Origin of the sequence: Pseudomonas sp., assembly GCF_050739775.1 — a bacterium.
GTDB lineage: Bacteria > Pseudomonadota > Gammaproteobacteria > Pseudomonadales > Pseudomonadaceae > Aquipseudomonas.
The window spans coordinates 1-46,065 of sequence record NZ_JBOICA010000037.1; the positions used below are offsets into that span (position 1 = coordinate 1).

38 protein-coding genes and 4 tRNA genes are annotated in these 46,065 nt (G+C 63.3%); 12 read left to right on the top strand and 30 right to left on the bottom strand.

Translation table 11 applies throughout. The annotated features are described in order from the left end of the window. Positions 1–287 precede the first annotated feature (287 nt). The 12 genes from ACRESH_RS18660 to ACRESH_RS18715 form a co-directional block, all read right to left on the bottom strand. The gene (locus ACRESH_RS18660) at positions 288–1,163 is read right to left on the bottom strand and encodes an SDR family oxidoreductase (RefSeq protein WP_431743358.1); all 876 of its coding nucleotides are present in this window, start codon (positions 1,161–1,163) and stop codon (positions 288–290) included. 30 nt (positions 1,164–1,193) lie between these two features. Beyond that, positions 1,194–2,342: an acetyl-CoA C-acetyltransferase gene (locus tag ACRESH_RS18665; protein ID WP_431743359.1), complete on the bottom strand. Its 1,149-nt coding sequence runs from the start codon at positions 2,340–2,342 to the stop codon at positions 1,194–1,196. A gap of 25 nt (positions 2,343–2,367) precedes the next feature. Further along, positions 2,368–3,423, bottom strand: a complete 1,056-nt coding sequence (locus ACRESH_RS18670) for an acyl-CoA dehydrogenase family protein (RefSeq protein WP_431743360.1) — start codon at positions 3,421–3,423, stop codon at positions 2,368–2,370. Between the two features lie 10 nt (positions 3,424–3,433). Then, complete coding sequence (locus ACRESH_RS18675; RefSeq protein ID WP_431743394.1) at positions 3,434–4,600, bottom strand: acyl-CoA dehydrogenase family protein; 1,167 nt, start codon at positions 4,598–4,600, stop codon at positions 3,434–3,436. 10 nt (positions 4,601–4,610) lie between these two features. Beyond that, positions 4,611–5,366 carry an enoyl-CoA hydratase family protein gene (locus ACRESH_RS18680; RefSeq protein ID WP_431743361.1) on the bottom strand — a complete coding sequence of 252 codons (756 nt, stop codon included), beginning with the start codon at positions 5,364–5,366 and terminating at the stop codon, positions 4,611–4,613. Positions 5,367–5,377: 11 nt separating this feature from the next. Beyond that, on the bottom strand, positions 5,378–6,445 hold the full coding sequence (locus ACRESH_RS18685) for an NAD(P)H-dependent flavin oxidoreductase (protein WP_431743362.1): 1,068 nt from the start codon (positions 6,443–6,445) through the stop codon (positions 5,378–5,380). Between the two features lie 2 nt (positions 6,446–6,447). Next, positions 6,448–7,317, bottom strand: coding sequence for an enoyl-CoA hydratase (locus ACRESH_RS18690; RefSeq protein ID WP_431743363.1), 870 nt, complete (start codon positions 7,315–7,317; stop codon positions 6,448–6,450). A 39-nt stretch (positions 7,318–7,356) separates the two neighbouring features. Beyond that, positions 7,357–8,160, bottom strand: coding sequence for a CoA-transferase subunit beta (locus ACRESH_RS18695; RefSeq protein WP_431743364.1), 804 nt, complete (start codon positions 8,158–8,160; stop codon positions 7,357–7,359). Between the two features lie 12 nt (positions 8,161–8,172). Beyond that, positions 8,173–9,054, bottom strand: coding sequence for a CoA transferase subunit A (locus ACRESH_RS18700; RefSeq protein WP_431743365.1), 882 nt, complete (start codon positions 9,052–9,054; stop codon positions 8,173–8,175). 11 nt (positions 9,055–9,065) lie between these two features. After that, complete coding sequence (locus ACRESH_RS18705; RefSeq protein ID WP_431743366.1) at positions 9,066–9,965, bottom strand: VOC family protein; 900 nt, start codon at positions 9,963–9,965, stop codon at positions 9,066–9,068. Between the two features lie 153 nt (positions 9,966–10,118). Continuing rightward, on the bottom strand, positions 10,119–11,240 hold the full coding sequence (locus ACRESH_RS18710) for an LLM class flavin-dependent oxidoreductase (protein ID WP_431743367.1): 1,122 nt from the start codon (positions 11,238–11,240) through the stop codon (positions 10,119–10,121). A 146-nt stretch (positions 11,241–11,386) separates the two neighbouring features. Beyond that, complete coding sequence (locus tag ACRESH_RS18715; protein ID WP_431743368.1) at positions 11,387–12,571, bottom strand: flavin-dependent monooxygenase; 1,185 nt, start codon at positions 12,569–12,571, stop codon at positions 11,387–11,389. Between the two features lie 219 nt (positions 12,572–12,790). On the opposite strand from ACRESH_RS18715, the gene ACRESH_RS18720 reads away from it, so the two are divergent. From ACRESH_RS18720 to ACRESH_RS18745, 6 genes are all read left to right on the top strand, one after another. Then, entirely contained in the window at positions 12,791–13,306 is a 516-nt protein-coding gene (locus ACRESH_RS18720; RefSeq protein ID WP_431743369.1) for a flavin reductase family protein, read from the top strand. Positions 13,307–13,315: 9 nt separating this feature from the next. Next, a complete protein-coding gene (locus ACRESH_RS18725) occupies positions 13,316–14,995 on the top strand; it encodes an FAD-binding protein (protein WP_431743370.1) in 1,680 nt (559 codons plus the stop codon). Then, complete coding sequence (locus ACRESH_RS18730) at positions 14,983–15,735, top strand: glucose 1-dehydrogenase (RefSeq protein WP_431743371.1); 753 nt, start codon at positions 14,983–14,985, stop codon at positions 15,733–15,735. The genes ACRESH_RS18725 and ACRESH_RS18730 overlap by 13 nt, the downstream gene beginning before the upstream one ends. A 13-nt stretch (positions 15,736–15,748) precedes the next feature. Next, entirely contained in the window at positions 15,749–16,843 is a 1,095-nt protein-coding gene (locus tag ACRESH_RS18735) for a 2Fe-2S iron-sulfur cluster-binding protein (RefSeq protein WP_431743372.1), read from the top strand. Between the two features lie 98 nt (positions 16,844–16,941). Beyond that, positions 16,942–17,688, top strand: coding sequence for an SDR family NAD(P)-dependent oxidoreductase (locus ACRESH_RS18740; protein WP_431743373.1), 747 nt, complete (start codon positions 16,942–16,944; stop codon positions 17,686–17,688). A 67-nt stretch (positions 17,689–17,755) separates the two neighbouring features. Beyond that, positions 17,756–19,327 carry a FadD3 family acyl-CoA ligase gene (locus ACRESH_RS18745; protein ID WP_431743374.1) on the top strand — a complete coding sequence of 524 codons (1,572 nt, stop codon included), beginning with the start codon at positions 17,756–17,758 and terminating at the stop codon, positions 19,325–19,327. A gap of 732 nt (positions 19,328–20,059) precedes the next feature. Here ACRESH_RS18745 and ACRESH_RS18750 read toward each other — a convergent pair. Both ACRESH_RS18750 and ACRESH_RS18755 read right to left on the bottom strand, forming a co-directional pair. Continuing rightward, positions 20,060–20,938: an SDR family NAD(P)-dependent oxidoreductase gene (locus tag ACRESH_RS18750; protein ID WP_431743375.1), complete on the bottom strand. Its 879-nt coding sequence runs from the start codon at positions 20,936–20,938 to the stop codon at positions 20,060–20,062. 11 nt (positions 20,939–20,949) lie between these two features. Beyond that, the gene (locus tag ACRESH_RS18755; protein WP_431743376.1) at positions 20,950–22,695 is read right to left on the bottom strand and encodes an FAD-binding protein; all 1,746 of its coding nucleotides are present in this window, start codon (positions 22,693–22,695) and stop codon (positions 20,950–20,952) included. Between the two features lie 253 nt (positions 22,696–22,948). Between ACRESH_RS18755 and ACRESH_RS18760 the strand changes: the two genes are divergently transcribed. From ACRESH_RS18760 to ACRESH_RS18780, 5 genes are all read left to right on the top strand, one after another. After that, on the top strand, positions 22,949–24,526 hold the full coding sequence (locus tag ACRESH_RS18760) for a DUF1302 domain-containing protein (protein ID WP_431743377.1): 1,578 nt from the start codon (positions 22,949–22,951) through the stop codon (positions 24,524–24,526). Positions 24,527–24,548: 22 nt separating this feature from the next. Beyond that, on the top strand, positions 24,549–25,928 hold the full coding sequence (locus ACRESH_RS18765) for a DUF1329 domain-containing protein (protein WP_431743378.1): 1,380 nt from the start codon (positions 24,549–24,551) through the stop codon (positions 25,926–25,928). Positions 25,929–25,981: 53 nt separating this feature from the next. Continuing rightward, on the top strand, positions 25,982–26,932 hold the full coding sequence (gene surE, locus ACRESH_RS18770; protein WP_431743379.1) for a 5'/3'-nucleotidase SurE: 951 nt from the start codon (positions 25,982–25,984) through the stop codon (positions 26,930–26,932). Positions 26,933–27,237: 305 nt separating this feature from the next. Further along, positions 27,238–28,359, top strand: a complete 1,122-nt coding sequence (locus ACRESH_RS18775; RefSeq protein WP_431743380.1) for a nitrilase-related carbon-nitrogen hydrolase — start codon at positions 27,238–27,240, stop codon at positions 28,357–28,359. Positions 28,360–28,366: 7 nt separating this feature from the next. Beyond that, positions 28,367–29,407, top strand: coding sequence for an AraC family transcriptional regulator (locus ACRESH_RS18780; protein WP_431743381.1), 1,041 nt, complete (start codon positions 28,367–28,369; stop codon positions 29,405–29,407). Between the two features lie 215 nt (positions 29,408–29,622). Here ACRESH_RS18780 and ACRESH_RS18785 read toward each other — a convergent pair whose 3' ends face one another. Beyond that, positions 29,623–30,492 (bottom strand): DUF2242 domain-containing protein, encoded by an 870-nt coding sequence (locus ACRESH_RS18785; RefSeq protein WP_431743382.1) that lies wholly within the window; start codon positions 30,490–30,492, stop codon positions 29,623–29,625. A gap of 268 nt (positions 30,493–30,760) precedes the next feature. Between ACRESH_RS18785 and ACRESH_RS18790 the strand changes: the two genes are divergently transcribed. Then, the gene (locus ACRESH_RS18790) at positions 30,761–32,314 is read left to right on the top strand and encodes a methyl-accepting chemotaxis protein (RefSeq protein ID WP_431743383.1); all 1,554 of its coding nucleotides are present in this window, start codon (positions 30,761–30,763) and stop codon (positions 32,312–32,314) included. Positions 32,315–32,397: 83 nt separating this feature from the next. Here ACRESH_RS18790 and ACRESH_RS18795 read toward each other — a convergent pair. The 15 genes from ACRESH_RS18795 to ACRESH_RS18865 form a co-directional block, all read right to left on the bottom strand. After that, positions 32,398–32,474: transfer RNA gene (locus tag ACRESH_RS18795), tRNA-Asp, on the bottom strand. 112 nt (positions 32,475–32,586) lie between these two features. Next, positions 32,587–32,663, bottom strand: a tRNA-Asp gene (locus ACRESH_RS18800). A gap of 99 nt (positions 32,664–32,762) precedes the next feature. After that, positions 32,763–32,839, bottom strand: a tRNA-Asp gene (locus ACRESH_RS18805). Between the two features lie 76 nt (positions 32,840–32,915). Continuing rightward, positions 32,916–32,991, bottom strand: a tRNA-Val gene (locus ACRESH_RS18810). A 94-nt stretch (positions 32,992–33,085) separates the two neighbouring features. Beyond that, positions 33,086–33,844, bottom strand: a complete 759-nt coding sequence (locus tag ACRESH_RS18815; protein WP_431743395.1) for an SDR family oxidoreductase — start codon at positions 33,842–33,844, stop codon at positions 33,086–33,088. An 11-nt stretch (positions 33,845–33,855) separates the two neighbouring features. Next, positions 33,856–35,067, bottom strand: coding sequence for an O-succinylhomoserine sulfhydrylase (locus ACRESH_RS18820; RefSeq protein WP_431743384.1), 1,212 nt, complete (start codon positions 35,065–35,067; stop codon positions 33,856–33,858). 15 nt (positions 35,068–35,082) lie between these two features. Next, positions 35,083–36,588: an amidophosphoribosyltransferase gene (gene purF / locus ACRESH_RS18825; protein WP_431743385.1), complete on the bottom strand. Its 1,506-nt coding sequence runs from the start codon at positions 36,586–36,588 to the stop codon at positions 35,083–35,085. A gap of 41 nt (positions 36,589–36,629) precedes the next feature. After that, positions 36,630–37,184 (bottom strand): CvpA family protein, encoded by a 555-nt coding sequence (locus ACRESH_RS18830; RefSeq protein WP_431743386.1) that lies wholly within the window; start codon positions 37,182–37,184, stop codon positions 36,630–36,632. Between the two features lie 99 nt (positions 37,185–37,283). Next, complete coding sequence (locus ACRESH_RS18835) at positions 37,284–37,943, bottom strand: SPOR domain-containing protein (RefSeq protein WP_431743387.1); 660 nt, start codon at positions 37,941–37,943, stop codon at positions 37,284–37,286. Continuing rightward, entirely contained in the window at positions 37,927–39,234 is a 1,308-nt protein-coding gene (gene folC, locus ACRESH_RS18840) for a bifunctional tetrahydrofolate synthase/dihydrofolate synthase (protein ID WP_431743388.1), read from the bottom strand. The genes ACRESH_RS18835 and folC overlap by 17 nt, the downstream gene beginning before the upstream one ends. After that, positions 39,231–40,151: an acetyl-CoA carboxylase, carboxyltransferase subunit beta gene (accD, locus tag ACRESH_RS18845; protein ID WP_431743389.1), complete on the bottom strand. Its 921-nt coding sequence runs from the start codon at positions 40,149–40,151 to the stop codon at positions 39,231–39,233. The genes folC and accD overlap by 4 nt, the downstream gene beginning before the upstream one ends. A gap of 280 nt (positions 40,152–40,431) precedes the next feature. Beyond that, a complete protein-coding gene (locus ACRESH_RS18850) occupies positions 40,432–41,052 on the bottom strand; it encodes a phosphoribosylanthranilate isomerase (RefSeq protein WP_431743390.1) in 621 nt (206 codons plus the stop codon). 38 nt (positions 41,053–41,090) lie between these two features. Continuing rightward, positions 41,091–41,966, bottom strand: a complete 876-nt coding sequence (gene truA / locus ACRESH_RS18855; RefSeq protein WP_431743391.1) for a tRNA pseudouridine(38-40) synthase TruA — start codon at positions 41,964–41,966, stop codon at positions 41,091–41,093. A 90-nt stretch (positions 41,967–42,056) separates the two neighbouring features. Further along, complete coding sequence (locus tag ACRESH_RS18860) at positions 42,057–44,762, bottom strand: FimV/HubP family polar landmark protein (RefSeq protein ID WP_431743392.1); 2,706 nt, start codon at positions 44,760–44,762, stop codon at positions 42,057–42,059. Positions 44,763–44,834: 72 nt separating this feature from the next. Further along, a complete protein-coding gene (locus ACRESH_RS18865; RefSeq protein ID WP_431743393.1) occupies positions 44,835–45,845 on the bottom strand; it encodes an aspartate-semialdehyde dehydrogenase in 1,011 nt (336 codons plus the stop codon). Positions 45,846–46,065 lie beyond the last annotated feature (220 nt).

The following is a 46,065-nucleotide window of genomic DNA, read 5'->3' on the forward strand; positions in this document are numbered from 1 at the left end:
GCCGATTAACGCTGCGTCGTTCATGGTGATGGCCTCCAGAGTAAAAACACCCTGCGAAAGCTTAGGCTCCGCAGGGTGCCGGGGTGACCATCTCATTAAGTAGGCCGCCGTAAAGGCGGAAGGGGCCGGCAGCGGCGCTGCATTGAATGGATAGGCTCGCAGCCTCAACGTCCCAACCCAACCCAACCCAACCCAAGGATCCTAGCCCCCAGGATTCCGTGAAGAGCCAAAAAAACCGCACCCTCCTCGCAGAGGGTGCGGCCCGCCTCATCAGCGCAAAACTTCAATCAACTGCCATAGACCTTCTGCGCAGGCAGCACCCGAGCCAGCAGCTGCTCCACCGCCGCGCCGACCTCGGCGACCGCCCAACGGCCCCGGTTGTCCAGCTCCGGTCCACGTCGCCAGCCATCGGCAATCGACAGCTTGCCGCCCTCGACCTCGAACATCTGCCCACTCACCGCTTGCGAGGCCGACGACCCCAACCAGACCACCAGCGGCGCCACATTCTCCGGCGCGAAGTAGTCGAAGCCCTCTTGCGGCCGTTTCATGACCTCGGCAAACACCTCCTCGGTCATCCCCGTGCGCGCCGCCGGGGCCAAGGCGTTGACAGTGATTCCATAACGCCCCAGCTCAGCTGCCTGGACCAGGGTCAGGGCAGCAATCCCGCCCTTGGCCGCGGCATAGTTGGACTGGCCAATGGAGCCCTGCAAGCCGGCTCCAGAACTGGTGTTGATGATCCGCGCAGTCAGGCTGGCGCCACCCTTGGCCTGCTCGCGCCAATAGCGCACGGCATGGCTGGACAGGCAGAAATGCCCCTTCAGGTGAACAGCCATCACCGCGTCCCAGTCCGCCTCGGTCAGGCTGGCGAACATCCGGTCGCGACAGATGCCAGCGTTGTTGACCACCACATCCAGGCCAGCAAAGGTCTCGATGGCCTGGCGCACGATCAGCGCCGCATCGTCATAGCGGGTGATGTCGTTGCTGTTGGCCACCGCCACGCCACCCTCGGCCTGGATCTGCGCGACCACCGATTGCGCCGCCTCACGGTTGATGTCGTTGACCACCACCTTGGCGCCTTCGGCGGCGAAGGCCTGGGCATAGGCGCGGCCCAACCCGCCACCGGCACCGGTGATAATCACTACACGGTTCTCGCAGCTGTGCATTGTCGCTTTCCCCTTGCTGATGCTGTGCGCCTACAGGCGCTCGATAATGGTCACGTTGGCCTGGCCGCCGCCTTCGCACATGGTTTGCAGACCATAGCGGCCACCGCTGCGTTCCAGCTCATGCAACAGGCTGCACATCAGCCGCGTTCCGGTGGCACCAAGCGGATGGCCGAGGGCGATGGCGCCACCGTTGACGTTGGTCTGTGCGTGCGGATAGCCGGTCTCCTTGAGCCAGGCCATAGCCACCGAGGCGAAGGCTTCGTTGATTTCTACGCAGTCGATATCCGCCAGGCTCATCCCGGCGCGCTTGAGGGCATGGACAGTGGCCGGCATTGGCGCGGTCAGCATCCACACCGGGTCGTCCGCACGCACGCTCATGTGATGAATACGCGCACGCGGGGTCAGGCCATAGCGTTTCAAGGCGGCTTCGGAGACGATCAACAGGGCGCTGGCGGCATCGCAGGTCTGGCTCGACACTGCGGCGGTGACCCGGTCACAGCCGAACAGGAACTCAAGCTCAGCCATTTTCGCCAGGCTGGTCTGGCGCGGCGTCTCATCATGGACGACACCGGCCAGTGGCACGATCTCGCGTTCGAAGCGACCCTGTTCGATGGCACGCAAAGCGCGTTGATGGGACTCCAGCGAATAGGCTTCCAGGTCGGCCCGGCTCAACCCCCACTTCTCGGCAATCATCTGCGCCGAACGGAACTGGGTCGGCGGCTGCGCGCCATAGCGTCGCACCCAGCCTTCGGAACCGCTGAACGGGTCTTGGAAACCCAAGGGTTCGGCGGCGGTCATGGCCGAGGAAATCGGGATCTGGGTCATGGTTTGCACGCCACCGGCAATCACCACGTCCTGGGTGCCGCTCATCACCGCTTGCGCGGCAAAGTGCACGGCCTGCTGGGAGGATCCGCACTGGCGGTCAATGGTGGTGCCGGGCACCGCCTGGGACAAGCCGGCGGCCAGCCAGCTGGTGCGAGCGATGTCGCCGGCCAGCGGCCCGATAGTGTCGACGCAGCCGAAAATCACGTCGTCGTAGTCGTCATCGGGAATACCGTTGCGCGCAACCAGCGCGCGCAATACATGGGCGCCCAGGTCGGCCGCGTGGATCTGGCTCAGGCCGCCCTTGCGCCGCCCGGTTGGCGTGCGCAGGGCGTCGACGATGTAGGCTTCAGGCATGATCTACCTCACGAGGGGAACAGGGTCAGAAGGTGCTGCCGGCGCCAATGGCCAGGCGGTTGTCAAACAGCGCGGCACGCACCCGCGCCTTGTGCAGGCCACGGTCACCCCAGAGCTTGTCGAGGGCCCAGGCACGCTTCATGAACAGGTGCAGGTCGACCTCCCAGGTGTAGCCCATGGCGCCGTGCACCTGGATGGCGTTCTTCGCCGCCAGCGCCGCCGCTTCAGCACACGCCAGCTTGGCGTGGGACACGTGTACGGCCTGGCCCGGCAGGTCGTGGGCAACAGCATAAGCGGCGCGGTACAACGGCCCTTTGGCGAATTCAATCAGCACCGCGACATTGGCCATCAGATGCTTGACCGCCTGGAACGAACCGACCGGCTTGCCAAACTGCTTGCGCTCAAAGGTGTAATCCACCGCCAGATCGACCATGCGCTTGGCCAGACCGAGCAATTGCGCGGCGTTGCCCAACGCGCCACAGTTGAAGGCGCTGGCCCACAGCTGCCGCGCCTGCTCGCCAGTGGCCACGCAGGTGGCGGCGCTGGCGTTCCACTGCACCTGGAACAACTGGCGGCTGGGATCGACCGACGCATTGCGCGTAAGGCTCACAGCGCTGCGCTCCACGGCATGCAACGCGTCGCCATGGGCCAGCAATAGCAGGTCAGCGACATGCGCGTCGCTGACCAGCGGGTTGCCCGGCTCGGCCACCGCCAGGCGCGCCGTACCTTCGGCGACCCGCGCCAGCCAGTGCTGCTTGAGCGAGGCGTGTTCTGGGTCGAGGCCTGCGAGCAGCGGCACGCCGACCAGCATGGTCTCCACCAGCGGCTCGGGCAACCCGGCATAGCCGCACTCCTGGGCGATGAGGATGAAGTCGAGCTCGTTCATGCCCATGCCACCGTCAGCTTCCGGCACGGTGATGGCGCTCAGGCCCAATGCCACCAACTGTTCCCAGAGCGCATCGCATCGCCCGCTGTCGCTGTGCCACAGTTCGCGCAGGCGCTCCGGCGTCACTTCATTGAGTAGAAAGCTGCGCACGTTGTCCTGGAACAGCAATTGATCGCTGCTGAAACTAAAATCCATGGTCTGTTCCTCAGGCGCGGGGCATGCCGAGCATGCGTTCGGCGATGATGTTGCGCTGGATCTCGTTGGTGCCGGCATAGATCGGTCCGGCCTGGGCAAACAGGAAACCGTCCAGCCACTGGCCGACGTCGCCGGCGGCTGGCGCCTCGGGCAACAGCTCGGCGCGCAGGCCGAGGATGCTCAGGGCGGTTTCGTGCATGCGCAGGTCAAGCTCCGACCAGAAGATCTTGTTGGTCGAGGACTCCGGCCCGATCTTGCCGCCCTTGACCAGCTGCGAGGCGGTCATGTAGGTCGCCAGGGTGTAGGCCTCGGCGTCCAGCCAGGCACGCATCACGGCCTCGGCGATAGCCGGGTCGCGGTCAGCAGCCTCGCGATTGTCCAGGTACAGCTGCACCAGGCGCCGTGCGGTTTCCTGGAAGCGCGCCGGCGAGCGCAGCATCAGCCCGCGCTCGAAACCGGCGGTGGACATCGCCACATGCCAACCCATGCCCTCGCCACCCAAGGCGTTCTCCACTGGCACCTTGACGTCGTCGAAGAAGATCTCGGCAAAGCCCGGCAAGCCATTGAGCTGGGGGATCGGCCGCACGCTGATGCCCGGAGTATCGAGCGGCAGCAGGATGAAGGTCAGGCCGTGGTGACGCTGGGAGTTGGGGTCGGTACGGAAGATACCGAATACCCAATCGGCCCATACTGCTCGCGTCGACCAGGTCTTCTGGCCGTTGATGACATAGTGCTCGCCAACCCGCTCGGCTTTGCAGCGGATTGCCGCCATGTCGGAGCCTGCGCCCGGCTCTGACCAGCCCTGGGCCCAGATGTCCTGGCCGGTGGCCATGCGCGGCAGGAAACGGGCTTTCTGTGCCTCGCTGCCGAATTCCATCAGGGTCGGACCGAGCAGAAAAATACCGTTCTGGTTGACCCGCGCCGGCGCCCCGGCACGGTAGTACTCTTCTTCAAAGATCAGCCATTCGATCAGGTCACAGCCGCGCCCGCCCAGTTCAGTCGGCCAGGTGACCATGCCCCAGCGTCCTTCGTTGAGCCGCGCCTCCCAGGCCCGATGCTCGGCAAAGCCTTGCTCGGTGTCGAACGATTGCAGCGGATGGGCAGGTACATTGGCCTCGAGCCAGGCCCGCGCTTGGGCACGGAAAGCCTGTTGGGCCGGAGTATAGGTAAGGTCCATGACGGTGCCTTCAGCCGGTGAAGTGGGCATCGCGTTTCTCGACGAACGAGTCACGTGCTTCCTGGGAATCCTGGGTGCGATAGGCTTCGAGGGTGAAGCCCTGCTCCCAGCGGTATTTGTCTTCGAGGTTGCCGTCCTCGATGCCGTTGAGCGCCTCCTTGGCCAGGGTAATCATCGCCGGACTCTTGGCGGCGATGCTGCGCGCTATCTGCAAGGCGGCGTCACGCAGCCCCTCGCGCTTGACCACGCGCTCAACGGCGCCCAGGCGATAGGCTTCGGCGGCGTCGATCATTTCGCCGGTGAAGTACATATGGCGCACCTTCTGCACCGGGAACAAACGCTGCAGGTGGGCACCGCCGCCCATGGCGCCCCGGTCCACCTCCGGCACGCCGAAGCGCGCACAGTCGGCGGCAACAATAATGTCGGCAGCACCACAAATGCCGATCCCGCCGCCAAGGACAAAGCCATGCACGGCGACGATCACCGGTTTCGGGTTACGGTGAATGGCCTTGAAACTGTCGTAGTTACCCTTGTTCACCGCCACGATCAGGTTGCCGTCGGCAGCCAGTTCCTTGATGTCGACCCCGGCACAGAAGCCGCGCCCTTCGGCGCGGATGACGATCACTCGCACCTGTGCATCGCGGCCCAGGGCCTCGATGGCGCTGGCGATGTCGGCCCAGCCCTGGCAGTCGAAGGCATTGACCGGCGGGCAGTCAAAAACCACCTCGGCAATACCGTTGTCGATGTTGACGCTAAATGCTTTCATGCCCTTCCCCTTCACGAAATACGGCGACTCAGTTCACCCAGGCGCGCTTCGGCGTCACGGACAATCTGTTCGATCAACTCGGCGCAGCTCGGCAAGCTGTGGATGCTCGCCGCTACTTGACCTGCAGGCAGCACGCCGGCGGCAGGCTGGCCGTCGACCATGGCCTTTTGGATAACCATCGGCGCGTTGGCGGCCATCAGGCTCTGCGCGGCGCTGAGCTCGCCACTGCCGCGCATCTTCAGCGCACTGGCGAGCAGCTGCGTCAGGCTGGTGCCGCTGTGACGGCGGTAGGCCAGGCCACTCTTGAGTGCCAGCAACCAGCGCTTGAGACTGCCGCTGGCTTCCAGCTCATCGAGCAGCTCGTTGCGGATCATCCGCTGCGGCATGCCGTCGATGGCGCGGCTGACAATGACCGCCGCCGGGTCCTTGACCGCCAGGTAGCGGGCCAACGTCGCCGCGGGTACCGGGCTTTCGGCGCTCATCAGAAAGCGCGTGCCCATGGCAATGCCAGCGGCGCCATAGGCCAAGGCCGCAACCAGACCCTGACCGTCCTTGAAACCACCGGCGGCCACCACCGGCACCTTGAGCGCATCGACCGCCTGGCCAAGCAGCAACGAGGTCGGTACCGAACCGGTATGACCGCCACCCTCGCCGCCCTGGATAGTCACCGCGTCGGCGCCCATCTCCACCGCTTTCTGCGCATGCTTGAGGGCGCCGACAGTCGGTATGCAGACCACCCCGGCGTCCTTGAGCCGGGCAACCATCTGTTTGCCCGGCGAGCGGCTGTAGCTCACGGCCTTGACCTTGTGGCGCAGGACCAGCTCGACGATGTCGCCAGCATTGGCCTGGTACATGTGGAAGTTGACCCCGAACGGCTGATCGGTGAGGCGCCGGGTTTCGATAATCGCCGCCTCCATGCGTGAAGGCTCGATGGTTGCCCCGGCAAGGAAGCCGAAGCCACCGGCATTACTGGTGGCGGCCACCAGTCTTGGCTCTGCGACCCAGCCCATGGCGGTCTGGATGATCGGGTAACGACAGCCCAACAGTTCAGTGAGCGGCGTCTGCAGGCAAACCGTCATGCTCAGGCCCCCTGCTGCTTGCGTTGCGAACTAGCCATGGCGCGGGCGTCGTAGCCGCCCAGGCGGTCACCAGAGACCAGTTCGTTGTGGGCATGGGCGAAGTGATGCAGGCCGAACACCATGTCCATGGTCGCGCGCTTGCCCATCAGGTCTTCGGCGTTGTTCACCGCCTGCTTGCTCAGCTGCAGGCCCAGGCGCGGCATCTGCGCGATGCGCTCGGCGATGGCCAGGGTTTCCTGCTCCAGCGCCTCGCGTGCTACCACGCGGTTGACCATGCCCATCTGGTAGGCCCGCGGCGCCGGCATCGGCGTGCCCATGAAGAGGAACTCCTTGGCGATCCGCGGGTTCAGCTCATGCACGTGGGCAAAGTACTCGACCCCGGGAATGCCCATGCGCACCACCGGATCGGTGAAGTAGGCCTCTTCACTGGCCACGATCAGGTCACAGACCCAGGCCAGCATCAGGCCGCCGGCGATGCAGGCGCCCTGGACCATGGCGATGGTCGGCTTGGGCATCTCCCGCCAGCGCCGGCACATGCCCAGGTAGACCTCCTGCTCGCGGGCGTAGAGAAACTCACCACCCGGCTTGTCAACATGGTCGTACCAGAGGCTGACGCGCTCGAAACTCTGGTTGACGTCACGCTCCGGCGTGCCGATGTCATGGCCGGCAGAAAAGTGCCGGCCAGCACCCCGCAGGACAATGACCTTGACCGCATCGTCAGCGCAGGCCCGGCGAAACGCCGCGTCCAGCGCATAGGTCATCCGCGAGTTCTGGGCATTGTGGTATTGCGGGCGGTTCATGGTGACGATGGCAACCGCACCACGTACCTCGTACAGCACCACCTCGGCCTGATTATTATTCTGCTCGCTCATCGATTGCTTCTCCGGCAAGGCGTACGACCCGGGCCACGTTCAACGCAGGTTGCGCTGGCCCGCTGGGTTGTCTTTCAACTGGCTGGCCCGCAGGTTGTGCGGGTCAAGACGGCGGATCAGCTGCAACTGCGCTTCGCTCGGCGCCGCCGTGGTCGGGCAATCAGCTGGCACCTGCAAGGCAAAGCCGGTGTTATCCAGGACCTCGTCGACGCTGACGCCCGGGTGCAGCGAACGGATCCGCACCTGATGCTGCGGGCCCTGGAAGTCCAAGACACACAGGTCGGTGACGATCAGGCGGATATCGACCTCCTCCAGCGACCAGCCACGGGCCAGGCGCGCCGGGTTGTAGCCGATCGAGGAAACCATATCGACCTCTCCTTCGACGAACACCCGGCGGTTGTGGCTGGGCACAAAGAAGGAGTTGGCGTGGCTGATCGAGTTGCCCGGCAGGCCGCGCACCCCGAGCATCTGCGCCTTGGGTCTGGCGTAGTCGCCGATGCACGACAGGTTGGCCTGGCCAAAGCGGTCGACCTGGATCGGCCCGACCAGGGCATGGCGCTTGCCGCCCCAGACGTTGTCGAAAATCCGTGAGAAACCCATCCAGCTGTCGCGTTTGACCTGGTAGCCATTGCGCGCGCCGAGGGGCACCGGTTCGGCGACCAGGTAGGCCTCGGAATCGGTCATCAGCAACTGCGGATTACTGCTGAGCATACTCAAGGACGCGGCCAGGCGCGGGATCACCCCAATGCCGGTGGCCAGGACCTCACCGTCACCGCGCCAGGCCTCGGAGGCGGCACAGATCATCAATTCGGCAAGGCTGTAAGTCGTTGCTGGCGTGGTCATAAGGAAACTCGCTTAGAAAACCGGCAGGGGAAGCTGGCGAATGCTGGCCAGGCCACCGACCTGTTCCAGGTACTGCTCGTGGGAGCAGGCGACAAATTGCTCGACATAAGCGCGCCAGCCATCGTCGGCCTGGGCCGAGGCGGTGTAGGTCTTGAAGTGCGGGACGTCGAAGCCATACAGCGGCGCGCAGGACGACGGATGGGCGCCACCGGGTACGTGGGCAACCGCGGTCGTCAGGTTGCGCTCCCAGAACACTTGATGCGCGCGCTCCGGTGCACTGTGGAAGTAGTCGCTATCGACCAGGTGGTCGCAGGTCACGTAGCTATGGGTCGCGGCGCGCACGAACACATCATCCATGTAGTGGTCCGGGCCACTGATCTGGCAGACGCCCCGGGCATCGGCGCGGTCGACGTGAATCAGCGCGGCATCGAGCTTGAGCGCCGGCATTGCGACCCAGTCCTTGCCGTCGGCATAGGGCGAGGCAACCAGCTTGATCTGCGGGTTGTGACGCAGCACATCGGTGCCCAGCCCCACCGCGGTGGGAATGAACGGCACGCCCATGGCGGCTGCGCGCAAACCGAGCAGCAGCATGCCTTCATCGATTTCCATCACCTCGATGGCCGCGTCCTGCCGGGCTTTGCGAAAGTACGGCTCGAGCGGAATGAAATCGAGGGAGACGAAGGCGAACACCAGCTTCTTGACCTTGCCGGCGGCGCACAGCATGCCGACGTCGGCACCGCCGTAGGCGACCACCGTCAGGTCCTTGAGATCCGAGCGAAGAATCTCGCGGATCAGCGCCATCGGCTTGCGCCGTGGGCCCCAGCCACCGATGCCGATGGTCATGCCATCGTGCAACTGCCCAACCATCTGGGCCGTGGTCATTTGTTTGTCCATCGTTGTTGTCCTTATTGGCGACCGACACTGAAGTCGTGGCCCCAGTGGCTGACCACTGTGCTTTCGAAGGGGGTGTGCAGGTCCCAGTCGACCACCAGGCCATCACAGCCGTACTCCAGGTCGAACCCGGAGGGGGTTTTCATGTAGAACGAGACCATCTGGTCATTGGTGTGCTGGCCGAGAGTGGCCGACAGCTTGACGCCGTTGGCGTGCATGCGATCCAGCGCGAGGCCGACCTCGTCCAGGGCGTTGACCTCAACCATCATGTGCACACAGCCGTGAGGCACCGGGCATTCGAAGATCGCCAGGGAATGGTGGCGGCCGTTGTTGCAGTGGAGAAAGTGAATACGTTTTTCCGGCTCGGCCGGGTCTGGGGTAAAGCGTACTTTCATCAGGTCCGAGAGGCCGAAGCCCAGCACCCGTTGGTAGAAGTCCCGGCAGCGATCGAAGGCCGGGGCTGGCAGCACGACATGGCCCATGCCCAACTCATTGGTGACAAAGCCCTTGACCCCGACGGGCGAGACGAACCGGGCAAAATCCTGGCGCGGTCCCCAGAACAGTTCGTGGCGGTTGCCGTCCGGGTCACTGAACAGCGCCAGCGCCTGCACCTTGCGCAGCTCGGCCTGGGCGGCACTGGCGCGCTCGACCGGCACACCGGCCTGTTCCAGCTCGGCAAGCGCCTGATCGAAGGCAGCCTCGCCGGCCAGCTCCCAGCCGCAGGCAGCAAAGCTGTCCTGCTCGCTCTTGAGTACCAGGATGCGGTACGGGCGCTCATCCATCTTCAGATAGAGTCGCTCGTCCTCAGCGCCATCTTCGACCACCATCATGCCCAGTACCTGGCTCGCGTAGTGACGCCATTGCGCCAGGTCGGTGGATAGCAGGGTGACGTAACCCAGACCGCGGATATCCATGCTTGTTATCCTTGTGTTGATCGACGTGTTGATCGCCATTCAAACCAGTTGCGCCAAGCCCGGCATCGTCTGATGGGACTAGCGGGATTGGGGGGGATTTCGCGGGATAAGCCCGCTCCCACAGTGTGTGTGAGCGGGCTTGCCCCGCGATGATCACTGCTTGCGAAAATGCGGGATCACCTTCTCGCCGATGTTGCGCAGGGTCTCAAGCTGGGCCCATTGCGGTACGGTGCCCATCTGGCAGATGAACAGGATTTCATCGGCGCCGGCGTCGATCAGGCGCTGCACATAACCGATGCAATCCTCGACCGTGCCGTAGGCATGGTTGGGGTTCATCATCGCCATGGTCGGGTCGGAGAAGTCGACGCTGACCTCCTCGGAGGCGAAGCGTGATTTGATGACGCTCTGGCCATTACCATCGACGTAGGTGTCGTCTTTCCATTTTTCCGGGTCCGGACGCTCGCCACCGCCATACCAGTAGCCCAGCGACTCCATGAAGTAGCGCTGACCACGAATGCCGATACGACGGGCCATTTCGTTGTCGTCCAGGACGATGGCCGGGCACAGCGCAGCGATGTGGCGGTTGGGACGGAAGCCCACCTGCTTCTTCTCGTCACGGCTGTCCCAGGCCTGATGGTAGACCTCGACCTTCTTGGCGATTTCTTCCGGTCCGCCAAAGCCCAGTACCAGCGCGCCCATGCCGCGACCGCCAGCGTTCTTCAGCGATTCGGTGTTAGTGCAGGCCAGGTACATCGGCGGATGTGGATCCTGGTACGGCTTGGGGTGGATCGGCCGCTTGGGGATCTGCACGAAATCGCCGTGGTGCTCGATCTCGTCTTGCACGAACATTTTCGGGATCAGGTACATGGCTTCATCGATCTGCGGTTGCAGGGTCGCCAGGTCGTAGCCAAAGGTGCCTGCCTCCTGCTGGGTACCGCCCTTGCCCACGCCGAAATGCACCCGCCCCTTGGACAGCAGGTCGAGGGTAGCGATGCGCTCAGCCACCTTGACCGGGTGGTTCATCGCTGGCGGCAGGCAGACCACACCATGGCCAATACCGATGCGCTCGGTCTTGCCGGCAACAAAGGCGAGCATGGTTTCCGGCGCCGACATGTGCGAGTAGTTGCTCAGCGCGGTGTGTTCCACGCACCAGAAGGTGTCGAAACCGAGCTGGTCGGCCAGCACCGCTTGCTCGACGGTGTCATCGAAGATCTTGCGGTCGCCCTCGCGGCTGGAGTCCACCGTCTGCGCTTCGTAAATCAATGAGAATTTCATGCGTGATCCTTTGTTCTTGTTAACGGCTCGGTCGGCGCCAGTGACCCGCGCCTTGCCCCCATGCTCGGGGATCGCCACAAGGCTCGAATCCCGCAAACGGACTAGCCGGTTTCAGTGATCGATCGCGGGCAAGCCCGCGCCGTGGTTCAGAGGAAGAAGTCGCTGCTGTCCTGGCCCATGCTCACGCCCCCCAGGTTCCAGGCGTACTTGGCCGGGTTGTTGGCCACGTGGGCGCGGCCGGTGTGGATGTCGCGGAAGCTGCGGTTGATCGCGTGGCTGCGGAAAATGGTCGACGCACCGCTGTTGAACATCAGCTCGGCGACGGCCTTGGCGCACTTGTCGACGACCAGCGCCGAGTCGTAGCGCATCTTCACCCGTGCCTGCATGTCCAGTGCTTCGCCCGCCTTCGCCGCGTGCAGCATGAAGTCGAAATTGCGCAGCAATACGGTCTTGCACTCATCGACACAGACCATGGCATTGGCCAGGGCCGTCTGCGCGGCCGGGTCCTGGAGCATCTTGCGCCCGTCGTTGACGCCGACACGGCTGCGGTTGTGTTCAACGAACAGATCAACCGCGCCCTGCAAGGCACCGATGGCCGAAGACGACACGGCGCGCACGAAGATCTGTCCGAACGGCAAGCGGAACAAGGGTGCGCTGTTGACCACGTTACCCGGGCTGTTCTGCATAAAGCCGTCGATGGCGCGGTGAGTGCGGTGTTCCGGGACAAAGGCGTTTTCCACCAGGATATCGTGAGAGCCGGTAGCCTCCAGGCCCATGACGTTCCAGTTGTCGAGGATCTGGTAGTCACTGCGTGGCACCAGGAAAGTCCGGTAATCCGGCGCCCCGCCCGCTTCTGGCGACGGCACCAGGGCACCCAGGAACACCCAGTCGCAATGCTTGCTGCCCGAGGAGAACCCCCAGCGTCCGCTGAGTTTGAAGCCGCCCTCGACCCGCTCGACTTTGCCCACCGGCATATAGGAGGACGAAATCAGCACACTCGAATCCTTTCCCCAGACATCCTGCGCCGCGCGATCGTCGAACAGCGCCAGCTGCCAGTTGTGGATGGCCACCACCCCCAGCACCCATGCCGAAGACATGCAGCCTTCGGCCAGGGTCATCTGTATCTCGAAAAAGTCCCGAGGCTCCAGCTCGTAACCTTGCCAACGCGCCGGTTGCAGGATGCGGAAGAAACCGGCCTGGTGAAAATCCTCCAGAGTGTCCTGCGGCAGCTGGCCCAACTGGGCGGCATGGGCGGCACGCTCACGCAGGATCGGTACCAGCTCGCGGGCACGCTGGCGCAGACGCTGGCGTATCAGGTCTTGATTGAGCATCTTGTTATTCTCCTCTGATCACCCCATCCGCCGGGGCGCGCGTGCAGCAGAGGCGCAAGCGGCCTCCTGCCCGGCATTCAAACAAGGCCGAAGGGGAGCCAACATCCCTCAAACGGACCATGCCGCGGCGGCGTGCCTCGACTAGTCCCCTCGGACGATGTTGGGGGTTGAGGTCGTTGCAAGAATTCATCGCACTCCAAGCCAACCAGAGGCCGTGCGATGAACAACAACAATCTCAAAGCCGACATGCTCCAGGCCATGCGCCGCCTGGCCAAGTCCGTGACCATCATCAGTACCAGCAACGGCACCGAGCGCTTCGCCATGGCCGCCACAGCGGTCGACTCCCTGAGCACCGAGCCGCCTTCGCTGCTGATCTGTGTGAACACCAGCGCCTCGCCTCATGCCACCCTGGCAACCGGCGCGGACTTCTGCGTGAACATCCTCGGACTCGAACAGCAAGACCTGGCGCACCTGTGCAGCGGTGCGATCAAGGGTGAAGCGCGCTTCGAACGCGGCAACTGGCAAACCAGCGAGGAAGGCATTCCTTACCTCGCCGACGCCCAGTCGTCGATTCTCTGCCGCCAGGACGGACACATGACCTATGGCACCCACACCATTTTCATCGGACGCATCCTGCGCATTCGCACCAGCGCCACCATCACCCCGCTGGTCTACCTCGACGGCAGCTACACCACCACCGCAGCCCCCGCCCGCCCAATAGCAGCCGCGAGCTGAGGGGCCGCCATGGATCGCCTGACGGCGTTGACGCCACTGCGTGTGAGCAGTGCCGAGCAATTGCGCTGGGACGAGCAGGCCGAGCTGCTGGTGGTCGGCTTCGGCGGCGCTGGCGCATGCGCCGCCATCGAAGCGGCCAGCCACGGGCTCAGTGTGCTGGCCCTGGACCGTTTCGACGGCGGCGGTGCCACGGCGCTCAGCGGTGGCGTGGTCTACGCCGGTGGCGGCACGCCCTACCAGCAGCGTGCCGGCTATCAGGACAGCGTCGAGGCGATGTTCAACTACCTGCGCCAGGAGGTCGGCGACGCGGTTGGCGAGACCACCTTGCGCGACTTCTGTGAACGTAGCCGCGAGCAACTGACCTGGCTGGAACGCCAGGGGGTAACCTTCGAGGCCAGTGTGCCGCCGCAAAAAACCTCGTACCCCAGCGACCAGTACTACCTGTATTACTCAGGCAACGAAGCCGTACCGGCCTATGCCGCCCACGCTGCCCCTGCGCCGCGCGGGCACCGGGCCAAGGGGCCGGGGATGTCCGGTGCCAGTCTGTTCGCGCCATTGCGGGCCAGCGCCTTGCGCCAGGGCGTGCGCTTGCGCAGCCAATGCGAAGTTCGCCAGCTAGTGCTGGATGACAGCGACCGGGTCCTGGGCGTCGAAGCCTGGCAACTAGCCCCGGGCAGCCGCGCCGCTCGCCGCCATGCCCGTCTGGCACGCTGGGCCAGCGCCATTCATATGTACGCCCCGGCGCTGGCCGAGCAACTGCGCAAACGCCTGCGACGGATCGAACAGCGTCATGCCGTGCGCACCTTGATCCGCGCCAGCAAAGGCGTATTGCTCAGCTGCGGCGGTTTCATCTTCAACCGTGCCCTGGTCAAGCATCACGCGCCGCAGTACCTGGCGGGCCTGCCGTTGGGGACTACCGCCTGTGACGGCAGCGGCATCGCCCTGGGCCAGAGCGCCGGTGGCGCGCTGGCACGCATGGACAAGATCAGTGCCTGGCGCTTCATCAACCCGCCGCTGGCGTGGGCCCGCGGGATGATCGTCAACGGCCAGGGCCGGCGCTACTGCAACGAAGAGGTCTACGGCGCCACCCTCGGCCATGCCATGGTCGAGGAACAGAATGGCCGGGCCATCCTGATTCTCAACCGCACCCTGGTGCGCGAAGCGCTCAGCCAGGTGGGCCCGGGCAAGGTCTGGCAGTTCCAGCGCGTGCCGGTGCTGCTCAACCTGCTGTTCAACGTGCGGCGCAGCAAGAGCCTGGAAACCCTCGCCAAGCGCTATGGGCTGCCGAGCGACAGCCTGCGCCAGAGCGTGGCGGCTTACAGCTGCGCGGCGCGCGGCGAAATGGCCGATCCGCTGGGTAAATCGCCGGCCATGCTCAGCTCGCTGGAAGCCGGGCCCTGGTACGCCCTCGACCTGTCCTATGACAGCCGCCTGTTTCCCTGCCCAGCCATCACCCTTGGCGGCCTGCGTGTCAATGAACGCAGCGGCCAGGTATTGGACCTGCACGGCGCGCCTATCGCCGGGTTGTACAGCGCCGGGCGCAGCGCGGTGGGCATCGCTTCCAATCTGTATGTCTCCGGCCTGTCGCTGGCCGACTGCATCTATTCCGGTCGGCGTGCGGCGGCGCACATCGCCGCGCTCACCGATCCCAACAGCGCTACATCAGGAGTACAACCATGCAACGTGTAGAAGGCAAAGTCTGCATTGTCACCGGCGCCGCCAGCGGCATCGGTCGCGAAGATGCCCTGCTGCTGGCCAGCCAGGGCGCCCGGGTGGTGCTCACCGACCTCAATGAACAGGCCGGTCGTGAGGTCGCCGCCGAGATCGGCGCCAATGCCCTGTTCATCCGCCATGACATTGCCAGCGAAGACGATTGGCAACGGGTGATCAAGACCACGCTGGAACACTTCGGGCGCCTCGATGTGCTGGTCAACAACGCCGCCATCCTGGTGCCAGGGACCATCGAAGACACCTCGCTGGAAGTCTGGCAGAAGGTGCAGAAGATCAACGGCGACGGTTATTTCCTTGGCTGCAAGTACGCCATCGCGGCGATGAAGGAAAGCGGCGGCTCGATCGTCAATATGTCCTCGGTGGCGGCCCTGGGCGCCATGCCGATGTTCTGTGCCTATTCCGCCTCCAAGGGCGCAGTCGCGGCGATGACCCGCTCGATTGCCCTGCACTGCAAACAGAAGGGCTACCGCATCCGCTGCAACAGTGTGCACCCGGACGGGGTCAACACGCCGATGACCCAGGCCCTGACCGGCGGCCAGGTAATCGACCAGGCACTGCTCGACCAGGACCCGATGAACCGTATGTGCGCACCACGGGATATCGCCAATGTGGTGCTGTTCCTGGCCAGCGATGAGTCGCGTTTCGTCAACGGCGCCGAGGTGCGCGTCGACAACGCTCAATTGATCAGCGGTATTTGAGGTCAGGATGAACATGGGCATGCAAGCGCTTGAGCAGGACTCGCTCGCTTCCACCAGCGCGGGAAGCTATCGGCTGCAAGTCAGCGCGGTGATCGACGAAACCGCCGACGCGCGTTCACTGGTACTGGAGGTGCCGGCGCCACTGCGCGAGCGGTTTCGCTACAAGCCAGGCCAGTTCCTCAGCTTTCGCGTGCCCTGCGCCGGCAAACTCCTGACCCGCTGCTACTCCATGGCCAGCTCGCCGGTTTGCGATGCCCAGCCCAAGGTCACCATCAAGCGGGTTGCCGGCGGCCGGGTGTCAAACTGGATGAATCAGCACGTGCAGGTCGGCGACTGGCTCGAAGTGCTGCCTCCCGCCGGGCACTTTTGCCTGGGTGAACAGCACGCTGGCGACAGTGCACGGCCGCTGGTGCTGTTCGGCGGCGGCTCCGGTATCACCCCGGTGATGTCCATTCTCAAGTCGTCGCTGCACACCAGCAAGCGACGGATCAAACTGATCTACGCCAACCGCGACGAAGCGTCGGTGATCTTTCGCGACGAGCTGCGGCAACTGAGCCAGGACCATCCGCATCGGCTGGAGATCATTCACCTGCTCGATTCGCTCCAGGGCTTTCTCAGCGAAGCTCAGGTGCGCCAACTAGTGCAGGGTCAGCGTGGCGGCGATTATTTCATCTGCGGTCCGGGGCCGTTCATGGATACCGTCGAACGTAGCCTGCTGGCCCTGGGTGAAGCTGCCCAGTGCATTCATGTCGAGCGCTTTGTCTCGCCGCCCGACCCCGATGAAGTCGCGGCGCAAGAGGCCATTGCCCGTGCGGCGAGTATCGGTTCGGCCTGCCAATTGCTGCTAGTGGAGCTGGACAGCCAGCAACACGAAATCCCCTGTCGCCCCGGCGATACCTTGCTGCAAAGCTGCCGGGCCGCCGGCCTGGACGTGCCGTCGTCTTGCGAGGAAGGTTTCTGCGGGGCCTGCATGTGCACGGTGCTGGAGGGTGAGACGCGCCTGGCGCGCAACGATGTGCTCAGCGCCCGGGAGTTGCAGGACGGTTGGACCCTGGCCTGCCAGAGCCGTCCGCTCGGCGCCCGGGTACGCTTGAAGTTCCCCGGTTGAGGCGGCGTGCCCGCTAGTCTCAATGGACGATCACCTCGTACGTGTCTGCGGTTAGACTCGGCGTCAGGAAGCTCCACAACAATAAGAGAGGTTCAGTTATGGCTCGTTTGCACAACAAGGTCGCCGTGGTCACCGGTGGCGCATCGGGTATCGGCCTGGCGTGCGTGCGCCGCTTCAGCGCCGAGGGCGCCCAGGTCGTGGGCCTGGACATCGGCGAGGCCCCGGCGGACTTTCCCGGCCTGTTCATGACCCTGGATGTGCGCGATGAGACGCGGGTGCAACAGGTGATGGGCGAAGTCATCAGCCGCTTCGGCGGCATCGACGTGCTGGTCAATGCCGCCGGTGTCGCCGACCAGGGCAGCGTGACGCAAACCAGCACCGCCAACTGGCAGCGGGTACTGGACATCAACCTCACCGGCAGCATGCTCACCAGCAAGCACGTGTTGGCGCAGATGGAGTCGCAGCGCAGCGGCTCGATCATCAACATCGGCTCGATCTTCGGCCTGCAGGGCTGCGACGGCAACGTCGCTTACAACGTCTCCAAGGGCGGTATCAACCAGCTGACCCGCTCCATGGCCATTGATTACGGCTATGCCAATATCCGCGTCAATGGCCTGTGCCCCGGCCTGATTGAAACACCGATGACCAGCATGGTCCGCGAACAACAGGCGTTCCATGCGTTCTTCGCTTCGCAGCACATGCTCAACCGCTCCGGGCAACCGGACGAGGTGGCGAATGTCGCCCTGTTCCTCGCCTCGGACGAGTCCTCTTTCGTCAGCGGCCAGATGATCGCCGTGGACGGCGGCTTCTCCGCCGGCCGCCGCTTCGCCCCACCCAGCGCCTGACCACGTCGGCCGGGCGCCCTGCCCGGCCGTTTTTCCTGCTCCTTCATCCTCTGCCTGAGGAGGCATCATGCCGTCTGTCGAAAACGCTCTGACCATCGCCCAACTGTTCGCCAACGCGGCCCGTGTTTACGGCGACAGCGCGGCCATCGAGGATGGCCAGCGCATCAGCTACCGCCAGCTCGAACAGCTTCGCCAGCACGCCGCCCGCGCCTTGCTGGCCCTGGACGTGCAAGTGGCGGACCGCGTGGCGATCTGGGCGCCCAATCTCTGGGAATGGATTGTCGCGGCCGGCGCCCTGCAGAGCATCGGTGCCACCCTGGTGCCGCTGAACACGCGAATGAAGGGCAGCGAGGCCGGGCATGTGCTGCGTGAGAGCAACGCCTGCGTGCTGTTCAGCATCAGCCGCTTCCTCGGCACCGACTACCCCGGCATGCTGGCCACCGAAGCCTTGCCGGCGTTGTGCCAGGTCATCCACTTGCGCCCTGAAGCGCCCGTGGCGGGTGGCCTGGGCTGGGATGAGTTCATGGCGTTGGCCGAGCAGGTGCCAGAAGCCACGCTGCAAGCCCGCGAACAGTGCGTCGGCCCCCAGGTGTTATCCGACCTGCTGTTCACCTCCGGCACCTCCGGCACGCCCAAGGGCGTGATGACCCAGCAGGGGCAGAACCTGCGCGTGGTACGGGACTGGAGCGAGATCGTCGGCTTGCGCGCGGGGGATCGTTACCTGATCGTCAATCCGTTCTTCCATTCCTTCGGCTACAAGGCCGGCTGGCTGGCAGCGCTGATGCGCGGCTGCACCATCGTGCCGCAGCAGGTGTTCGAGGTGCAGGCGCTGCTCGATTGCGTCCAGCGTGAGCGCATCAACGTGCTACCTGGCCCGCCGACCCTCTACCAATCGCTGCTGGCCCATCCGCAGCGCCAGGCGTACGACCTCAGCTCGTTGCGCATCGCGGTCACCGGAGCTGCGGCGATCCCGGTGGAGATGATCCGGCGCATGCGCGATGAACTGGGCTTTGCCACCGTCGTCACCGCCTACGGCCTCACCGAAGTCTGCGGCTTTGCCAGCATCTGTCGCCCTGGCGACAGTGCCGAACGCGTCGCCAACACCAGTGGGCGGGCCATGCCTGGGGTTGAAATCCGCTGTGTGAACAGCAACGGCGCCAGGGTGCCGGCCAATGTGCCGGGTGAAGTGCTGATCCGTGGCTACAACCTGATGCAGGGTTACCTCAATGACCCGCAAGCGAGCCAGGACGTCATCGATGCCGAGGGCTGGTTGCATACCGGTGATATCGGCGTGCTCGATGAAGACGGCTACCTGCGTATCACCGACCGGCTCAAGGACATGTTCATTACCGGTGGATTCAACGTCTACCCGGCAGAAATCGAGCAGTCGCTGCTGCTGCATCCCAGCGTCGCCCAGGCGGCGGTGATCGGCATTGCCGACGAGCGCATGGGGGAAGTAGCCATGGCGTTCCTGTTGCCGGTGCCCGGGCAGGAGATTGATCCGCTGCAGTTCGTTGCCTGGTGCCGGGAGCAGATGGCCAACTACAAAGTGCCACGGCGGGTGCAGGTGATTGAAGCCATGCCGCTCAATGCCACGGGCAAGGTGGCCAAGCAGGTGTTGCGTGAGCGCTGGGTTTAGTTTCGGCTCTTCACGGAATCCTGGGGACTATGATCCTTGGGTTGGGTTGTTGAGGCTGCGAGCTTATCCATTCGCTGTGGCGCCGCTGCTGGCCCCTTCCGCCTTTACGGCGGGTCCCTTTTGTCTTGGCAAAAGGAACCAAAACCGCTCGCTCCTGCATACGGCCCTACGCTGCGCTCCGGGTTCCCTCGCTTCGGTGTCTTCCAGGGGCATCGCGGCCTACGACTTGCTGCGCCAAGTCTACGGCTCGCGACTTCGGCTTACGCCGAAGGGTGCTGCGCACCAGCCCCCTCCAGACACCTCCGCTCGGCCTCCTGAAGTCGCGAAGTTACGGGCGGCGCCTGCGCTGGCGTATCTTCGAAATCAGATGTTGGCGGAGCCAGGCTGACGCCATCGCGGGACAAGCCCGCTGGTAAAGAGAGTACCGACTCGCTCTCGCTCTTGATCTTCATGCACACAAGTTCAGGCGCCGTAGCGAGGGGACCCGGAGCGCAGCGTAGGGCCGTATGCAGGAGCAAGCGGTTTTGGTTCCTTTTGCCAAGACAAAAGGGACCCGCCGTAAAGGCGGAAGGGGCCAGCAGCGGCGCCGCATTGAATGGATAAGCTCGCAGCCTCAACAACCCAACCCAACCCAAGCCAACCCAAGGACCATACTTCCCGGGATTCCGTGAAGAACCTTAGTTTCTCAGGGAAATCCGCTGGGAGCAGGCTCGCCCCCACCAGACACCCGATTCAGATCACCCGCGCAGGATGCTGTTGGCGGGGATCGCCCAACAGTGACCGGTGGGAAGGCGGTTGGCGTCCGCCAGCCTCACTGATGCCGTAACGCGGGGCGATTTCGGCGCTGATCAGGGTCTGGCCTGAGTAACTCATCAATTGTGGATCATTGAGCAAGGCGTGGATGATGCGTCCGTTGAACTGCGGGGTTTCAGCATGGGCCAGAAAGGCTTTGTATTGCTCGCCATGTTGCTCTGCGGCAATGCGCGTGCGCGCTGTCAATTGCGGGCCCAACCAGAGTGACAAGGCCGCCACGCCCCGGTTCTCGAAGTCGACCGCCATGTCCGCGGCCAGCTTGTCGCAACCAGCCTTCTGCGCGCCATAAGCCGGGCCGTGCATGTAGCAACCGGCACCAAACGATGAGGTAAAGCAGATCAGGCCCTGGCGGCTACGCAGCAACAACCGGGCGGCATGGTAGCTGGCGACATAGGCCGAGCGCAGACCGACATCAAGGATGCGCACCAGATCCAGCGGCTTGTTCCAGAACGGTCCCGGTTCGATCAATTGGTCATGGATGAAGGCGGCATTGTTGACCAGCAGATCCAGGTGTCCGCATTCGCGTTCAACCTGGGCGAACAGTGCCTCGACCTGGACGTCGTCATGGTGATCGCAGACTACCGCGATACCCTGCCCGCCCACGGCGGTAATGGCCCGGGCGGTATCCTCCAGGTCACCGTCCAGGGCATGCCCATGCAACCTCGAACCGCCCTGCCCCGGCGCCCGTCCGCTGACATAGACGGTCATACCGGCAGCGCCGAGCGCCAGTGCAATTCCCTGGCCGACACCCCGGCTGGCACCGGTTACCACAGCGACCTGACTATGATCTTTGCTCATTTTCACTGTCCTCAAGAGGCCTGTGCCGACGGGCTTTGGCATGTGCTTGGGTGTTGGCTTTGCAGACCAATATGGTTGGCGGCCAGGTAGCCGAAGGTCATGGCCGGGCCGAGGGTGGAGCCGGCGCCGGGATAGGTACGCCCCATCATCGACGCCGCGCTGTTACCGATGGCATACAGGCCGAGAATCGGTTGGCCATCTTCGTGCAGCACCCGTGCATGCACGTCCGTCAGCAGCCCGCCCTTGGTGCCGATATCGCCGGCATCCACGCGCACCGCATAGAACGGCGCTTTGAGCAACGGCGCCAGGCAAGGATTAGGCTGCACACCAGGGTCGCCGTAATAGCGGTCGAACAGCGATTCTCCCTTGCCGAAGTCAGCATCCCGACCGCAGCTGGCCATGGTATTGAAACGCAGCACGGTACGTGCCAGGCCAGCCGCCTCGACGCCGATGCTGGCGGCCAGCGTTTCCAGGCTAGCGGCCTTATGGAAGTAGCCGCGCAGGTGCCGGGGCAACTGCCAGTCGCGCTGGGCATAGCCTGGCAACAAGGCGCCACAGGGGTATTTACGGCGAAAACTGGCATCGAAGACCATCCAGCACGGCACGCTGCTGGCATCTTCGCGATTGTTGGCATACATGGCATAGACGATGTCGGTGTAGGGCGCGGCCTCGTTGACGAAGCGCTCGCCGGCCGAGTTGACCAGGATGCAACCGGGCAAGGTGCGCTCGACGAACAGTGCTCGCTGTTTCTCCTCACCCTGCACATGGGTGGTCGGTGCCCACCAGCTGTGCGCCATCAGTGCAGTACGTGCGCCGAGCGCCTGGCCGGCACAGATGCCGTCGCCGGTGTTGCCAGGCGGCGTAGCGCTCCAGTCGGCCTGCGAAGGCTGAGGGTGGTACTGGCTACGCATCGCCTGGTTACGCTCGAAGCCACCGGCGGCAATGATCACCCCGTGGCGCGCCTTGATCCTCAGCACTTTGCCGTCACGGCAAACCTGGGCGCCGCCGATCCGCTCACCGACGATCAGCAACTGCTCCAGCGAGCAGTTGAGCCACAGCGGCACCCCGCGATCGAGCAACGAACAACGCAAGGCACCGACCAGGGCGTTGCCCAGCGTCAGGTAGCGGTCGCGGCGCGACAGCTTGCGACCTTCGCGGTCCCGCCAGTAACGCCACATCACCCGCAGGGTCAGCCCCAGCCAGCCCTTGCCGCGACAGAGCAGCACCTGCGCTTCCTTCATGGTCATGGCCATGCGCCCCATCATCAACGTGCCCGGTGACGGCGCGCGCATGCGCAAAAACTCTTCACCCAAGGCGGCGGCATCGAACGGTTGCGGGTCCATGGAGCGATAACCGGCCTTGCCGCCAGGCACCTCAGGGTAATAGTCGGCATAGTGCGGCTGCGCCTCGAAGCGCACCCGGGAATGCTGTTCGAGGTATTCGACCATCTTGCGGCCCTGCTCCACATAGGTCTCGATGCGCCCATCGTCGATCTCGCCACGGGTGACGGCTTTGAGGTAGGCGATCGCCTCCTCGGCCGAGTCCTGCCCACCCAGGGCGCTGATGCGATGGTTGTCGGGGATCCAGATACCACCGCCGGACACCGCCGAGGTACCGCCGTATTCGCTGCTCTTCTCGATCACCAGAGCGCCAAGCCCCAGGTCATGGGCACGCAGCGCCGCGGTCATGCCGCCGGCCCCCGAGCCGATCACCAGTACGTCGCAACATTCGTCCCACTTGATCCCGGCATCGTTCATGCGCTCACCTCCCACAGGCAACAGAAAGCCGCGCCGGCCGCCGGCCGGGGGCAATGGCCCGCTGATTGTTGGCGGCCCGACGCCGGCCAACATCGTCCAATGGGACTAGCGCCAGCACCCCGCTCACTCGGCGACTGCACTTAGTCCGCTTGGACGATGTTGCGCCATCAAGGGGATTCCATAGTCGCCCCAGCTTCACCTCCCACCTTGAAACAAGTCGGTCGGGCAGGTCTGACCGCTGCATGAGGACGACATGATAAAAACAACAATCGCCCCACCTCCACTGAACACCTGCGTGCGCCTGGGACTGTTGATGCTGGTCGGCGGGTTGGGCAGCCCGGCCAGTGCCTTGACCTTCCAGGCCAACGATGACCTGAGTATCGACTGGGACACCACCCTGACCTACAGCCTGGCCTGGCGGACCGAGGGACGCGACCACAAGCTGGTGGCCAACGCCGACGGCAACGATGGCGACAACGCGTTCGACAAGGGCAGCCTGATCACCAACCGCGCGGGCTTCCTCACCGAGGCCAACCTCAAGTGGCAGAACGACTACGGCCTGTTCGTACGGGCTGCGGGCTTCTACGACAATGTCTATGACCAGGGCAACGACAACGGCACCGGTGCCTCCAATTGCCTGGCCAGCGGCAACTGCCGGCGCGCCGACCGCTTCTCCCAGGACACCATCGACCAGCACCGCGATGACCTGCGCCTGCTCGACGCCTATGCCTACGGCAGTTGGGACGTCGGCGGCCACAACCTCAACCTGCGGCTGGGTGACCAGGTCGTGAGCTGGGGCGAAAGCCTGTTTTACCCGGGCATCTCCGCTGCACAGAGCCCGGTCGATGCGACCAAGGCCACCACTCCCGGGGTTGAGGTCAAGGAAGTGCTGCTGCCGGTGGGCCAGGTGTTCGGCCAGTTCAGCCTGACCGACGCGCTGGAGCTGCAGGCCTACTACCAGTACAAATGGGAGAAGACCGAGCTGTTCGGGGTCGGCAGCTACTTTTCGAGCACCGACTTTATCGACCGTGGCGGCTTCAGCGACGCCAGCGGCTTCGTCACCCGCCTCAAGGACGACGAACCGAGTGACAGCGGCCAGTATGGCGTCGCCCTGCGCTACACCGCCGAGTCGCTGAACAACACCGAGTTCGGTATCTACTACTCGCGTTACCACGATAAGAACCCATCTCTGGACTTCCAGAGCGACCTGGGCCACTACCGCGTGCGCTACTTCGACAACATCGATCAGTACGGCGCGAGCTTCGCCACAGTGCTCGGCGACACCAGCATCGCCGGTGAAGTCAGCTACCGCGACGGCGCACCAGTGATGGTCGACAACGGTTTCTCAAGCCCCGTGCGGGCGCAGACGCTGCAGGCCCAGGTGTCGATGATCCATGTGGTTGGCCCCACCGCCTTTGCCGACAACACCACGCTGGTCGGCGAGCTGGTCTACAACACCGTGTTCGATAACGACGCCTCAACCCCGGTAACCCTGGCCCCCGGCCTGACCCTGCCCGGCACCGACAGCCTGGTGCTGGACCGTGACGCCTGGGGCTACACGGTGCAGGCGAGCTTCGACTACAACGACGTGTTCAGCGGCTGGGACATGTCGGTGCCACTCACCTACAGCAGCGCCGCCCAGCATGACAGCGCCCTGACCGGCTCGATCAACGCCGGTCAAGGCGATGAGCGCGCGAGCATCGGCAGCAGCTGGCGCTACCTCGGCAACTTCACCGTCGAAGCGCTCTACAACGCCTACCTTGGCAACGCCAACAACTCGCCTCTGGCCGACCGCGACAACGTCGCCCTCAACTTCAAATACCGCTTCTGAGCCCCTGATGGAGGAGCACCGCATGTCTACTCTCAAGCACCCCTGGTTGCGCACCACGCTCGCCGTCGCCCTGCTCGGCGCGAGCCTGGCCCACGCCAACGTCAGCAATGACGATGCCGCCCGTCTGGGCAAGGATCTGACCCCGGTCGGCGCCGAGCGTGCCGGCAATGCCGACGGCAGCATTCCGGCCTGGACCGGTAAGTGGCGCGGCCTGCCAGCGCAACTCAAGTTCGCCGGGCCCGGCAGCCCTTACCCCGACCCTTACGCGGACGAAAAACCACTGTTCGTCATTACCGCGCAAAACGTCGAGCAGTACGCCGCCAACCTCACCGACGGCCAGAAGGCGCTGTTCAAGCGCTACCCGAACTCGTTCAAGATCCCGGTCTACCCTAGCCATCGCGATTTCCGTGTCGACCAGGCCAGCGAAGACGCGCTCAAGCGCAATGCCCTCAATGCCACACTCAGTAGCGATGGCAACGATGCCCTCAACGCCTTCGGTGCCTCGCCCTTCCCGATCCCGAAGAGCGGCAATGAACTGATCCTTAATCACAACATGCAGGCGCGCGCCGTCACCGAAGAGGCCAACTACCAGCAAGTGGTGGTTTATTCCGATAACAACAAAGCGCTGGAAAAGGTCAACTACAAGATCTATTCGCTGTGGTCCGACCCCAAACAGAATGCCGAAAGCGTCAATGGTGTATTCACCGACTTCCTGCTTACCACCCTGGAGCCGGTGCGCAAGAAGGGCGAAATCATCGTCGGCCACGAGTTCATCAACGCCGCCGCCCAGCCCCGCCAGGCCTGGCAGTACACCCCAGGCCAACGCCGGGTGCGCCGCGCGCCCACCGTCGGCTACGACTCGCCGACAGGTGCCGGTGGCTTTCGCGTCTATGATGAAGACCGCCTGTTCAACGGTGCGACCGACCGCTATGACTGGAGCATCGTCGGCAAGAAAGAGATCTATATCCCTTACCACAACTACAAGATCGACAGTCCGGAGGTAACAACGGCGCAAATCCTGTCGTCCAATGGTCACATCAACCCGGACCTGATGCGCTACGAAAAACACCGCGTGTGGGTGCTGCAGGCGACGCTCAAGCCCAATTCCCGGCATATCTACGCCAAGCGCCTGATCTACATCGATGAGGACAGCTGGGCGGCAACCCTGGCCGACAACTTCGACGCCCGTGGCCAATTGTGGCGGACCAACATGCAGACCTCGATCTACGCCTATGAAATCCAGCGCTTCCACGCCCGCCTGGGGGTCTACCATGACCTGATCGCTGGCTCCTATCTGGTCGACCGCCTGCTCGACGAGCAGAAACCGGCCAAGCTCAATGCCAGCAACTTCAGCGCCGACGAGTTCACCCCCGGCAACCTGCGCAAACTCGGTACCCGCTGACCTGCCACGCCCCGTCCGACCCGGTCGGGGCGTTGCCCCTTCCGGAGCCTCCCATGAACAAACTGCTTACCGGCGCCTGCGCCCTCGTCGGCGCCAGCCTCTCCTTCAACGCCTCAGCCCTGAACATCCTCCTGACCAACGACGACGGCTGCCGCGCACCGGGCATCGATGCGATGTACCGGGCGCTGAGTGCCGCCGGCCATCAGGTCACCCTGGTCGGCCCGCAGCACGACAGCAGCGGCATTGGCGCCGCCAGCGTGGTCATCCCCGGCCAGGCCATGGCGGTGACGGAACTGGCGCCGAACAAATACTGTGTCGGCCCACCCCCCGGCTACCAGCCGCCCGCAGGCAAGACTGCGGCCATCGGCACGCCGGTGGATGCCGTCAACGTCGGTCTGGATGTGCTGCTCAAGGACCAGCGCCCGGACCTGGTTGTCTCGGGCAGCAACTTCGGCGAGAACGTCGGTCCCCTGACACAGATGTCCGGCACCCTCAACGCCGCCGTGCGCGCCATGATCAAGGGCGTGCCAGCGGTAGCGGTGTCGACCGCGGTCGACCTGGACCTGATCATGCGCGACCAGCAGGCCGGCTACCGCAAAACCCTGGACGCCATGGACGACACTGCGCAGTTCGCCACCCGGGTGATTGCACAGGCCATCGCTGCCGGCAAGCACAGCAAAGGCAAGTTGAACGTGCTCGGCCTGCCAGGCACCAGTGGCTTCAACATCAACTATCCGGCGCTTGCCGCCGCCCAGGTCAAAGCGCTGCGCTATGCGCCAATCGGCACGTGGGACCGGGTCAACTTCACTGCCCAGCGCGACGCCGACGGCACGGTGCGCGCCAACCTGATGGCGCCGCCTGCGCCCAGCGCCGCCGAGCAGCACAGCGATGCCTACCTGTTGTGGAAAGGCCATGCGGTGATAACAGTAATCGACAGCAACCTGACCGCGCCCGCAGCTGTTCAGGCGCAGGCGCGTCAGTTTTTGCAGGGGATCAAGCCCTGAGACGTAACCAGGTCAGCGGTAGCAATCAAGTAGATGTGCGGCGACTTCAGGCAAGTCGCCTTCGGACAGGCGATTGATGTCGGCCGCACGCTTGCGCACGCCACCCGTAGGAAATTGAAAACCAAGTTGTACAAACAGTACACTCTTTTACTTTGAGCGAGCACTCGTTAGCGCCGGATCACTGCCTGTTCAGCGTAAAAACAAGGTTGAAGTGACTGCATTTTCGAGATCAGAGGAAAAGACCTGCACTCACCCATTGATTTACTGTATTGCTGTTTCATACCTCGACGAAAAGTAAAGGTTTCATGCGAAAACTTCTGTTAAGCGCCCTGGCGCTGGTTGTCATTGCTGCGCTCTGTGGCTACGGGCTCTGGACTGAGCAACGGCCGGCAGGGCATTACCTGTCGGACCTGCGCATCGAGCTGGCCCTGAGCGCAGGCGTGCCCGCCGACCACGGCAACCTGCTGGGGGTCGAGCCGCAACTGTTTCCCAGTGACTATCAGAACCTGCAACGCCTGCACCGCAAGTTGGCCGCCTACCTGGAGAAGGCTCGCGGCCAAGGCCTGATCAACGCCCGGACCATTGTCATCCTGCCCGAGCACATCGGCACCTGGCTCTGGGCTCGGGGCGAAAAAAACCAGCTGTACCAGGTCACTCAACGCCGTGAGGCCTGGCAATGGCTGGAGGCAAGCAACCCGATCAGCTACGGCCTGGCCATGCTCAATGCCCAGGGCGATGACCGCCGCGCCGATGCGCACCTGCGCATGAAGGCGCAGCAGATGGCCAGCGACTACCAGCATGTGTTCGGCGGCCTGGCCAAGGAATTCGGTGTCACCCTGGTGGCGGGCTCGATTGTCTTGCCATCACCCTATGTCGAGCGCGGCACCTTACGGGTCGGCTCTGGCGCCCTGTACAACAGCAGCCTGGTGTTCGCCGGCGACGGCTCGGTACTCGGCCAGCCCCAACTTCAGCAACACCCGGACAGTGAAGTGCGCCGCTTTATCGACAGTGGCATCGACCAGCCACCACAAGTGCTGCAGACCCCGGCCGGACGCCTGGGCGTGCTGATTGGCAGCGACAGCTGGTACCCAAGCAACCAGCAACAGCTGGCTAACCAATCGGCGCAGATTATTGCCAATCCGGCGTTCCTGGGTGGCAAGGACAGCTGGAACGGACCCTGGCGCGGCAACCGCCATCAACCCCTGGCGTCCTCGCTACCGTTCAAGCCCGGCGAAGTCAGTGAAGCCCAAGCCTGGCAACAGCTGACCCTGAATGCCCATCCCACTGACATGAGCAGCATGAGCGTATTCTTGCGTGGACGTTTCTGGGATGTGGTCGCCGATGGCCAGGGTTTTGCCAACCGCGCCGGCCTCAACCTGAACGGCAGCGGCACCCCGGGTGCTCGCATGCTGAACCTGTGGCTGTAGGCCGGCCATGAACCGCCCACGGATGCGCCTGGGAGACCTGTCAGTCGGTTTTATCCAGAGCCTCAGTGAAGCCCTGCAGCAACGCGGCATCGAGCCCACAGCGCTGCTGCAGCGCTACGGCCTGGACACTGCACGCCTGGCTGAAGCCGGCGCGCGCTTGTCCATCCCGCGCTACATGCACCTGGGCCATGCGGCCATCGAACTGACCGGCGACCCGGCCCTGGGCCTGCAGATGGGCCGTATCAGTCGCCTCAGCCAGGCGGGCCTGGCCGGTGTCACCGCGGCCCAGGCCCCCAGCGTCGGTGAAGCAGCACGCACCTTGCTGCGCTTCGAGCCGTTGTATGCCGCCAACTACCGTGGTCATTCGAGCTTCCATGAAGACAGCAGCGGTGCCTGGCTGCGTTTTTACTCCATCAGCCCCTACAACGCCTACAACCGCTTTGTGGTGGATTCCCTGCTGTCTGGCTGGCTGACGCAGTTATCGAGCCTGGCCGGTGTGAACCTTGTGGCCGAACGGGTGGAGATCGAGTTCGAAGCCCCCGCCTATGCCAGCCACTATCAAGCACTGTGCAGCAACCCGGTGCAGTTTGGCGCCCAGACCAACCAGTTGCGCCTGAGCCGAGCGAGCCTTGCGCTACGCAACCCGGCGCATTGCCCAAGCACCTGGCGGCATTTGCTCAATCTGTGTGAGGCAGAACTGGAACAACTGACACGAATCCGTAGCCTGAGCGAACGCATCGCCCATTTGCTCGGACCACTGCTCAATGGCGGACGGGAACCGGATCTGGAGGAAGTGGCGCGGCACCTGCAATTGCCGACCTGGACACTGCGACGCAAGCTGGCCGAGGAAGGCACGCAGTTTCGCGCCATCCTCAACGACACCCGGCGCGACCTGGCCATGACCTACATCCGTGACACGGAACTGGCCTTTGGCGAGATTGCCTACTTGCTCGGATTTGCTTCGGCCGAAGCCTTTCAGCGCGCGTTCAAACGCTGGAACAGCATGACCCCGGGAGCGTTTCGCCGCAGTCAGCGGCGTAGCGCCTGAGATTACAGCTCGGTGGCGTCTTCGGCAGGCTCGGGTGGGTCGAGCTCAAAGGCGCGGTATTCGAGTAGTTCTTCTTGATAGTCGTCCATCGTCTGCTCCGTCGTTTCTCATTGATTTCATTGATTCGTCATCGAGCCTAAAGTGCCGCGATGAAAGAAAAATGACAATGATGCGTATCAAGACAACGTAGCAGCTGATGGAAAAATTATCCGCGCCTACTGCGGCGCCTGTTCAGGGCTGCTGACAGGGGCCACCGTCGACACCGGTTCAGCCGCCGCGGGCGCAGGCTGCCCGACATTGATCGGCGTCGCCTCAACAGGCGGTGCCACAGGCTTGGAGCCGGCGCTGTCGTCGACTACCGGTGCCGGCGCGGCCTCGATAACCGGCACCTGCTGGGCTGGCGCCGGAGTCTGCTCAATGACCGCCGGGGCTGGTACAGGAGCAGGTGCTTCGACCGGGGCCAGGGCTGCGGGTGCCGGCGCAGGGGTACTTTCAGGCATCCCCAGCGCTGGCGCGGGCTTCTCTTGCGCTTTATTCAGCGAGGTCTTTTTCTTCTGTTCCTTGGGCAGGAAACTCTCGACCAGCGCGAAATAACGCTCGTAGAACGTGGCCGAGGTCACCGTTTCGCTAGCCACCTTGACCATGGAATCGTCAGTGGAGCCAATAGGCATCGACAACGAACCCAGCACGCCCACCCCGACGCTGGCCGAGGTGTTGGATTTTTTCAACGCGTAGCGGTCCTGCAAGGCGTTGGCAAACATGGTCGAGCGTTGCTCGTCGCCGCTGTCGCTGGCACAGACCACGTTGAAGCTGATCTGCAAGTGCGACTCGCCAGTCTGCTGGAAGCTCTTGTTGCCACTGACCTGCCCGGCATCGCTGCTGGTGATGATGTAGCCCTGACTGAGCAAGGCACGACGGGCCGCTTCACAGGTGCTGGCTTCGCTGACCGCAAAGCTGCGCGAATAGGTACCCGAGTCGTCGAAATTCTCGTGTTCGTAAATGGCAGCTTTCTTCGAAGAACAGCCGGAAACACCCGCCAGCACCAGGGCCAGCCCGAGCGCACTGAAGACGGTTGACTTTGACATTGCAAATCCTGAGTAAAACGATCAACGCCTATTGTGCAACACATCGGCGGATCACTGAAACCGCAGCGGGGCAATCACCACAGAAAATTTATCGGTGAGGCAGCAAATCAAGCGGATGACGAGGGGTGCCACTGGTCGAGAAATCTTAAGTTCATTCAGAAGGCACTTATTGAAAATCCGTATTGATCTCGCTTCTTCCCCGGCCAATGTCCGACTACGCTGGCAAGTAGCCATCGCCCACATAGACAGGCCAACAGGAGTTACCTCGGTGAAAAACGTATCGGTGAAAATGAAGCTGGTGCTCGGCTTCACCCCCATTCTGGTGCTGATGGTGCTCCTCGCCGTCACCGCCATCAACAGCCTGAACACCTTGACCCAGCGCGCCGACCGGCTGGTGTCGGTCAACTACATTCTCGACAACCTCAATGAAATGCGGGCGGCCCAGCTGAGCTTTGAGCAACGCCACGAAGCCATCTTCGCCAACCAGTTGAGCAAGGCCTATCAGCAAACCAAGCAGTTGCTCGACGAAAACCTCAAGTACCTGACTGACGCCGACTCGCAGCGACTGCTGAGTACCACCCGGGAAGACATGCAGCGCTACCTGGAGCAGTTCCAGCAGCTGCAGGCAGCACCGATCAACAGCCCGCAACAAATACAGCTCCATGACCAGTTGCTGGAGAAGGTGCACAAGGGCCTGGAGGCTATCAATCAACTGATCAGCCTGCAAAATCAACAGAGCAACGAGGAATCCAGCCACAGCCGCACGCTGATGCTTGCCCTGCTGCTCTGCACCCTGCTACTGGGTGTGATCATCAGCGCAGTGATCATTCACCAGATCACCCAGCCTTTGCGCCGGGCCGTGGCGATCGCCCGACGTATTGGTGAAGGCGACCTGACCAATACCGCCAGCGAACCGCGTCGCGACGAGTTCGGCCAGCTCCTGCAGGCGCTGGAGCAAAGCGGCAACAACTTGCGCGAGATGCTTGGCCAGGCCGGCAATGTCACCCGTCAGTTGTCCACCGCCGCCGAAGAGCTGTCGGCGATCACCGAACAGACCAGCGCTGGCATCAGCAGCCAAAAGGTCGAAACTGACCAGGTGGCCACGGCGATGAGTGAGATGGTCGCCACCGTACAGGAAGTGGCACGCAACGCCGAAGAAGCCAGCGAAGCCACCCGTCAGGCCAACAGCCAGGCCAACCAGGGCAATCAGGTGGTGCAGCGGGCGCTGACCCAGATTGGGCAACTGGCCAATGACATCGGCAGTTCCGCCAATGCGGTTAACCAGCTGTCGGAAGAGAGCGAGCGCATTAGTAGTGTCATGACCGTGATCAACGCCATCGCCGAGCAGACCAACCTGCTGGCGCTCAACGCCGCCATCGAAGCGGCGCGGGCTGGCGATGCCGGCCGCGGCTTCGCCGTGGTGGCCGACGAAGTGCGCGGGTTGGCCAAGCGCACCCAGCAGTCCACCGCACAGATCGAAGCGTTGATCGTCTCACTGCAACAAGGGGCACAGAAAGCTGCGGAGATGATGCACAGCAGCCATCAGATGGTCGGCACTACAGTGGAGCTGGCCAATGAAGCGGGAATCGAGCTGCAAGCCATCACCCAGACGGTCACCAGCATCCAGACCATGAACCTGCAGATCGCTACCGCTGCCGAACAGCAGAGCGCTGTGGCCGAATCGATCAACCGCAGCGTGCTCAGTGTCCGCGATGTGGCTGAACAGTCTTCAACGGCCTCACAGCAGACCGCGGCCTCCTCAGTAGAACTGGCGCGTCTGGGCGGCGAGTTGCAGCAACTGGTGGCGCGGTTCAGGGTCTAGGACTGTTGCTTCCCCTCAAAACGCTTCCAAATTTCAGGCACAAAAAAAGCGACCCTTGGGTCGCTTTCTTCGTTACTTCAATATGGCGCAGCGGACGGGACTCGAACCCGCGACCCCCGGCGTGACAGGCCGGTATTCTAACCGACTGAACTACCGCTGCGTGTCGTGCAGGCCTGGATTGCGCAACCGCCGCTAATCTCAGGCACAAAAAAAGCGAACCTTAGGTCGCTCTCTTTGTTGCTTCGAGGAGTTCAAGGGCCTCAAAGCGAATATGGCGCAGCGGACGGGACTCGAACCCGCGACCCCCGGCGTGACAGGCCGGTATTCTAACCGACTGAACTACCGCTGCGTATCGCACAAGCTTGCGCCTGCTTGAAACTGGGATCTGGCCTGAAGGCTTCGGTGCCTTCCGACCTCAAACCGGTGATTAAACCGATCTGGAGAAAAGTGGCGCAGCGGACGGGACTCGAACCCGCGACCCCCGGCGTGACAGGCCGGTATTCTAACCGACTGAACTACCGCTGCGCATATGGACTTGCGTCCGGTTCCTCTCTGGTAACACCTTCTGGCGAAAGTGTCGGGTCAGGAACATCTCAGGAAGTGGTGGGTGATGACGGGATCGAACCGCCGACCCTCTGCTTGTAAGGCAGATGCTCTCCCGGCTGAGCTAATCACCCGTGTGCTTCGCTGAGGTGGCGAAATTTACGCAGGTATCGAACCTAAGTCAATACCCCTGTTGAAGTTTTTTTCAAAAAGGGCAAAAAAGCGCTGCTATGTGTAGATCATCTTCTTGGTCATACCGCCGTCGACCACGAACTCCTGGCCGGTGACGAAGCCGGCATTGCGCGACAACAACCAGGCAACCATGGCCGCCACGTCTTCTACCGTCCCTACCCTGCCCGCCGGATGCTGGGCATGATCGGTTTCGCTCAGGGGTGCAGCGCGACGCTGGGACGGGTCCCGTGCATCGATCCAGCCTGGGCTCACCGCATTGACGCGGATCTCCGGCCCCAGACTCATGGCCAAGGCATGGGTGAGGGCCAGCAAACCGCCCTTGCTCGCCGCATAGGCTTCTGTGTCGGGTTCGGATTGAGCTGCGCGAGTCGACGCCAGGTTGACGATGGCGCCACCGTGGGCACGCAGATAAGGCGCACAGTGCTTGGCCAGCAGCATCGGCCCACCGAGGTTGACCGCCAGCACGCGGTTCCAATGAGCAAGGCTCAGGGTTTCCAGGGTGGTGTTGTGCGGATCGGCGATGGCGGCGTTGCACACCAGCGCGTCGAGACGACCGAACTGGCCAAGCACCTCGGCCACCCCGGTCTTGACCTGGGTTTCATCGGCAACGTCCATGCCGATGAACCAGGCATTGTCTCCCAGCACCTTGGCCGCCTTGGCGCCGCGCATACGATCCAGGTCGGTGAGTACCACCTGCCAGCCCTCGGCGATCAGCCAGGCGGCAATGCCCAGGCCGATCCCCCGTGCCGCACCGGTCACCAGGGCGACGCGGCCGTTATGGCTGCTGTCGCCCACCGACCAGTCGATCACAGCGCCGCCAGACCGCGGGCCAGGTCGGCCTTGAGGTCAACCACATCTTCCAGGCCTACTGCCACGCGGATCAGGCTGTCGCGAATGCCTGCGGCTTGACGTTCCTGCGGCGACAGACGGCCGTGGGAGGTAGTGCCCGGATGGGTGATGGTGGTCTTGCTGTCGCCCAGGTTGGCAGTGATCGAGATCAGCCGGGTGGCATCGATAAAGCGCCAGGCGCCCTCTTTACCGCCCTTGACCTCAAAGCTCACCACGGCACCGAAGCCGCTCATCTGGCTTTTCGCCAGGGCATGCTGCGGATGGCTCTGCAGTCCGGCATAGTGAACCTTTTCAATACCTTCCTGCTGCTCCAGCCACTCGGCCAGGGCCTGTGCGTTGGCGCAGTGGGCACGCATACGCAGATTGAGCGTCTCCAGGCCCTTGAGGAAGATCCAGGCGTTGAACGGGCTCAGGGACGGCCCGGCGGTGCGCAGAAAGCCCACTACTTCCTTCATCTGCTCGCTGCGCCCGGCAACCACGCCGCCCATGCAACGGCCTTGGCCATCGATGAACTTGGTGGCCGAGTGCACGACGATGTCGGCGCCCAGCTTCAGCGGCTGCTGCAAGGCCGGGGTGCTGAAACAGTTGTCGACCACCAGCTGTGCGCCCTTGGCGTGAGCAATCTCGGCCAATGCGGCGATATCCACAAGCTCGGCCAGCGGATTGGATGGCGACTCGACGAACAGCAGCTTGGTGTTGGCCTTGATTGCCCGCTCCCAGCCAGCGAGATCCACCAGTGGCACGTAGTCGACCTGCACACCGAAACGCTTGAAGTACTTCTCGAACAGGCTGATGGTAGAACCGAACACGCTCTGCGAGACCAGCACGTGATCGCCAGCACTGCACAGGGCCATTACCGTGGACAGGATCGCCGACATGCCAGTGGAGGTGGCCACCGCTTGCTCAGCGCCTTCCAGGGCGGCAATGCGCTCTTCGAAGGCACGTACGGTCGGGTTGGTGTAACGTGAATAGACGTTGCCTGGAACCTCGCCGGCGAACCGTGCAGCGGCATCGGCCGCTGTCCGGAACACGTAGCTGGAGGTGAAGAACAGCGGATCGCTGTGCTCACCTTCCGGCGTGCGATGCTGGCCGGCGCGTACCGCCAGCGTGTCGAAAGCGACCCCTTCGAGGTCGCTGTCCAGGCGCCCGGCATCCCATTCCTGTGTCATGCCGCTGCTCCTAAATTAATTATTGTAGAGGTCGATGATCGCGCTGACCGCCTGGTTCTTGACCTTGGAGACGTCGTTGCGCGCCTGCTCGATCTTGTCCAGGTAGGCCTCGTCGATGTCGCCGGTGACGTACTTGCCGTCGAACACCGCGCAGTCGAAATGCTCGATCTTGATCTTGCCACCGCCAACCGCTTCGATCAGGTCCGGCAGGTCCTGGTAGACCAGCCAGTCGGCGCCGATCAGCTCGGCGACGTCCTCGGTGCTGCGGTTGTGGGCGATCAGTTCATGAGCGCTCGGCATGTCGATGCCGTAGACGTTGGGGTAGCGTACAGCTGGCGCTGCCGAGCAGAAGTAGACGTTCTTCGCCCCGGCTTCGCGGGCCATCTGGATGATCTGCTTGCAGGTGGTGCCACGGACGATCGAGTCATCCACCAGCATCACGTTCTTGCCGCGGAATTCCAGCTCGATGGCGTTGAGCTTCTGGCGCACCGACTTCTTGCGCGCGGCCTGGCCAGGCATGATGAAGGTACGGCCGATGTAGCGGTTCTTGACGAAGCCTTCACGGAACTTGACGCCCAGGTGATTGGCCAGCTCCAGCGCCGCAGTACGGCTGGTGTCGGGAATCGGGATGACCACGTCGATGTCGTGCTCCGGACGCTCGCGCAGGATCTTCTCGGCCAGCTTCTCACCCATGCGCAGGCGCGCCTTGTAGACCGAGACGCCGTCGATGATCGAGTCTGGACGCGCCAGGTAGACGTGTTCGAAGATGCACGGCGACAGTTGTGGATTGGTCGCGCACTGACGGGTGTGCAGCTTGCCTTCTTCGGTGATGTACACCGCTTCGCCCGGGGCCAGGTCGCGGATCAGGGTGAAGCCAAGCACATCCAGGGACACGCTTTCGGAGGCAATCATGTACTCCACGCCTTCGTCGGTGTGACGCTGGCCGAAGACAATCGGACGGATGCCGTTCGGGTCACGGAAACCAACGATGCCGTAGCCGGTGATCATCGCCACCACCGCATAGCCACCGACGCAACGGTTGTGCACATCGGTGACCGCAGCGAACACATCTTCTTCGGTCGGCTGCAGCTTGCCGCGCACTGCCAGCTCGTGGGCGAAGACGTTGAGCAGGACTTCGGAGTCGGAACTGGTGTTGACGTGGCGCAGGTCGGACTCGTAGATCTCTTTGGCCAACTGTTCAACGTTGGTCAGGTTGCCGTTATGCGCCAGGGTGATGCCGTACGGCGAGTTGACGTAGAACGGCTGGGCCTCGGCCGAAGTCGAGCTGCCCGCGGTCGGGTAACGCACATGACCAATGCCCATGTGCCCGACAAGGCGCTGCATATGGCGCTGCTGGAACACATCACGGACCAGGCCGTTGTCCTTGCGCAGGAATAACCGGCCATCATGGCTGGTCACAATACCGGCAGCGTCCTGGCCGCGGTGCTGGAGGACGGTTAGCGCGTCATACAGCGCCTGATTGACGTTCGACTTACCGACGATACCGACGATGCCACACATGCGACGCAACCCCTACTTAATGAAACTGGACTGAGCAGCTCTCAAGGCGTTTTGGGCCCCAGGAGCTGATCCTTGAACGGCAGATCAGCCGGTGCGCTGATCCCGCTGGCTAGCCACTGGCTGGTGAACCCCAGAATGAGGTTTTTCGACCAGTCAGCCACCAATAGAAATTGTGGTACCAGGCGAGACTCCTGCCACCACTGATCCTGTTGTACCGGCCCCAGGCTCAACAGCCCGACAGCCACCACCACCAGCAAGGCTCCACGGGCGGCACCGAAGGCCATGCCCAGGAAGCGGTCGGTCCCGGAAAGCCCGGTGACGCGAATCAGCTCGCCAATGAGAAAATTGATCATGGCCCCCACCAGCAGGGTGGCGACGAAAAGAATGGCACATCCGGCGATGACCCGGGCCGAAGGCGTCTGGATGTAAGACTCCAGGTACTGCGACAGCGAGCCACCGAACATCCAGGCCACAGCGCCGGCAATGATCCAGGTAAGCAGCGACAAGGCCTCTTTGACGAAGCCGCGCTTGAGACTGATCAGCGAAGAAATGGCGATGATCGCGAAAATCGCCCAGTCGACCCAGGTAAATGCCACAGTGTTGCCTGCAAACGGATAAGGCGGCGCATTTTACCAGAGCGGCGGGCTGTCGGTAAGCAGTGATTTGCCGCCCGGCACTGGCCGGGCGACGAGCACTCAGCTGCGCTCGGGCTGGAAGCGCACGACAATGCCGTTCAGCTTCTGCTTGCGACTGATCACGTCTCGCAAACGCTCGGCCTCGGCGCGTTCGATCAACGGCCCGACATACACCCGGTTCATGCCGCCGGCTGAGCGGATATAGGCGTTGTAGCCCTGGCTGCGCAGAGTTTTCTGCAGGGTGTCGGCACCGGCCCGATTAGACAGGCTGGCCAACTGTACCGACCAACTGATCGGCAGGCCATTGGCGTCGATCTTGCCCGCTGCAGGCTTGACAGCACTGGCAACGGCAGGAGCCGGCTTGACCGCAGGCGGCGGCGCTACAGGCTTGGCCGCAACGGCTGGCGCGGGCGCTGGTACAGGGACCGGCTGTGCGGCGGGTGCTGGAGCGATCGGCGTGCCCGGCGCCTGGGCTGGCACCGTGGACTCGTCGACGATCACCGGGGTTTCTTCAGGCAATACCTGAGGTTCAGGCACCTGCACAGGTTCGACTTGCACCTGAGGCATGCTCGGCGCCGCGGGTGCTTCAGGCGCCTCGACGCGCACCTGACGCATCTCGTCTTCCCGCGAGAACAGCATCGGCAAGAAAATCACCGCCAGTGCCACCAGCACCAGCGCACCTACCATCCGTTGCTTGACCACTTTATCCAGCAATGCCATTTGCCCCATCCTCCGTGGCCTGCCGATCCAGCCACTGCAGGGCCTCGCCGACACAGAAAAACGATCCGAACAGCAGGATTTCATCCCCTGCCGTTGCCAGCGCGCACTGACCTTCAAGGGCTTGTGCCACGCTGGAGTAAGACTTCACATCAGCCCCAAGGTTCGCCAGCGCCGCTTCAAGTTCGCTCGCAGGGCGACTGCGGACAGTGTCCAGTGGCGCAACCGCCCAACACTGAACCGCACCCTGCAAGGGCTGCACCACCCCAGCCAGGTCCTTGTCAGCCAACAGGCCGAACACCGCCAGACGTTTGCCCGGCACTGGCCGTGCGCTCAAGCGCTGGGCCAGGTACTCGGCAGCGTGTGGGTTGTGGCCGACATCCATAAGGATAGTCAATGCCTTGCCTTGCCAGCTAAACGCTCGACGATCCAGGCGACCGACCATCCGTGTGGACTTCAGGGCTGCGGCAATTTGCTCGGCATCCCAAGGTAGGTCCAGCAACAGGTAGGCTTGCAGCGCCAGCGCGGCGTTTTCCATCGGCAGGTCGAGCAATGGCAGGTCATGCAGTTCGACCACCTGACCGCTGCTGTCCACGCCCCGCCACTGCCAGTACTGGTCAGTGCTGGCAAGATCGAAATCACGCCCGCGCAGAAAAAACGGGCAGCTCAGTTCACGGGCCCTGCCCAGCAGCGGTTGTGGCGGATTCAGGTCACCGCACAGCGCAGGCTTGCCCTGACGGAAGATGCCGGCCTTTTCAAAGGCCACCGACTCACGGGTATCCCCCAGGTAATCGGTATGATCGATACCAATGCTGGTGACCAGCGCCACATCGGCATCGACAATGTTGACCGTATCCAGGCGCCCGCCCAGACCGACTTCAAGCACCACAGCATCCAGCGCCGACTGCTTGAACAGCCAGAACGCAGCCAGGGTACCGGCTTCGAAGTAGGTCAGGGAAATGCCACCCCGGGCAGCATCAACGGCGGCAAACGCCTCGCACAGCTGCAGATCGGCGGCTTCTTTGCCGTCGATCTGCACCCGTTCGTTGTAACGCAGCAGGTGCGGCGAGCTGTAGACCCCGACCTTGAGCCCCTGGGCACGCAACAAGGCCGCCACAAAGGCACAGGTCGAGCCCTTGCCATTGGTGCCGGTCACGGTAATCACCCGTGGCGCCGGCTTGTCCAGCCCGAGCCTGGCCGCAACCTGTTGCGAACGCGCCAGACCCATGTCGATGGCCGAGGGGTGCAACTGCTCGAGATAGGCGAGCCAGTCGCCCAAGGTACGTTGGGTCATACGGTGGCAGGCGCCGGTGGCACGACGATCGGCTCGAGCACAGGCGCGACGAACGTCGGCGTCGGCAGACCCATCATCTGTGCCAGCAGGTTCCCCAGGCGCTGACGCAACTCCTGACGCGGGATGATCATGTCGATAGCGCCGTGTTCCAGGAGGAACTCGCTGCGCTGGAAGCCTTCTGGCAGCTTCTCACGCACGGTCTGCTCGATCACGCGCGGACCTGCGAAGCCGATCAGGGCTTTTGGCTCACCGACGATAACGTCGCCGAGCATGGCCAGACTCGCGGAAACACCACCGTAGACCGGGTCGGTCAACACCGAGATGAACGGAATGCCTTCTTCGCGCAGGCGTGCCAGTACCGCCGAGGTCTTGGCCATCTGCATCAACGAGATCAGCGCTTCCTGCATGCGCGCGCCACCGGAGGCGGAGAAGCAGACCATCGGGCAGCGGTTTTCCAAGGCGTAGTTGGCTGCGCGAACGAAGCGCTCACCGACAACGGCACCCATCGAGCCACCCATGAACGAGAACTCGAAGGCGCTGACCACGATCGGCATGCCCAGCAGAGTACCGCTCATGGAGATCAGTGCGTCTTTTTCGCCGGTCTGCTTCTGCGCGCCGACCAGGCGATCCTTGTACTTCTTGCCATCACGGAACTTCAGGCGGTCGACCGGTTCCAGGTCGGCACCCAGCTCAACGCGGCCTTCGGCATCCAGGAAGATGTCGATGCGCGCACGTGCGCCAATGCGCATGTGGTGGTTGCACTTGGGGCAGACATCCAGGGTCTTTTCCAGCTCCGGACGATACAGGACAGCTTCGCAGGACGGGCACTTGTGCCACAGCCCTTCAGGCACCGAACTCTTCTTCACCTCGGAACGCATGATCGAAGGGATCAGTTTGTCTACTAACCAGTTGCTCATGCTTTCTTTCTCCAGTAACGGCGACCGGCAGGCTTTGGCTGCCAGGTTCACGCGTATGCCCTTGAGCTCAATTCATGTATGACGCGATGATGGAGCGGCTCCGGCGCTGCGCGTACAGCGAGGCGCCCCGATACCGCTCCATCGTCAACCTGTAAGGGCGACGCCTGTGGCGTCACCCGGTAATTTCGACCGGCCCATGGGCGCGATCCGGCAGCACCGGCTGCGAAAACTATGGACGATGGCGCGCGGCCAGCCGTCACATCCGCAGCATTCAGCTATTTCACGCCTGCTTGACCGCGCGGATAAACGCCTCGATCCGCGCCGGGTCCTTGATGCCCTTGGCCTGCTCCACTCCCCCGCTGACATCCACCGCGTAAGGCCGTACCTGGGCGATGGCCGCAGCCACGTTGCCGGGGGTAAGGCCGCCAGCGAGGATGATCGGTTTGCTCAGGTGCCTGGGCACCAGCGACCAGTCGAAGGCCTCGCCAGTACCACCGGGCACCCCGGCCACATAGGTATCGAGCAGAATGCCGCTGGCCCCGCTGTACAGCTTGCAGCTGGCTTCCAGGTCATCGCCGGGGCGTACCCGCAAGGCCTTGATCCACGGCCGGTTATGGCCGGCGCAATCTTCTGGGGCTTCATCGCCATGGAATTGCAGCAGGTCCAGCGGCACCGCTTCGAGGATCTCGGTCAACTCGCAGCGGCTGGCATTGACGAACAGGCCCACAGTGGTCACGAACGGCGGCAACGCCGCGATGATCGCCCGCGCCTGTTGCACGTCGACCGCCCGCGGGCTCTTGGCATAGAACACCAGACCAATGGCATCAGCGCCCGCCTCAGCCGCAGCCAACGCATCCTCGATGCGGGTAATCCCACAGATTTTGCTGCGAACGGCGCTCATGAGCTGTGAACCTCGGCTGATCTGGAAAGTCCTGGATGTTAGCAAATGGCTTGTGGGTCGTCAGCCGTCAGCAACTCGTAACCGGTGAGAAAGTGTGGACCGATGTAACGGTCGGGCAAGGCGAACTCGTCTTGGTACTCCACCTGCACCAGGTACAAGCCGAACGGATGCGCGGTGACACCACCGGTGCGCCGCTCACGACTCTCCAGCACTTCCCGGGCCCACCCCACTGGACGCTCGCCGGCACCGATGGTCATCAACACCCCGGCGATATTGCGCACCATATGATGCAGGAAGGCGCTGGCGCGGATATCCAGGACAATCATCTTGCCGTGGCGGGTCACCCGCAGGTGATGAATGTTCTTGATCGGCGACTTGGCCTGGCACTGACCGGCGCGGAAGGCACTGAAGTCATGGGTGCCCACCAGATACTCGGCAGCCAGGGCCATGCGCTCGACATCCAGTGGCCGGTGGTTCCAGGTGACTTCCTGGCCCAGGTGCGCCGGGCGGATCTGATCGTTGTAGATCACATAGCGATAACGTCGGGCGATGGCCTTGAAGCGGGCATGAAAGTTCGCCGGCATCTCCTTGGCCCAGGCCACGCTGATGTCGTGAGGCAAGTTGATATTGGCGCCCATGGTCCAGGCCTTCATGCTGCGCACCACTTGGGTATCGAAGTGCACCACCTGACCGCAGGCATGCACGCCCGCGTCGGTACGCCCGGCGCAGAGCAGTGAAACGGGCGAATCGGCAACTTTGGACAGGGCCTCTTCAAGGGTCTGCTGGACGCTCGGTACGCCATTGGCCTGGCGCTGCCAGCCACGGTAACGCGAGCCTTTGTATTCGACGCCCAGGGCGATGCGGAAGAAGCCTTCGGCCGCCGATTCGGCAACCGTGTTATCAATGATTTCCAAGAAGATACAGCCTGTCGATTAAGCAGATGACGGGAATTATAACGACAACGGCAGCCACCAGGGCTGCCGTCGGACGTACAAGGGCAGGACTCAGACCAGACGCGAAAGCAACTCGTCGGCTTCCTGGCGCTGGACATCACTGCCGTCCTTGCGCACTTCGTCGAGGATGTCGCGGGCACCGTCGTGGTCGCCCATGTCGATATAGGCGCGGGCCAGGTCAAGCTTGGTGGCCACTTCGTCGGCGCCGCCGAGGTAGTCGAAATCATCGTCCAGGTCATCACTCAGGACGGCATCTTCGGCGGTGAAGTGCGGCTCGATCGACGGCTGCTCCAGACTCTGCGACAGCTTGTCGAGCTCGGCGTTGACGTCATCGAGCTCCGAGGCAAAGCTCTTGGCCGCATCAGATTCGTCATCCAGGGACAGCGACAGGTCGAAGTCTTCCGGCAGTTCCAACTCGCTCAGCGGGTCGAATTCCGGCATCGCCTCGTCGAAGGCCGCCAGTTCTGCTGCAATATCGACTGGCTCGATGCCTGGCAGTACGACCGCCTGATCGTCGGCAACATCGAGATCGAAATCGGACAAGTCGTCGAGCGTTACAGACGTTTGCTCGACAGGTTGCTCGACAGGTTGCTCGGCCAGCATGTCGAATTCCGGCTCGGCAACCGGCGTTTCAACCACAGGCTCGGACCCGACTTCCACCTCAATCTCAGACGCAGACTCGCCAAGCTGTAGCGGCTCGTTCAGCTCCAGGTCTTGCAGGTCATCATCCAGGCTCAGGTCGAAGGCGCTGTCCAGCTCATCCGCGATAACCGGCTCCAGTTCCGGTTCAAGCTCGGCGACCGGTGTGGGCACTGGCTCTGCTTGCACCTCTGGCTCGGCCTGCGGCTCATCCTGCAACAATTCCTGGACGTACTGGGCATCCAGCTCGGCAGCCAGAGCTGCCGCCCCGATGCCAGCCGCTGCCGCCAATGCGACCATGGCCGGGAAACGGCTCTTGAGCGCTTCGACATCAGCATGGTTCCGGCCCGTGGCGATCAGTTGGCGTTCATGACCGACAAAGGCGTCACGGTCGCCCTGACGGGCATAGACTTCCATCAGTTTCAGACGCAGGTCGCTACGCTCCGGCGCAGCGGCCACAGCAGGCTCCAGCAGATCAGCGGCATGGTTCAGGCGGCCACGGGCAATGCTCAACTCCACTTCGTCGAGCAGCGCATCAGCGCTAAGCGCTGGCGCGGCATCGGCGGCGGCTGCCACCAGGGGTGCAGCCATTGGCTGTGCCTGAGCAGGCGCTTGTTCAAGCGCTTTTACCACGGCCTGCCTGGCTTCCACGGCAGGCGCTTCGGCAGCGCTGGCCGCCGCAGCCGAGGCGGCCACGACTGCCGGCGCCAGGGTCACGCTTGGCGCTGGCACTTCCAGGCCCTCGAAGCTGCTCGGCGGCAGGTCCAGGTCCGGGCTGCGCTCACCCTCTTCAGCCAGTGCGCGGGCCATGCGCAGGTGCTTTTCCGCTTCCTGGCCGGCCTTGCGCTTGCGCGCCAGCAGCAATAGCAACAGGAGCAGCACCAACAAGGCGGAAGCGGCGATCAGCGCCAGCAACACGGGGTTGCCGAGCAGGTCGTCGAGCATCTTGCTGGAACTGCCAGAGGTAGCCTTTTCGCTGGCAGGAGCAGGGGTGTCGAGCGCTGTTGCATCGACCGCCGCAGGCGCTGGGGTAACCACCGGTTCACTCGGCGCTGGCTGCAGCTCGGCGGAAATGCTCGACTCGGGAGTGTCTGCAGCAGGCACCTGACCGGCAGCCCCCTGGGCCTCGAGCCTGGCCAATTGATCGTTTTTCAAAGCGATGAGACGCTCCAGCTTGTCCAACTGGCTCTGCAAATCGCTCATGCGGCTTTTCAGCTCGGCATTGTCACGCCGAGTGGTATCGAGGCTTTCCTGAGCTACCGCGAGTTTATCGCTGACGGCTTTGCCGTCACCGGCAGCCGCCTTGCCGCCGGGTGTTACCAGGCGCAAGTTGTCCTGGTTGGCGATCCGCGCCGGAGCCGCCTCGGTGCCGGTACGGCGAGTGGCGTCCAACTGCCGGGCACGAGGGCCCAGGCGCCGGCCTTCTCGCCAGGCGGCGTACTGCTCGGCCACTTCCGTCACAGCCTGGCCTTGGGGAATGCTCATGACCTGCTGCTGGTCGGGAAGGCGCAGGACCTGTCCGGTTTTCAGCAGGTTGATGTTGCCGTTGATAAAGGCATCGGGGTTCAAGGCCTGAATGGCCAGCATGGTCTGCTGCACCGAGCCGCCCTGACGCGCTTTCGACGCGATCTCCCACAGGGTGTCACGGCGCACCGTGGTGTAGTTGGCGGGCGCGCTGACTGCCGGGGCAATCGCTGCTTGCGGCTTGGCACCTGGCAGCGCAGCCTGGTTGACCAGCACGCTGTAGTCGCGCAACAGGCGCCCACTAGGCCACATCACCTGGACCAGGAACTTGACCATCGGTGCCGGCAGCGGCTGACTCGAGGTCACCCGCAACACACTCTTGCCGTTGGGGTTGATAACCGGCGTAAACGTCAGATCGTTGAGGTAGGCCTGGCGTTCAATCCCGGCCTTGGCGAACTCTTCGGGCGGTGCCAGGCTCGGGGCCACTTCAGCGGCGGTGAGATCGCGCACATCGAGCAGTTCGATCTCGGCATCCAGGGGCTGATTCTGCGCCGACTTGAGGGTCAGTTCGCCCAAGCCGAGGGCATGCGCCATACCGGACGACAGCGCCGACGCCGCGGCTATTGCTAAGACCAGTTTGCGAATTCGAAGCATGACCTCTTCCTTTGAAAGAACCGTCCCCGGCCACCGAGCAATATCTCGGTAAAAATTAGCTGCAAGTATCTTTTACACAACATGTTTTATCAACAATTGCGCCAACTGCACGGCGTTCAACGCCGCGCCTTTGCGCACGTTGTCAGTGGTCAACCAGAGGTTGAGCTGCTCGACTTCGTCGATTCCACCGCGCACCCGTCCAACATAGACCACGTCTTGTCCGACTGCGTCACCGACCGGTGTCGGATAATCACCCTCCTCGACCAGCTCGATGCTGTCAGCGGCCTCCAGCGCAGCATTGACTACCGCCAGGTCGATCGGCTCACGGCTTTGCACCGATACACTGTAGCTATCGCCGAAAAACACTGGGACTTGAATACAGCTGACGGAAATCTTCAGTGCCGGCAAGTCCAGCACTTCGCGCAACTCGCTGACCAAACGACGCTCCAGCGCACCATGGCCCTCGGCATCGTTGGCGCCCACCTGGGCGAGCACATTGAAGGCCATTTGCCGGTCGAAGAAGCGCGGTTCCAGGGGGCGAGCGTTGAGCAGTTCGGCGGTCTGCCGGGCCAGTTCATTGACAGCCTCGCGACCTTGGGCCGAGACCGCCAGGCAGGCCGTGACATTGATCCGCTCGATGTCGAGCAGGCCCTTGAGGGGTGCCAGGGCAACAGCCAGCGCCACTGCGGCAGCGCTGGGGCTGCTCACTTGCAGCGGTTTAGGCAGGTTTTCGAGCCGTGCGGCGTTGGCCTCAGGGACCAAGGCTGGCGCCTGCTCGGCCGCCAAGCCGCCAGACAGATCGATCACGGCGCAACCGGCCGCCTGGGCCCGCGGGGCAAAACTACGGGTAACGGCTGGACCAGCAGCGAAAAAGACCAGTTTGACTTTGCTGAAATCGAAGCTGTCGACCTCACGAACGCGCAGGCTCTTGCTACGGAACATCACACCACTGCCGGCTGATTCGTTACTGGCCAGCAGATGCAGGGTGCCCACCGGAAAATCCTGCTCTTCAAGAATCTGCACAAGGGTTTCCCCGACAGTGCCTGTGGCACCGATCACGGCGATATCAATAGGCTGGCTCATGGGGGAAATCCTCTGCTGGAACGGCGGGAGCGGCACTTTACTTGGATTTCACTCAGGCCTCCACTGCTCCTACAGGTGTTCGCGCTGGCCCGGGAATCGGCATAGGGGGCGGCCTTCATAGGCCGCGCCCCTGCCACACCACCCGGCATGCGGGTCCGCACCGGGCGGTTCGAGAGATTGAGGTTATGAGAGACGCACCAGACCCATCCTGTCGAACCAC

Excerpts from the sequence above, each read along its gene's own strand:
- ACRESH_RS18660 (WP_431743358.1), bottom strand. The coding sequence starts at position 1,163 with ATGCACAGCTGCGAGAACCGTGTAGTGATTATCACCGGTGCCGGTGGC.
- ACRESH_RS18665 (WP_431743359.1), bottom strand. The coding sequence starts at position 2,342 with ATGCCTGAAGCCTACATCGTCGACGCCCTGCGCACGCCAACCGGGCGG.
- ACRESH_RS18670 (WP_431743360.1), bottom strand. The coding sequence starts at position 3,423 with ATGGATTTTAGTTTCAGCAGCGATCAATTGCTGTTCCAGGACAACGTG.
- ACRESH_RS18675 (WP_431743394.1), bottom strand. The coding sequence starts at position 4,600 with ATGGACCTTACCTATACTCCGGCCCAACAGGCTTTCCGTGCCCAAGCG.
- ACRESH_RS18680 (WP_431743361.1), bottom strand. The coding sequence starts at position 5,366 with ATGAAAGCATTTAGCGTCAACATCGACAACGGTATTGCCGAGGTGGTT.
- ACRESH_RS18685 (WP_431743362.1), bottom strand. The coding sequence starts at position 6,445 with ATGACGGTTTGCCTGCAGACGCCGCTCACTGAACTGTTGGGCTGTCGT.
- ACRESH_RS18690 (WP_431743363.1), bottom strand. The coding sequence starts at position 7,317 with ATGAGCGAGCAGAATAATAATCAGGCCGAGGTGGTGCTGTACGAGGTA.
- ACRESH_RS18695 (WP_431743364.1), bottom strand. The coding sequence starts at position 8,160 with ATGACCACGCCAGCAACGACTTACAGCCTTGCCGAATTGATGATCTGT.
- ACRESH_RS18700 (WP_431743365.1), bottom strand. The coding sequence starts at position 9,054 with ATGGACAAACAAATGACCACGGCCCAGATGGTTGGGCAGTTGCACGAT.
- ACRESH_RS18705 (WP_431743366.1), bottom strand. The coding sequence starts at position 9,965 with ATGGATATCCGCGGTCTGGGTTACGTCACCCTGCTATCCACCGACCTG.
- ACRESH_RS18710 (WP_431743367.1), bottom strand. The coding sequence starts at position 11,240 with ATGAAATTCTCATTGATTTACGAAGCGCAGACGGTGGACTCCAGCCGC.
- ACRESH_RS18715 (WP_431743368.1), bottom strand. The coding sequence starts at position 12,571 with ATGCTCAATCAAGACCTGATACGCCAGCGTCTGCGCCAGCGTGCCCGC.
- ACRESH_RS18720 (WP_431743369.1), top strand. The coding sequence starts at position 12,791 with ATGAACAACAACAATCTCAAAGCCGACATGCTCCAGGCCATGCGCCGC.
- ACRESH_RS18725 (WP_431743370.1), top strand. The coding sequence starts at position 13,316 with ATGGATCGCCTGACGGCGTTGACGCCACTGCGTGTGAGCAGTGCCGAG.
- ACRESH_RS18730 (WP_431743371.1), top strand. The coding sequence starts at position 14,983 with ATGCAACGTGTAGAAGGCAAAGTCTGCATTGTCACCGGCGCCGCCAGC.
- ACRESH_RS18735 (WP_431743372.1), top strand. The coding sequence starts at position 15,749 with ATGGGCATGCAAGCGCTTGAGCAGGACTCGCTCGCTTCCACCAGCGCG.
- ACRESH_RS18740 (WP_431743373.1), top strand. The coding sequence starts at position 16,942 with ATGGCTCGTTTGCACAACAAGGTCGCCGTGGTCACCGGTGGCGCATCG.
- ACRESH_RS18745 (WP_431743374.1), top strand. The coding sequence starts at position 17,756 with ATGCCGTCTGTCGAAAACGCTCTGACCATCGCCCAACTGTTCGCCAAC.
- ACRESH_RS18750 (WP_431743375.1), bottom strand. The coding sequence starts at position 20,938 with ATGAGCAAAGATCATAGTCAGGTCGCTGTGGTAACCGGTGCCAGCCGG.
- ACRESH_RS18755 (WP_431743376.1), bottom strand. The coding sequence starts at position 22,695 with ATGAACGATGCCGGGATCAAGTGGGACGAATGTTGCGACGTACTGGTG.
- ACRESH_RS18760 (WP_431743377.1), top strand. The coding sequence starts at position 22,949 with ATGATAAAAACAACAATCGCCCCACCTCCACTGAACACCTGCGTGCGC.
- ACRESH_RS18765 (WP_431743378.1), top strand. The coding sequence starts at position 24,549 with ATGTCTACTCTCAAGCACCCCTGGTTGCGCACCACGCTCGCCGTCGCC.
- surE (WP_431743379.1), top strand. The coding sequence starts at position 25,982 with ATGAACAAACTGCTTACCGGCGCCTGCGCCCTCGTCGGCGCCAGCCTC.
- ACRESH_RS18775 (WP_431743380.1), top strand. The coding sequence starts at position 27,238 with ATGCGAAAACTTCTGTTAAGCGCCCTGGCGCTGGTTGTCATTGCTGCG.
- ACRESH_RS18780 (WP_431743381.1), top strand. The coding sequence starts at position 28,367 with ATGAACCGCCCACGGATGCGCCTGGGAGACCTGTCAGTCGGTTTTATC.
- ACRESH_RS18785 (WP_431743382.1), bottom strand. The coding sequence starts at position 30,492 with ATGTCAAAGTCAACCGTCTTCAGTGCGCTCGGGCTGGCCCTGGTGCTG.
- ACRESH_RS18820 (WP_431743384.1), bottom strand. The coding sequence starts at position 35,067 with ATGACACAGGAATGGGATGCCGGGCGCCTGGACAGCGACCTCGAAGGG.
- purF (WP_431743385.1), bottom strand. The coding sequence starts at position 36,588 with ATGTGTGGCATCGTCGGTATCGTCGGTAAGTCGAACGTCAATCAGGCG.
- ACRESH_RS18835 (WP_431743387.1), bottom strand. The coding sequence starts at position 37,943 with ATGGCATTGCTGGATAAAGTGGTCAAGCAACGGATGGTAGGTGCGCTG.
- folC (WP_431743388.1), bottom strand. The coding sequence starts at position 39,234 with ATGACCCAACGTACCTTGGGCGACTGGCTCGCCTATCTCGAGCAGTTG.
- accD (WP_431743389.1), bottom strand. The coding sequence starts at position 40,151 with ATGAGCAACTGGTTAGTAGACAAACTGATCCCTTCGATCATGCGTTCC.
- ACRESH_RS18850 (WP_431743390.1), bottom strand. The coding sequence starts at position 41,052 with ATGAGCGCCGTTCGCAGCAAAATCTGTGGGATTACCCGCATCGAGGAT.
- ACRESH_RS18860 (WP_431743392.1), bottom strand. The coding sequence starts at position 44,762 with ATGCTTCGAATTCGCAAACTGGTCTTAGCAATAGCCGCGGCGTCGGCG.
- ACRESH_RS18865 (WP_431743393.1), bottom strand. The coding sequence starts at position 45,845 with ATGAGCCAGCCTATTGATATCGCCGTGATCGGTGCCACAGGCACTGTC.